The following is a 57,671-nucleotide window of genomic DNA, read 5'->3' on the forward strand; positions in this document are numbered from 1 at the left end:
CGTTTCTTCTTTGGACAGTCTTGTTCTAGGTGAAAACCAGATATTGCAGCAGGTCAAAGAGGCTTTTCTGACGTCGCAGAAAGCGGGAAAGGCGGGCTTCTTCCTGAGCCATCTTTTTCAGTCCGCGTTGAGTTTAGGAAAGAAAGTCCGCGAAGACACCGCCATTGGCGAAGGAACCGTTTCGATTCCGTTTGCGGCTGTCCAGCTGGCGCTTTTGGAATTGGGAAGTCTCGCTCCGCTGCGCGTGGGCGTTCTTGGACTCGGCGAAATGGGGAATATCGCTTCTGTGGAACTTTCGGCTGCGGGAGTGTCCCGTTTTTCTTTTTTCAACAGGACTCTTTCCAAAGCGCAGAATTTTGCCGCGCGATTTGGCGGCGAGGCTTTCGATTTGCAGGCGTTGCCGGAACATTTGGAATCGCTGGACTTGCTGATTGCGGCGGCGTCTTCTCCGGAATATCTGATTTCCGCAGAGATGCTTCGCAACAAAAGGCACTCTGGGAAAATGGTTTTGATAGACATTGGCGTTCCGCGGAATATCGAACCGGAAGTGGCGAATCTTCCCGACGTGTCGCTTTTTTGCATCGACGATTTGACTAAAGTCGTGGAAGAAAACCGCAGCAGGCGACGCCATTCTGCAGAACGGGCGCGCGAAATTATCGGGGATGCGGTGGATTCCTTTGCGGAATGGTATGCTTCTTTGGGAGTTATTCCGCTCATGCTCGCTTTGAGGAATCATCATGAAAAAATAGAGGCGGAAGTGCTGCAAAAATGGGAACATCGGGTGTCGCCCGAAGAAGGGGAACGGCTGCACCGTTTTGCGGACGAATTGATTGCCAAAATTTTGCACAGGCCTTCGGCGGAACTCAAACATCTGGGGGCGGCGGGTCTTGGCTTGGAAAGTCGCCTGATATTGGAAAGACTGTTCGATTTGCAGGAAAGAGGCTCGTATGGAAACGATTAGGATAGGGACTCGCGGCAGTGCGCTTGCCATGGCCCAGGCGAATTTGACCCGGGATTTGATTGTGCGGAAATTTCCGTCTGTCGCTGTGGAAATCGAGGTGATTAAAACGCAGGGGGACAAGGATCGGGTGCGCTCTTTGGTTTCTTTTGGCGGACAAGGCGTTTTTGTCAAGGAAATCGAGGAAGCTCTTTTAGAAAAGAGAATCGATTTGGCTGTGCATTCGTTGAAGGACGTTCCGGATTCCATGGATTCCCTGTTGGAGCTTTCCGGCTTTTTGAAGCGGGAAGATTTTCGGGATGTTCTGGTTTCGGGCGGCGTGCGCTTTTCCGATTTGAAGCCGGGTGCCAAAATAGGAACGGGATCGCCGCGTCGGGTCTTGCAGTTGAAATCGCTGCGTCCGGATTTGCATTGCGTCAATTTGCGCGGCAATTTGCCCTCTCGAATCGACAAGGTTAAATCGGGGGAATGCGATGCGATTTTATTGGGTGCGGCGGGGCTTGTCCGGTTGGAAATGTCCTCTCTGATTACGGAGCGATTTTCGATTGAAAAAATCACGCCGGCGATTGGGCAGGGAATTATCGCATTGCAGTCCTGCGTGGAAAATAAACGGGCAAAGGAAATTGCCGAAGGGATTTCCGATGAGGCGACGGTCATTGCCGCTCGGACGGAACGCCGCTGGATGAATCTGCTGGGTGGTGGCTGCCGAGTCCCGATGGGTGCGGTTCTGGAATCGGAACCGGATTCGTTTTGCTTTACGGCTTACCTTGCCGATCCGCGGGACGGTCGTTTTCTGCGCCGGTCGCAACGCTTTACGGCTTTGGAGTTGAAGTCCGGAGAAAAGTTGGAAAAATTTGCTGACGAATTTATGGGCGAATGCCGACGACAGGGAATTCTTCTTCCGCTGGAGACGAATGGACCGGAAGCCATTTCGACTTTTTGGGAATCGGAGCGGTAACGGTTTTCATGCTGGTTATTTATACGAAGATAGATGCGCCGGGGGAAGATTTTATCGCTGCGGAACGAGAGAAGGGAAATCGGGTCTTGCATATTCCCGCTCTAACTTATGCGCCGACGGGAAACCCTTTGAATTTTTTGGACTGTGATTCGGCGTTTGTCGGAAGCCCTCGTGCGGCGGCGATAGCGAAAGAAGCGTTGAAAAATTTCGCAGGCCCGATTTTTACAGCGGGACCTCAAACGGCGCGCTTTTTATTGCAGCAGGGAATTTCTGTGGCGGCTGCGGGAACGGAAAAAGGCGCAAGGGATTCTTTTCCCCGCTTTTTAGAAATTCGAAAAGTGCAAAACGTCGCTTGGATTTCCGCATTGGAAACCGCTGCCGATTTGAAGCAAATCGCTGCTGAAAATCAAGTGCGGATTCGGCATTTCCCCGTTTATAAAACGCAAGCGGCGAAGGTGGATGAACAGAAAATGCAGAGCTTGGAACATCCCCTTTCATGGCGTTTCTATTCGGGCAAAGCGCTCAAAGCGATGAGCCGTTTTATTCAAGAAGGCGACTTGGTGAATTTGCACGGGGCTAGTGCTGAAAAAGCGTTTGCGCTCGCACAACCTTGCCGATGATTTGTTTTTTTGCAATGAATCCGAGCTGACGGGAATCGGCGTAGTGATTTCCTTTTGTACAAATCAAGTAATAAAAGTCGTCCGGTGACCGAAAACCTTTGATTTCGGTAGAATCCTGCGCATTGTAGATTTTACGTTCAAATCGGACAGGCTTGGCTCCAGGTTCTTCCCGATTGATTTGCAAGCTGATGATAAAGTACTCTTGCCAGTGAAAACCGTGGATTTCGCGAATGCTCACCGGCCTTCCGAAAATGTGTGCGCTGCCAACCCGAGAAAGGGGCAGCGTGTCGTTTTCGCGTAGCAGCTGGGCTTGCGTGTAATATCTATGTGTGCCGAATTGGTTTTGCAGAATCAGGGAGGCGTAATCGAATGCGATGTCGTTCAATTCGGAAAAAGAAATGCTGTCGCCTTGGCGGGGAATGTAAAATTCCCTGGGGGCGATGATTTCGGATTCGTCTTCCCACTGGGACGTATTTTCGCCGGACTGGATTTTTCCATCGGGAAAGATGCGGATGGAATCGCCCGGCAAGCCAAAGACGGAGCGAAGAATGGGATCTTGACCGTTTAAAGAAACCAAAACGATGTCGTCATGGGTTAATTTGTTCGTGCAAAAGGGAAGCTTGCAAACCCAGACGAGATCTCCGGAAGAAAGTCTTGAATCCAAAGCGTTGCCGACGATGCGGACGGGTTCTATGACGTAAAGTCGCAATGCAAGGCTGAACAAAAAAACGGCAAGGAGAACAAGTCCCAGGACGATATTCCATTTGCGGGACGAAGCCCTCTGCAATTTTTTCGCATACGACGCCGCAGACATATCACGAGTCGGAAGAGGATTTTCCCGCATCGGAAAGCGAAAGCACAGCGAGGAATGCTTTTTGCGGCACTTCGACGGAACCGATGTTTTTCATGCGCTTCTTGCCTTCTTTCTGCTTTTCCAAAAGTTTGCGCTTGCGGGTGATGTCGCCGCCATAACACTTGGCAAGAACGTCTTTGCGTACTGCTTTGACCGTGCTGCGGCTGATGATTTTTCCGCCGATGGCACCTTGAATGGCAACGTCGAATTGCTGCCGGGGGATCAAGTCTTTTAAGCGGACGCAAATGGCGTTGGCATAAGATGCGGATTTTTCCCGGTGAATGATGACCGAAAACGCATCGACGGGATCGCCGTTCAGCAAGATGTCGAGCTTGACAAGGTTGTTGGGACGATAGCCGAGAGGCGCGTAATCGAGTCCGCCATAGCCGCGGCTAATCGACTTGAGCCTGTCGTAAAAGTCGAACATGATTTCGGCGAGCGGAAGATTGTATTTGAGAATGACTTTCGTCTCGTCGATGTATTCCATGTTGTCGAATTCTCCGCGCTTTTCTTCGCAGAGCTTCATGATGGCTCCGACGTAATCCTTTGGTGTAAAAATCTGCGCCTTGACGTAGGGTTCTTCGATGCGTTCATAGCGGGACGCGTCTGGGAGTTTCGACGGACTGGAGACCTTGACCATGTCGCCGCCGGTCAGATAGACGTGGTATTCGACGTTGGGAACCGTGGTGATGATGTTCACGCCGAATTCGCGGTCCAGACGTTCCTGTACGATTTCCATGTGCAGAAGGCCGAGAAAACCGGTGCGGAATCCAAACCCGAGCGCGTCGGATGTTTCGGGTTCCCATTGCAGGGCAGAATCGTTCAACTTCAGTTTTTCAAGGGCCTCTCGCAGGTTTTTGTAATCTTCGGGATCGATGGGGTAAATGCCCGAGTAAATCATCGGCTGGATATCTTTGTAGCCGGGAAGCGGTGCTTCGGCGGGAGCGTCCGCATCGGTAATCGTATCGCCGATTTTGACATCGCTGATGGTTTTGACGTTTGCCATCACATAGCCGACCATGCCTACAGAAAGTTCCTTGCGGGGATTGCGCTTCATGGTGAACGTGCCGACTTCGGTGACGGTGTAAGTCGCCCCTGAAGTCATCAGCTGAATTTCCATTCCCGGACGCAACGTTCCGTTGAAAACGCGAATGTCGTTGATGACGCCGCGGTAAGAATCGTACATCGAATCGAAAATGAGAGCCTGGAGCTTGCTAGCCGGGTCGCCTTTGGGGGCGGGAATTTCATCGACAATGCGGTCCAGGACTTCTGCGATATTGATGCCGGTTTTGGCGGAAATACGGGGAATTTTTTCCGGCTCGTATCCCAAAAGATCGCCGACCAGTTGCGCTACATGGTCCGGGTTGGCGCTGGGCAAATCGACTTTGTTCAATACGGGAATGATGGTGAGGTCGTTTTCTATGGCCAGATAAAGGTTGGAAAGCGTCTGCGCCTGAATTCCCTGCGTGGCATCGACAACAAGAATAGCCCCTTCGCAGGCGGCCAAAGAACGGCTGACTTCGTAGCTGAAGTCCACATGCCCCGGCGTATCGATCATATTAAGAATGTATTGCTGCTCTCCGCGGTTATACAGCAAGCGGATGGCGTGGGCTTTAATCGTGATGCCCCGCTCCCGTTCCAAATCCATATCGTCGAGAAGCTGGTTCTGCATATCTTTTTCGGCGACGGTTTTGGTGAGTTCAATCAATCGGTCGGCAAGGGTGGATTTGCCGTGGTCGATGTGGGCGATAATGGAAAAATTGCGAATGTTGTCTTCTGTTCTGGCCATTGCTGCAAATATAGTTATTTGCGTGTTTTTACAGGGATTTTGGGATGCGTTCTAAGGGAATGAGTAGAAATGAAATTGAAATTTTATTATATTTTCGCGCATGAGCTCTAAAAAACAACCGCCCAAAAAGAAATCGGTTCCTGAAAAAAAGAACGTTAAAAAAGTAGGATCCGCCCAAAAGTCGGCGTCTTCTGCAAAAAAGAATGTTTCCCCGAAAAAAAATGAAAAGGCTGTAGCAAAGGCCGCACCCGTAAAAAAATCCGCAGCGTCGGCGTCCAAGACGGCATCGTCGTCTGCAAAAAAAACGGTGCCGGCAAAGAAAACGCAGGCCAAGAAAGAAATCGCCAAACAAGCGGCGGTAAAAACGGTCAAAAATTCGGCGGCAAAATCGACGAAAAAAATCGAAAAAGGTAAACCGGAGTCGCCAAAGGCTGTCAAAACGAAAAATGGCACAAAAAAGGAAGAAATGAAGGTTGTGCTTCAAACGTCGGAAAAGTCGGCGGTCTCCAAGCCGAAAAAGCCGGTGGAAACAAAGAATGGCAAAGTCGAACTTGCAGTGACCAAAGCACCGGGAAAAAACGGAATCGGCCAAGCCAAGCCCGTCGATAGTCCAAAAACGAACGACGGTGCTAAATCGGGCAGCGGCTCGGCTGGCGGCAATAAAATCGCAACACCTTCTAATGCGAAAAAAACGCAGCCTGTTGTTCAAGACGATGCCATTCTTTTGCAAAATGGGAGTGTTTTGGCAAAAAGCGCATTCTTTATTATTGACGCCGAACAGGAAGATAAGGCTTCTCGGAAAAAAGGCCCTACGGAAGAGGGGGAAAAGCCGACGGTCAGCATGCGACATCGAGCCTCTTTGGTCGATGAAACTCCAGAAGAACTTTATGCGCGTGTGATTGCGGAATTGCAGGAAGAAAATATCCGCTTTACCCAGGAGTGTTCCCGTCAGCTTTGTACAAAGTGCTGCCGCAATCCCGTTTCTCCGGAATACCGTGTGGACAAGGATTTGGGCTATTGCGAAGAATGTGCGGAAATTTTGGGACTTGGGCGTTCCAAGGAAGCCCGCCACTTGAGTTATCAGGCAAAGCTTCTCGGAGCGGATTCTTTGGATGAAGCCCGTGACGATGACGATTTTGGCGAAGCACCGTCTCAAGAGGAAATCGATGAAGCGGACAAGGACCTCGACTTGGACGATTCTGATATGGATAAACTCTAATCCTCCTTTGAAAACTTTGCTTTCTAAAAACGCTACAGAAATTGTGGCGTTTTCTTTTTAGAGAGAACCTCCGGGGTCGGATCGTTTTCTGCTAGTTGATTTTCCGCAGGACGCCAATCACCCTACCGGCAATGGAAAAGTTACTGTTGGCATTGACGATAATCGGCTGGTATTTGGGGTTTGCCGGGCGAAGTTCAATATGATCGGGTTGCGGCTGGTAGTATTTAACGGTGGCTTCATCGTTGATTTGGGCGATGATGATTTCTCCGCGTTCCGCTTGGGTTTGAGAACGTGCAAAAACGAGATCCCCGTCAAAAATGCCAGCGTTGATCATCGAATCCCCTTTTACATGTAGTGCGAACACATTGGGCTGGCTTGCCAGAAAATCCCTGTCCACCGTAACGGTTCCTTCGATGTTCTGCACAGCGAGAATCGGTGACCCTGCTGCGACTCTGCCGATGATAGGTACTTCTACGAAGTCTTTTAAATTTTTTGTTTCCGGTTCACGCTGCGGAGAATGTGTCGATTCGAGAATTTCAATGCCTCGGCTCAACCGGGGGGCGCGGCGGATGTAGCCTTTTTTAATCAGGGCGGCCAGAATCGAGCGGACTCCATTTGTGGAAGAAATGCCGAATTTGTCGCCGATTTCCCGGACGGTGGGAGGCATTTTTTCTTTTTCGGTACAGGAACGGATGTAGTCGTAAATTTCTTTTTGCCTATCGGTGAGAGCCTTTTTGTCCATGTGATACCTCGTTTTTCTTTTTAAATATACTGCACATTTGTTTAATTGTCAATATATTCACTGCACAAATTTTTTTTACAGCTTTTTTTGTCGTTTTTATGTTGAAAAAGAGCCTTTTTATCGCCGATTTATCTAAATTAGGCGTCGAAGTCAATTTACTTCTTCGCCGGTTGGCGAATTTTGCCCGTTGTGGCTTTTTCACATGGCTGTTGAGCTCTTTAGAGCGTTATTAAATGGCCCTTTTCTGATGACTTCCGCGAGAATTACGGTCCTTCCAGCCGCTTTTCGTGCCACCCTTAGATTGAGGTAATTTAAATGGAATATATCACTCTCGCTCTTGCCGCTATTGCGGTTATCCTTGGGATTGTTATCCTTTCCAAGGTGAATAAGCTCATCACGATGCTTCACACTCCGATTGTCAAACGGGTTTCCGATACGAATCTGAAACCGAACCGTCACCCGGTCAGCGCTCAGGATATGGCTGCGCGCAATAATGACCGCCGTGAAAATAATCGGAATAACGATCGTCGTGAACGTGGCAATTCAGGAAATGCGAACCGTCAGGAACGTTCTTTTAATCGTGACAGAAACGATCGCCGTAATGATCGCCGTAACGGTCGCAATGAAGTCCGTTCTGGCCGTCGCGATTTTGCGCAACCCGAAACCACTCCGGTTGCGGCTCCTGTCGATAACGTTCCGTCTGCTCCTGTAGATCCGGTTCCGGCTCCGGCAGTTGAAGAAACTCCCCGCGTAGAAGGCGGACGTCGTCCTCTTCCGCCGCGAATTCAGGCGACTCTTCCCGAAGCTCCGGTTGCGGCTCCCGCTGCTCCTGTGGCTGCGGAAGTGGAAACGACGCTGGGTGCCGAATTTGATCCGGCCAAAGTCCGTTATGGTCGTCGCAACGTCGTGAAGAAAATTCCGGTAGAAGATTCTCCGGAATCTACGGAAGAAGCACAGGCTTAATCCGCGCTTTTTCAAAGCGAAGGGCCCGCAGAAATGCGAGCTCTTTTTGTATAAAAAGAAAATCCAATATTTAGCGATAAATGCCACGAGGCCTTTGCCTTTCGATGCGAATTGAAATGCCTTATGGAAAAACGAAGGTTAGGCTAATTCTTTTCAGGCTTGATGCTTTGCAGAAAAATGTAGAAAGAGTTGCTGTAGGCATTCTCAAAAAATTGCTTTGGTGAAGTGCTTCGGCTGGCTTACCAACCATGTTTGACAAGCGCTTGTTGAACTTGTCGAAGCACACCAACCAGCGTCAAGGGAGAAGTGATTAGTGGCTAGTGGTTAGTTGGGAAGTTGGGTGTTATAAATTTTCGACTTGCAAAGAAAAATTTGCTTGAAGTCTTGGCAAAGGAAAGATATACTAAAAGGCATGGTTGATATAAAAGGAAAATGGGCACTTGTAACGGGTGCGAATCGCGGAATCGGTTATAGAATTGCCATTTTTATGGCGCAGCATGGTTGCAATTTGATTTTGCACAGTCGCTCTCTGGAGCATACGGCGGCGGTCTTGCAAGAAGTTTGCGCTCTGGGAGTCGAAGCTTACGATGTTGCCGCTGAACTTTCGGATCTGTCGCAGGTTCAAAAAATGATAGATGAAATCCGTTCCAAAGGAACGCCGGTCGATATCCTTTTTAATGACGCTGCCGTGCAAATCGCTTACCGTCAGGATTATTATCAAACCCCTGCTGAAGATTATGCGCAGAGTTTCGCCATCAACACGATTGCTCCTATGATGCTGTGCTATGCGTTTATTCCCCCGATGATTGCAAGGGGTTGGGGCCGTGTGATCAATACGACGAGCGGTATTCGAAACGAGCCAGAACAGGCCGGCTATTCGGCTAGCAAAGCCGCTTTGGACAAAGTGACTCTTGATTTGGCCGGTAAATTGGATGGAACGGATGTTTGTATCAATCTGACGGATCCGGGCTGGTGCCGCACAGATTTGGGCGGTCCGCAGGCTCCGAATGATCCGGATAGCGTCATACCGGGAATTTGCGTTGGGGCATTTGTCGATGATAAAAGCAGCGGACGCAATCTGGGCGCGCAAAATTTTACAGGCATGACGTTGGAAGCCGCCGTGGAAAAAGCGAAAACCTTTCCCAAGTTGTTTTTGTAACGAACTCTCTGCTTTTTAGGGTGCCGACAAACGGTTTTGTTTTCTAATTTTTAGCCGTGCTGAAAAATCGATTTTTCATACTGGCTTTTGCCGTTTTTTTGGCGATTCCCGTTTGGGCGGATTCTTCGGAGGTTATGCCGGATTCGGGAAAGTCTGCTTTAGCTCCCCTTTCGGATAGTTTGACTTCCAGTCCTTTTTGGCGAGACGCTGAAGGGGATTACCGTTCCGAAGATCCGGGGTCGGATTCCCTGCAAATTTTTTCGCCTCTCAAATTTGGCGGCATGATCGCTTTGTCGGCGACGGCATACGGAGCCGCTTATGCTCTGGTTTTTGCCAAGGGCTGGTGGGACGACGAACGTTCGCATTTCCATTTTGAAAATGATTTTGATTATGCGAAAAATCTGGACAAAGCCGGGCATTTTGCCGCAGGCGTTTTCTTGGCGGAAGGGTTTTATTTGGGCTATTATTGGGCGGGGCTCTCGGAATTTCAGGCCTATTTGGCGGCGGGACTTTCGGCCATGTCCACCCATATCGCTATCGATATTAAGGACGGTTTTGCGCCCAAATGGGGATTCAGCATTTTCGATGTGCTATCGGGAACTTTGGGCGGTTTCTATCCGATGGCAAAACGCTATGTTCCGTTTTTCAAATACATCGATTTTAAATACAGTTACTGGAGAAATTCCGAAGCCTATTGGCGAGAAACCGATACGGGTGTCTTCACGGACGATTACTGCAACGAAACATTTTGGCTCTCTTTAAAAGTGCATCGCCTATTGCCGCAGTCCGCTCGCTGGATTTGGCCGTCGTGGCTTGCCGTTGCGGGTGGATGGAGCGTTTCGCCGAGCACTTTCTATAAAAAGAAGAATCGGCACGTGTCGAAAAAGGGACATCACGAGTTTTATGTCGCTCTGGACTACGATTTGGAGGGGGTGTTCAAACCGCATCAGCGTTGGGCGCGCAACGTCGTTCGGATGCTCAATTACATCAAATTGCCGGCTCCGACTTTTCAGGTTTATCCCGACGTAAAGTTTTTCTTGCTTTATCCGATAAAGTTCTAAAGGAAATTTATATCTTATGGCTATGAAAAGAGTTCTTATTACCGGTATTACGGGGCAGGACGGTTCCTATTTGGCGGAATTGCTTCTGGAAAAAGGTTACGAAGTCTATGGGCTGGTACGCCGCAAAAGCAAATTGGATTTTAATAATGCGGAACATTTGAAAGGCCAAGTCACGTTTCTCTTTGGCGATATGACGGATTCGGCGTCGCTACTGCGGGCGATGGAAATTGCCAAGCCCGACGAGATTTACAATTTGGCGGCGCAATCCTTTGTGACGACTTCTTGGGAGACGCCGCTTTCGACGGCGGATATCAATGCGATTGGCGTGACGAAACTTTTGGAAGCGGTGCGCCTGGTGAAGCCCGAGACCCGGGTGTATCAGGCAAGTACGAGTGAAATGTTCGGCAAGGTGCAGGCTGTTCCGCAAAACGAAAAAACTCCTTTTTACCCGAGAAGTCCGTATGGGGTTTCCAAACTTTACGGGCACTGGATTATCAAAAATTATCGGGAAAGCTATGGGATGTTTGCTTGCTCCGGGATTCTTTTTAATCACGAGTCGGAACGCCGTGGCGCGGAATTTGTCACCCGGAAAATTACGATTTCCGTTGCCCGCATACAAGCGGGTTTACAAGAATGCTTGGAATTGGGAAATTTGAATGCCAGCCGCGATTGGGGGCATTCCGCCGATTATGTGCGCGCGATGTGGCTCATGTTGCAGCAGGACAAAGCCGACGATTTTGTGGTAGCGACCGGAGAAACGCACACGGTTCGCGATTTCGTTTCCAAGGCGTTCAGGTCGGCGGGAATGGAATTGGAATTTCATGGAGAAGGGGTGAAGGAATTTGCGACGCTCAAAGGAACGAATCGGGTTCTTGTCAAAGTGAATCCCGAATTTTTCCGCCCTGCCGAAGTGGATTTACTGATTGGAGACGCGGCTAAAGCCAAAACGGTTTTGGGTTGGGAACCGAAAATTTCTTATGACGAGCTTGTTTGCCGGATGGTGAAAAGCGATATCGCCCTTCTCGCCGAGGGGAAAATTTAATGCCCGTGACGCTTGTCGTCGGCGCGTCGGGATTTGTCGGCGGCTATCTGGTTCGTGAACTTGTTCAAGCGGGTCATCAGGTGGTGCAGGCGAACTTTCCGGAGTTCAATCTGCTGGAAAAATCCGCCGTGGATGCTGCGGTACAAAATGCGGATCCCGATTATGTTGTCAATCTGGCAGCAATCAGCTCCGTTGGGGAAAGCTGGAAAAATCCGGTGATGACAGTGGATGTCAATATCAAAGGGACGCTGCATTTACTCGATGCGGTTCAACGTTTTGCGCCCTCGGCAAAAGTCCTTCTTATCGGCAGTGCCGAGGAATACGCGGCCAAAAATTCTCCGCTGGTTGAGGCGGACACTCTGGAAGCGAGCAATCCTTATGGCATCACCAAAATTGCGCAGGAAAATTTTGCTGAGCTCTATCGGAAAAAATACGGAATGCGAATTGTCTGCACGCGTTCTTTTAATCATACGGGAATCGGGCAAACGCCGACTTTTGCGCTCCCCAGTTTTTGCAAACAGGTCGCTGAAATCGACAAGAGCAGAAAGCCCGGAAAAATTTATGTGGGAAATTTGACTGCCGTCCGGGATTTCTCGGATGTAGAAGATGTGGTTCATGTCTATCGGATGCTGCTCGAAAACGATAATGCCTGGGCGGTTTACAATGTCGGTTCCGGCATCGCTTACTCCATGCAGGAATTGCTACAAACAATTATTGGGTTTGCGAAAGTTCCGATTGAAATCGTGCAGGATGTGGCGAAAATGCGGCCTGTTGATATTCCCTATCTTTGCGCGGATAATTCTCGGATTCGGAAGTTTTGGCGTGGAACGGATATTCGGACGACCATCAAAAAAATGTTTGACTTTTATCGCAACGCCTAAAGTGCTTTTTCTACCGCTGCCTGCATTTTTTCCGCCATCGCGTCCCAGCTCATTCCGAGAGCGCGTTTTCGCGCGTTTTCCTCGAGCGTTCGCAAGCGTTCCCCGTTATGCAGAATTTCCGCAGCCTTTTCGCAGAATCCTTCCGGGTCGTCGTTTTCGTATAGGATGCCGGTGACGCCGTCGATGACGGAATCCTTCAATCCGGCGACGTTGTTCGAAATGGAAATCGTTCCGCAGAGGTTCGCTTCGATGTTGTTGATGCCCCACCCTTCCTTGAAGGACGGGTTGATGAAGAGGGAGGAACGGCTGAGCAGGTCGCGTTTTTCCGACTCGGAGATTCGTCCGAGGAACCTGACCGATTCGCTTACCCCCAATTCGCTTGCGAGCTTTTCGAGTTCCCCGCGGTAGTCGCCGCTTCCTGCGATTTCGAGGGAAATGCCCGGGACGAGTTCCTTGAGCCGCGGCAGCGCGCGGATGGCGAACTGGGCGTTTTTGTATTTCATCAGCCGTCCGATGTAGGAGATGACGGGCGGATTCGCCTTGGGCATTGTCGGGTGAAAGTATTCCGTGTCGATGCCCGGTTCCACGATGGAAATTTTCCCGTAGCGGATTTTCATATCGTCGATTTCGTCCTTGGTGCTTTCGGAAATCGCGAGAAAATTTTCGCCCTTGTAAAAAAGCGCGACCGCGCGTTCCATCAAGTAGACATACAGGGCGAACGGAAACGCCGTTTCGCGGAAAATGGATTTCCGGAAAAAGTGCATCACCATGTGAAGCCGTTTCGTTTTTGTGCAAAGCGGCGTGAAAAACGGAATTTTGTTCAGGTCCTCGACGATGAGGTCGTATTCCTTTTGGTGTTTGTGCGCATAGAGGAACGCGGAATAGTTGAACAGGAACTTGTTTCCGATGCGGACCGTGCGCATACCGTCGATGATTTCTTCGTGGGGAAGGTTTTTGACGCGGTGGGCAAGGACCGTCACGTCGTAGTCGCGCTGGTTGAGGCGTTTAAAAATTTCGTGAAAATAGAGCTCTGCTCCGCCCGCTTCCGGGTTTTTGATGTCCCGCCAGTTGATGAGTAGGATTTTTTTGTTTGACACGGAAAGACCTCTGTTGAAATTGTCGACAAAATAGAAAATTTTAGGAAATGGATTTTTGCAGTTGTTCCCGAATCATTTCGAGCAGTTGGGGAATCACGCTTTCGGGTGTTCCGGAAATGCTTGCGCCTGCTGCTTTTTGATGGCCGCCTCCGCCGAATGCCGCTGCAATTTTATTCACATCGACGATATAGTTGGAACGAAAACTGATTTTGTATTGCCCATTTGCCGGGTAAATGAAAAACGCGACTTCTGTTCCGCCGACTTCCCGTAAAACGTCTATGGTGGAGCTCAGATCGATGGGGGTTGCGTCAAAATGTTGCAGGTCTTCGGGAGTGACGAAGGAGTAGATGACTTTCCCTTCCAAAGCGAGCTTGCTGTTTTCCATGGCGAAACCGGTAATGCGAGTGGCTTTATAGGTTCGGGTGTAATACGTTTCGTTGATGATGCGGGAAAATTCGCAGTTTTTGCCAATCAGGTCGCCTACGATATTCATGGTGCGTTTTCCTGTGGAACTGAATTTGAACGCTCCCGTGTCGTGTACAATTCCCAGATAAATGCAATTTGCCGTATTTTGGCTTACTTTGTCTGCAATCATTTGGGTGTAGAGAACTTCGCTGGCGGAACTCGCTTGGTCTTTCACAATGTTTTTGTCGCACAGATTGAGAGGATTGCTTATATGGTGGTCGATGTTGCACGTCCGTTTTGCGCGCACGAGGGCTTCGGCGGCGCAAGCTCCGCAGCGATCTAAGGAAGAGGTGTCCAACAAAAAAGCCAGATCTATTTCCCGCCCGTCATATTGGGGAAGGATTTTGTCCGCTCCGTTCAAAAGGCGGAAGCTTTCCGGAAAGGGTTCTGCAAAAACCTGCACGTCGATTTCGGGGTAATTTTCGATAATGTAATTGTATAGCCCGAGGCAGGATCCGATGCAATCGCCGTCGGGACGAACGTGTCCAAAAATGGCGATGTTTTTTGCGGTGGAAATCATATTATCGAGAATCATGGCAAAAACCTTTTTCGCTGAAAATGGAATGTGCAGAAACATAGCAAAAGAATTTCAAGGCGTTGTCGCTGAAATACTTGAAATAGAGAAGTGGCGGAATGCTTACAGGAGCGCATACTTAGGAGTACCGAGAAAATTTCATCTTGTTTTTTGTTACATTTTGAAACGAAAATTTTCAAGAAGGTTTTTGTATGTCGCGTTTGCGTGTATTGGTCTTGATGGGCGGTTATTCTACGGAACATGATGTTTCTGTAACCAGCGGCACCGGAGTGATTCGGGCGATGGATTCCACAAAATACAACGTTCATCCGGTTTTGATTCAAAAGGACGGAACTTGGATTTGGTCTTCCAGAGAACTTTCCCCTTACCAGAAAGACAATTTCTCGGAAAATTATTTCTACAGCTTGGAAGGAACTAGCGCTCGTTCTGAAAAAAATCCATCGCTTGCGGAACTCCCCAGCGCGGATATTGCTTTTTTGGCGCTTCACGGAAAATGGGGAGAAGACGGGCATGTCCAGGCTCTGCTGGAAAACTGGGGAATTCCCTATACGGGTTGCGGCCTTTTGGCGAGCGCTCTTGCCATGGACAAAGTGCTTTGCAAAGCGGCATATCTTTCGGCGGGGATTGCAACTCCGCCTTATCGGGTTCTTTTCCGCGACGGTTTTTGTGGCGACGATCTGGTCAATGCCGCCGATGCTTTGGGCTTTCCGCTGGTCATTAAAGATCCTGTCGGGGGGTCGAGCATCGGGATGGGAATCGCCAAGAATATGGATGAAGCCGGCGAAATCGTCAATCGGCTTTTCCAGCAGTCCTCTCGGCTTCTTTGTGAAAAATTTATTGCCGGCGGTGAAGCGAGCTGCGGTTATATGGACGGCCTCGAAAAACCGCTCCCGCCCACGGAAATGCGGATGACAACTCGCGAATATTTTGATTACGATGCCAAATATAATGGGGAATGTCGGGAAGTGACTCCGGCGGAATTCCCCGAGGAATTGACACGACGCATTCAGCAACTGGTCAAAAAAGCGCATTTGGCTATCGGTGGCGCGGGGTATAGCCGCACGGACGTGCGCATTGATTCGGAAGGGAATTTGTGGGCTTTGGAAACGAACACGCTGCCGGGAATGACGCCCAGTTCCATTCTTCCTGCGGAAGCGGCTGCGGTGGGCATCGGATACTCGGCTCTCATCGATCACATCATCGCCACCAGCCTTAAAATCAGTCGGTAAAATGAATCTGGATCTTGTTTTGGATACTTCGCGCAAAGGAATCGCTCTCGGCATTTACGATTCGGGCAAGCCGCTTTGCGAACGGTTTGAACCGGAATCTCGAGGTGAAAATCTCGGGCGTTTTTTGGACGGGATTCTGCAAAATGCGGCGTTCACTTTGGACGACATCAAGCGCGTTCTGGTGACTCTCGGTCCCGGCTCGTTTACCGGCTTGCGGACGGGAATCGCCTTTTGCGAAGGGCTTTGCTTTTCCCAAAAGCGAAGTCTGTTCGGCGTTTCGACATTGCGCGCTCTGCGTTCTTTGGGCGCAAAAGATTGCGTTGTCGTTTTGTTTGCCCGGTCGGGATTTTTTTATGTCGGCACTTCAGAGGCTGAACTGTTTATCTCTGTAGAAGATGCCGTTCAGAAATTTGCCGAAGAGAAACGGGTGCATTTTGTGGTGGACAGCCGTTCGGCGGAAGAGGAAATTTTTCAAAAATATATCCGGGAGGCAAAAGCTGAAGTCGTTGTTTCCGCAGGTGATGAAATCGCTCCGTTCTGCCGTTTTTTTGCGGAATTGGAACCGAGCTCTCTATTGAGTGCCAATTATATTCAGCCTTCGTATTATGAACGTCGGGGAGCGATGGGGGTAAATGCTCATGTCTGATTTTGCCATGACTATTCGGGAAATGGAAGAAAAGGATTTTGCTGCGGTTCTTGAAATCCAGAATGCAACGCATTTTGAAAATTGGGACGAAAAGGCTTTGCGAAATCTTTGGATGAAAACCTATACATTTGCATTTGTGGCGGAAGCTCCGGATGCGCAGGGCGAGTGGAAAGTAGCGGGATATGCGTTGTTCGCTTTGGCGGCGGACGAAGCGGAACTTCTGGCGATTTCGACTGCGCCCGAATTTCTCCGAAAGGGAATCGCTTCGGAAATTTTTGCCGAGGGCGAAGAAGCTCTTGCCGATGCGGGCGCACGAAATTTTTATTTGGAAGTCCGTGAAAAAAATCGGGCGGCTATTGCATTTTATCAAAGTTTGGGATTTGATAAATGCGGAGAACGTCGGGAATATTATTCGGATGGTGAAAATGCCGTTCTAATGTCGCGTCCTCTGTGAAAAGGAATTGCCCATGAGTCGAATTTTTAAGCCTATCTCCGACTTGCGAAAAGAAAAACGCCGTGCGCGTTCTTTGTTCCGAATAAAAATTGCTGTCTCTCTGCTTGTTTGCCTGATTCTTTTTTACGTTCTGATTTCTTACAGCGGCCACTGGCTTGTGAAAGACGATTCTTTTGAACACGTGACATGGGCGGTGATTTTAGACGGGCAGAGCGGGGATTTGGAACGTTCCGATTTTGCTGCGGATTTGGTTCGGAATGGCAAAGTGGATTCCATTCTGGTCTTGGGTCGGCGGGTTTTTCGCGACAAGAGCAATGCGGATTTTTATGCTGAAGACTTGGAAGACGTCGCCGGGATGGATCCGGGAATTCTTTACGTCTTTCGCCATGACGATCCGAGTACAGTCGAAGAAGCGGTTTCCGTGGTGCCTTGGTTTAAAAGAAAGAATGTGCGGGATACGGTTTTGCTGCTGACTTCGGCTCCGGCGACTCGGCGGGCGGCGTTCCTCTTCAATAAATTATCAGGCGGAAGCCCTGTATTTATTACGGCGGATTTGCACAGCTGGCGCTTTAATGCGGATGGCTGGATTTTTGAACGGGAGGCACGCAAGAGTTGGCTTCGCGAATGGTTGGCGTATTTAAATGCCAAATGGGAAATGCTGGGCGTGGATTCGTTGAGCGCCACAAGCAGACCCGTGCGATCTCCGGAACCTTGGAAAACACCAGAAGTCAGTGTCCCTCGTGTGAAAGTCAAGACCGAAAAGCTGATGTCCATCAAGGAAACGATTGCTTTGCAGGATTCGGCGGCAAAAGCCGAAGTTGCTGAATCCCAAAAAGAATTTCCCGCGGACAGGATGGATTCAAGTTCAAAAAAACAGGAATAACGAATGAAAAAACTGGCATTACTCGCTTTCGTTTTTTTGGCGTCGTGCTATAGCCCGGAGCAATATGAAGGAAAAATGGCTTCGGGAAATATCGCGGCAGATTCAGAATTTGGCACCGTGTATGAAGTCAATGGAGGAAAGCAGATTTGCAATCCGTCGGTGACGATGGATGCCGAGCGTTATCCAGGAGCCATGCTCTGGCTGAATTTTTCGGGGACGCTGAATGTAAATGAAACCGAGGGCTTTACGACGACGAAAGTCGGGGAACACGACCGCCTGACGATTTCGGATACGGCAGGGAATGTTCTGTGGTTTATCATGCTGGATTCCGTTGGTGCGGAATGCGAATTTCAGGATCCGGAATGGAGTACCGATTCGGATTATATTGTGGCTTTGGCCGGTTCCAATGCCAAAGGATCTCGGGGCTGCGATGAAGTGGAGTATAAAATCGTCGCCATTCGTCTCTCGGATAAAGCGTTCATCACTCTTTCGGACAGCGTCGTGGATGAAGCGGCGAATCCGCATCTTTGGCTGGGGGAACGTTCGGCCAAGGTGGATTCGACCGATAAAGTCGCCAAATTTTTTGGAACTTCGCAAATTAAATTCGTCTATAAAAATCCGGCAGGATCGCTTGTCTATGTAGATTATGCAAAATCTCCCAAGCCTAAAAAGTTAAAGGCTCCGGCGAATGCTTCGGGCAATATGCTGGACTCGCCCTTGATTTCTCCGGACGGCAATTTTATCGTGTACGACAAACTCAATTCCTCGTATTCATGGAATTCGTATATACAGGAATTGTCGGAATCGTCCTCGCCGATAGAGATGGAGCGGACGGCGGACATGCTTTCCAATCCCGTATTTCCGCATTGGTGGCAATTCGGTTCTAAACTTTTTGTGGTCTGGACGGAATTTGTCGACGGAAATTCATATTTGAACAAAAGCGATTTAACAAACGAAAGCACTTGGAATCGCTCTTTGGGCAGAACGTCCATGCGCGAAATTTCTGTAACGGCGGGCGCGCCGAATGATGTCGCTTTGGCTTGGAATGGCGAGGTACGTGAAATTGCGCCGATACCGCTGATAGGCGGTCGTTCTCCGGATGGGCATTTTATCGCTTCCGGTACAAATAACGGTTATTTGCTTTATATCCCGTGAGGTCGCCAGAATGAAAAAGAAAACCTCGGTTATTTTTGCAGCGTTTCTCGGTCTTTCGATGGCTTTTCTCGTTCCGCAAGCCCCGACAACTCCTTGGGAATCCATTGGCGGATGTGGAGCCGGCGGCAGCGGCGGCGGAGCTTCGGATGGTATCAAGTGGATTGGGCAAGGGGTAAACGGCGGACTTGTGGAAGCGGAAATTTTTGCGAAGGAAAATGTCGGAGAAAATTATTCGGCGTTCACGCTCACGCCCCGCTTTTCTTTTAAACCGTCTTGGTCCACTTCGGTAGGCGTTACGCTTCCGTTTATGTCTCATCGGGGAGAAGTGCAATATCGCACCAACCAGGCTCCTGTGGATCGGACGACTGGCGGTTTCGGCGACATTTCATTTGATGTTTCTCAAATCGTGGGAAGCGGAGGCGCGGCCAATATTTCTTTGGCTCTTACGATTCCGACGGGGCAGTATGACATCAAGCGCGGAACGGATGCTTCGCAGGAATTTTTACCGGCGGGATTTCAGAAAGGTTCGGGCGTTTATTCGCTGGCCTTGGGCTGGAATTACACCCGGGACACAGAAAATGGAATGTGGCTTTACTCCCTGACCTATACGCATCCGTTCAACGTGAGCTTCAGCGGGGAAAACGCTTTTAACGATTCCTACTGGAAAAATTACGATACGGACGGCGACGATCGTTTTGATTATCATTTCAAATGGTATGGTGAAAACGATTTGGGCGGATTTACGCCGTCGAGCATTTCGGCAAGCGTCGCTTACGCTTATCGCGGGCAGGAAAATTTTGTGCATTCCTTTGGACTTACTTTTTCGGCTCCATTCGGAGTCGCTTGGATTCCGTCCGAAAAAGTCGGCGTTTATGACCCTCGCCCGGACCCCGATCATCAGGCTTGGTCTGCGGCATTTGTTTACGGTTTGGAATTTTCTCGCTCGGATTATCCGATTTTTGTTGCGTTCTCGCTCCCGTTGCACGACAAGGCGAATGCGGCGGATCCCGATGACGAATACGACGAAAGTCCCATGCGCAAGTGGAATTTGCCCGATTGGGATTCTTTCCTTCAAGAATGGACTTTAGCGATTGGCATTAAAGCCAGTTTCCTCTAATTACACAGGAGAATATCATGAAAAAAATGGCTCTTTCTTCTCTTTTTGCCGCCGGACTTTTGGTCGCTTGCGGCAGTTCCAGCTCCAGTTCTGATGACGACGCTTCGTCCAGCAGCCAAGAAACTCCGAGCTCTTCTAGCTCTCTCGCGGACTGCACCTTGAAAGAAGAGGGCGTAAAAATCCTTTTGCCGGAGTCCAATTCGGAATGGAAAATCGGCGATTCGATTACGGTTCAATTTGTCGCCAACTATGTGAATGCGGGAGGCTTCCGTGTGATTTACAAAGTGGACGAAAATGATAAGGGAACGGATCTTTTCAGTGGCTCTGTCGGCGAGGAAGCTCCGGATGGTACATCTTGCACGACGGTTTCGGCATTTCTGGATGCGGATGTGGTACAGCCTTCGGACAATGCCGTTTTGCGGGTTCAGTCTTATAATGCCCCGAAAATTCGCAATGACGTCCAGATTGTCGTAAAGGAATAAATTGTCGAACTCCATCGCTTTGGTCGGTGCGGGCGGTTTTATAGGCTCGCACTGGATTCGTGCGCTGCTTGCGCGAACGGACTATCGTATTTTGGCTGTGGATTTGGATTTCCATCGGATTGACGATTTGCGGAAAGCGAAAATCGATCGTGTGGATTTCTTGGAAAACGACATCGCGGACTCTGAGGTCATTCAAAAAGTGGCGCAGTGCGATATTGTCGTCAATTTAGCGGCGATTTGTACGCCTAGTCGCTATATGGGCGAATCGCTTGCGGTAATCGAAAGCAATTTTACGCATCCGGCGGCACTTGCAAAAGCCTGTGCGGAATCTGGCGCTTGGCTGATTTATTTTTCCACTTCCGAAGTTTATGGAAAGACTTCTGCCCAGGCAAAGCCTTTAGATGAAGATGCGTCCGATTTTGTGCAAGGAGCTGTCGGGGCTTCCCGCTGGTCGTATGCTGTCGCCAAACAGCTTTCGGAACGGTACATTGCTGCATTGCCAAATTTGCGCTGGTCTGTTGTTCGTCCGTTTAATTTTGTCGGCCCGTGGATGGATTTTATGCCCGGTGTCGATGGGGAAGGCATTCCGCGTGTACTGGCGAATTTTTCCAGTGCCCTTTTAAAAAATGAACCGATGATTTTGGTGAATGGCGGCGTCGCTCGGCGTTCTTTTACGGCGATAGATGATGCGGTTGAATTTATGTTTTGCCTTTTGAATCATCCGGAAGCGGCTTATGCGCAGGCTTTTAATGTCGGCAATTTGCAAAATGAATTGTCGATAAGGGAACTCGCCGAATGGATGCGGGAAATTTACGCACAAATGAAAGGATGCTCGGTAGAGTCCTTGCCAGCGATGCGGGAAATGTCTGGGGAAGAGTATTACGGCAAGGGATATGAAGATTCTTTGCGCCGCGTTCCGTCCGTTGTCAAAGCGGAACGTCTATTGGGATTTAAAGCACGGAAACCATTGCGTTCGGCACTGGAAGAATCCTTGAAATGGTTTGCGGAGTTTTATGGAATACCGTCGTGATCTTTATATTTTCATTCCCGCTTACAATGTGGAAAAAGAACTGGCGGAACTTTTGAAATCCATTCCTGCACAGGTACTTTCCCGAACTGCGGAAGTCTGCATTATCGATGATGGGAGTAGTGACGCTACTCTTCAAATCGCTCAAAAATTTTCGCGGGAAGAATTTCGCACTTCGGTACATATCAAATCTTTTGCAGAAAATAGAGGCTATGGGGCGGTTGTTCAATGCGGACTTTCGCGCGCCAAGGAACTGGCTGAACTGCTTCACGTCAAATATGCGATTTGCCTACATGGAGACGGGCAATATGCGTCGAGTGCCATTCCCGAAATGCTTCGGGTTTTGGAAAATTCGGATGCGGTCATTTGCCAAGGCTCCCGGATGCTGGGCAATGCGCGTCAGGGAAAAATGCCGTTTTATAAATTCTGGGGCGGAAAATTTTTGACATTCATTGAAAATTTGGTATTTGCGAACAAATTAACGGATAGGCATAGCGGATTGATTGCGTACAAAATCAGTTTTTTAAAAACGGTGAATTTGGAAAAATTGAGTTCGTCGTTTGATATCGATTTTGAATTGCTTGCCCTTGCAGATTCGCGGCATTTTCGCATTGCCGAAGTTCCTATTCCCACGCGCTATGCGGGCGAAAAATCCCACTTGCGGGTAATTCCCTACGGTTTGCGGGTTTTAAAACACGTGTTCCGAAAATGGAAAGGCGAATATGGCTGACATCTTGATTACGGGCGGTGCAGGCGTTGTCGGAAGCAAATTGTGCCGACTGTTTTTGCAACAAGGATTTTCCGTCCGGGTTTTGACTTTGCCGGGGCAAAATAGTGCGTCGATTCTTCCGCAAGAAGTCGAAGTCTTTGAAGGGGATGTCACCAAGCCCGAAACTCTTGGTGCCGCTTTTCAAAATGTGAACACGGTTTGTCACCTTGCGGCAGTAATCCTTGCTAAACAAAGTTCCGTTTTTGAAGAAGTCAATGTGGAGGGCACTCGCCATGTTCTTGCCGCTTGTCAAAAATCCGGTGTTAAAAGGCTGCTATTTGTTTCCAGTATTTCGGTGACATATCCGATTCTGACGGATTATGGAAAAAGCAAATGGGAATGCGAACGTCTGGTAAAAAATAGCGGGATTCCGTTTACGATTGTGCGCCCGACTTTGGTTGTTGAAAAGAACGGCGCCGCAGAGTATATGCTTTTTTGCCGGTATTTGAAAAAAACGCCTCTCGTTTTTTTGCCCGCTGGCGGCAAATGCCTAAAGCGTCCGGTTCGCACAGAGGATTTGGTCTGGGGAATTGTTCGGGCGGCAACTGCGGAAAAGGCGATTGGAAAAACGTATGCGCTGGCAGGAAGCAAAGTCCTTTCAATGGCAGAGATGGCGCGTATTTCTTTACATTGGATGGGAATGCAAAAAAGAATTGTCGGCGTTCCGCTATGGCTCTGTTGGGTTCTGGCAACCTTAAAGCAGATTTTGATTCCGGGCAGCGTTTCTGCGCGGCAGGCTCTTGCTGGATTTCGTTACGATGCGTCACCGGATATTGCAGAATCCGAAAAAGATTTGGATTATAGACCCGGAACACCGTTTTAAAATTGCCATTTTTCTTCAAATAGAATAGATTAGGAAAAGATTTAGCATCAAGAGGTTTTTATGATTTTGAAAAATTTTTCCGTTTTCTCTTTGGCTTCGGTGATGATGTTCGCCGCTTGCAGTAGTGACAGCTCAAGCAGCGCGAATTCGGAAATCGATTCGTCTTCTTCGGTTTCGGAGAAAGAATCGTCATCTTCTCAGGCTTCTGAAAGCGCGGGGCCTATTTGGGAAATGATGCAGGAAATGCCGAATATGGATTTAGGCGAACGCTACGGGGCAAAGCTCTGGCTTTCTGCGGGCAAAAACGGATTCTATTCTCTTTGGATTGTCGATACGGCGAATTCGGAAACCACTTATGGTACGGTTGCTAAAAAGGCCGGCATTTCTTCGGGAGAACTTCAATTTTCTTCTGCCGATGGTTTTGTCTTTGCCAAAGGGTTCCAGCCTGGCGATAGCTTCTTGAAAGAATTGGATAAGGGAATTTCTCTTCGCTTTTCTGTAGAAGATTCGTCGCTGATGGTTTCCATCAATGGCGAAGATGATTTTAAAGTGGGCAAGGCGACGCGCAAAATCGATAAAGACTATCTTTCCCGTTCGGATTCCCTAGTGGGTAAAACGCTGGAATGGAATTCCGGAGACGGCGAATCGGTCTATCGCTTTTATAAAAACGGTGAATATGTACGTCTTTTTGGAGACGACTCGGATGAAAATCAATTTGAGGCGGGATACTACGACATTCATCGTCAGCATTTGTTGACGACTCCGGTCCATTTTGCGGGCAAGGTTTTAACATTGGGCAATTACGCTCTTAAAATCGGTTCGGGCGAATATACTTTTGAAAGCTCCGATAATTCTGAAACTTATACGGTATCGTCGATGAAAGTGTCGTATCCGGATGCTGCGCTCTTAACGCAGAACGCTTGGGAAGCGGAAAGCAACGACTCTCTCAAATGGACGCTGGAAATGAAAGAAAACTCTTATGTGATTGCGGGGAAAACGGGATTGAATGACAATACGACAAAGATTCGCCGCGTCGGCGACTGGGGCGTTTTCGGGGACTATCTTGTTTTGACGGTGGACACTTGTCAAGCGGCGAAGCAAGTGAATTGCTATATGGAACGCGGGCAAATTCTCCAGCTGAAGGAGTCCGGATTTGAATTCGATAACTTTGACACGAAGAGCGAATACGCTACCCCGCGGGAATGGACGGCTGTCGAAATGGAATAGCGATATTCTGCGGAATTTTTATTTAACGCTTCGGATTTTTCCGAAGCGTTTTCCGTAGAAAAATGAATTCTGTCTTCGATTTTAGCTGCTGGAATTTTTGGCTTGCAATGGAGAAAGGATTTCTGGCCAAGGATGTTTCGGGTAGCGGCCACGGAGTTCTTTTCTTAATTGCGGGTAGGTGTTTTGCCAAAAACCGGTAAGGTCCCAAGTCTTTTGAGCCGTGCGAAAATTCGGAGCCAGAATGTCGTAGCGCACTTTGACTTTGCCTTGCGCAATCGTGTGTTCGCCGCGAAACGAAAGAAAGTCTTCGATGCGGGCGGATAGTTCGACCGGTGAATTTTCCGCATAATGGTAATGCGCTCGCTTTCCATTGGGGAGAGTCAGAGAATGGGGAAACATTTTTTCAAGCCATCCTATCATGTTTTCACCAAAGTATTCTTTCATTTTTTTGCGGAAGCGTTCTGCGGAAATATCCCGCATAAGAAAAATACCGTCGAAAAAATCTTCGGTGACGATTTCCACGTCTTCGTCATTCCAACTCGGCAAATCAAATTCCGGAAAATTTTCGGCGGCGAGTTTCATTTTGCAGAGCAGCGTCTTGTTTTCATCGTCCATCCACAAGTGAGAAAGGTTTTCCCTTTTGTGCCTTTCCATCCAAGTGCTTGCCGTCAAATCCTTGAGCTTTTTCAGAATCTCGGGACCGGCTTCTTGCGGCTGGATTTCTTTGCGGGAAATTTCCACTCCATTCCGAATGCGAATTTCGACGCCGATATAACGCTCTTGCCCAGAACGCCATAAAAGTTCATATCGCAATTCGGCGTTTTCTATTTCTAAAAAGCGGGACGGCACGGGAATGTAAAGGCCAGCGCGCATTTCGGATTTTTGCGCAGAATTTGTACGTAAAAGATGGAAGACGAGAATAGCGTCGGCATTTTCTACTTGAGATGGCGGCAAAGGAAAAATGTCGCTGGGCGTTTTGTAGGCGTTGCCGCTTTTTATAGCGAGGGACCCGGGAAACGCTTTCAGGAGCATTTGAGTGGTATCGTCTTGGGAATCGGGCTGTAAGCGGTGAGCGTCTTTGCTCTGGGCGTATTCTTGCAACCGTTTAAATGCCAGTCGGATTTCACGCGGAAGGCTGTTTTCTTTGGCGAGCAAGGATTGCGCCAGCTCCATGGCGTTGCGGGGAAAATGCTCTTTGGCCGAAACCTCTTCGGAATCCAGAACGGCGAACAGCGCGAGGGTGAGCGGAGAAAGCTTCTGCGCTTCGGAATAGGCTTTTGCGAGAGACAAATCGTTTAAGGGAATGTCCAGAACTTTTTCGCCCAGCGGGGAAATGTTGCCGTCGGCATCGATAAATCTGTTGTTCTGCAATTCGGCGAATGCTTTTTCGGCGAGTACTTTTTCGGGCTTTGTCGGAAGCGGCAATTCGGAAAAACGGCAAGAAGAATGCTTGGCTAGAGCGGCGACTTTTAAAAGGATAGGCTTCAAATCGCTCTTGAGAATTTCGGGAACGATGCCTTTGGGAAAAGTGCTTTCTTCCCGTTCGCTCCACAGGCGGATGCACACGCCTTGCTGTGTACGGCCCGCGCGTCCCGTACGTTGAACGGCGTTTTGCAGACTGATTCTGCCGAGTTTTAAAATATTTTTGTTTTGTGTGGGCAAAAATTCGGTCGCCCGTTCCAAGCCGGAATCGATAACGCCGGAAACGTTTGGAATGGTCAGGCTTGTTTCGGCGATGTTGGTCGAAAGGACGATTCTCGGGGTGTCCGAGTGAACAAAAATTTCGCGTTCCTCGTTTTTATTCTGGCCGCCGAAGAGTTCCAGAATCGGAACTTTTCCATATCCGAACGCTTCGTTCAAATGGCGATGTACGGAAGAAATTTCTCCTTTTCCCGGCAAAAAAACGAGGGTCGTTTTCCAGACTCCGTTCCGCTCCAGCGTGCGCAACGCTTTTTCCACATTCTTTCCCAGCGGTGTGCCGAAGGGGGATTCCTGATGGAGAATTTGTACGGAAAATCCGGGTTGCCCTACTTGCAGGCACGGCACTTGGAGAATTTCTTCGAGTTCTTTCCGGTTCAATTCGGCGGAAAGTACGGCGATTCGCGGAGCTAGCTCCGGCTTTGCTTTTTGCAATGCCAAAAAATAGGCGAGTAGTAGGTCCATTTCCGCGCGCCTTTCGTGAAATTCGTCAAAGACGATCCAGTCGAATTTTTCGTTCTGGTGCAAGACGGATTGCAAAAAACTGCCGTAGGTCGTGTAGAGGATTTTTGTCTTGTCGGAGAGTTTGCTTTCAAAACGGATTTTGTATCCGACGGTTGTGCCTTCTGGCGTTTCAGTCAATTGGGCAAGGAACCCGGAAAGACTCGTCGCTGCTAAACGTCTCGGCTCCAGAACGACGATTTTGGATTTTGTCGCTTCTGAATTTTCTTTTCCATCGGCAAGAAGCCAGGGGATTAAAGTGGATTTTCCTGAACCGGTCGGCGCGGTTAGCAAGAGATTTTTCCCTTTGGCTATTTCGGAACGAATAACTTCGGCACTTTCGTAAAGAGGAAGCGTGCGGAATGTGGAGATACCCATGAATTAAGATCAGCGGGGGTAGCGCAAATGTTCGGCGGTCGCCTTGTCTTTGTAAGGCCAGTGGGCGTTTTTCTTGTCCTTGTCCAGCATCAGATTTGTCAAGCGCCGTTGAAGCCCCGCTTCCGTTTTGCAGAAAAAGTAAACGACCTTGTTTTCTTTGGCGATGTAGAAAGAGGCGGCCTTGTATTTCATCTTGTAAACGTTCCGGAATGTCATGATATTTTCCCGCTTGGGAATGACTCGCCCGTTTTTGATTTCGCAGACGACGTCGGCATCGGCAAGCATCGCTTTTCCGGCATGAAGCACGAATTCCAGATTGGGAGCCGTATTCTTTTTAATGGTTTCCAAATCAAAAGCTCCACCGCCTTCTTTGATGACTCTGCGCACGGCTCGAATGGCGGCGAAAATCACGACAAGGACGACCAAAATGAGAAGAACCCACCAGTAATTGGCAAAAAAATCGGCAACTTGGGACATAAGACCTCGTAAAGTAAAATTCTCGCCGTAAAATAGAAAAATAACTCGGATTGTTTTTACTTTTTCTATTTTTGCTTGCAATTTCATAACCAAAGAGGTGCTCTTACGAAATGAAAACTTGGCGTATCGACGATTCTCGCGATTTGTATAATATCCGCGGATGGGGAATCAATTATTTCGACATCAACGAAGAGGGACACGCTACGGTTTGTCCACTTCGCACGAAAGGACCTTCGATAGATCTTTTCAAGTTGGTTCAGGAATTGGATCTTTTGGATATGCCCGCTCCGATTCTTTTGCGTTTCCCGGACATCCTCGATATGCGCATTGAAAAAATCAACGAGTGCTTCAACAAGTCGATTCAGGAATACGGATTCAAAGGCTCGTTTTACGATGTGTTTCCCATCAAGGTGAATCAGCAGCGAGCGGTTTTAGAAGAAGTCGTGCGCCACGGTAAAAAGTTCAACATCGGACTGGAAGCGGGATCCAAACCGGAACTTCATGCGGTTCTGGCGAATATGGACAATCCGAATGCGCTGATTATATGCAACGGCTATAAGGACGAAGATTTTATCGAGTTGGCGTTGCTCGCGCAAAAGATGGGAAAGAACATCTACGTCGTTGTGGAAAAAATAACCGAACTCCCGATGATTATTGAAATTTCCCGGCGCATCGGCGTCAAGCCGAATATCGGGCTCCGCATTAAACTGGCGTCCAGCGGTCAAGGGAAATGGGAGGAGTCCGGCGGATACAACAGCAAGTTTGGGCTGAGCAGTTCGGAACTTCTCCATGCGATGGACTTGATTCGCCAAGAGAATATGTGCGACTGCGTCAAGCTTATCCATTGTCATCTCGGCAGCCAGATTACGAACATCCGAAAAATCAAATCCGGCTTGCGGGAAATTTCGGAATTTTATGTGCAGCTGAAACAGCTTGGAATGGGAGTCGAATTTGTGGATGTCGGCGGGGGACTCGGTGTCGATTATGACGGCAGCCGCAGTGCGGCGACAGGCTCCGTAAATTACTCCATTCAGGAATACGCCAACGACATCGTCTATTCCATTTTTGAATCCTGCGAAAAATTTTCGTTGCCGCATCCGAATGTGATTGCGGAAACGGGGCGTGCCCTTTCGGCGCATCATTCCGTTCTGGTGTTCAATGTGCTGGAGACCGCTGGACCCGAATTTTTTGAAGACGGCAATTACGATATTCCCGAAGGTGCCGCCGATTCCATAAAAGATCTTTACGCCATTTTGAAAAATCTGAACGTTCGTAACTTGCTGGAAAACTGGCATGACGCTTTGCAAATCAATGACGATATTCTTTCGGGTTTCCGGATGGGCGGGGCGGTGGATTTGAAAACGCGAGCGCTGGCGGAACGTCTTTTTTGGAGCATCGCCCGGCGCGTGCACGAATTGTCCCGGGAGTTGCGCCACTCTCCGATGGAACTTGCCGAATTGCCGCGGCTTTTGGCCCGAAAATACTTCTGCAATTTTTCGCTGTTCCAGAGCTTACCGGACAGCTGGGCGATAGATCAGATTTTTCCGATTATGCCCATTCAGCGTTTGAACGAGGCTCCGACAGTCGATGCGACTCTTCAGGATATCACCTGCGATTCCGATGGGAAAATCGATATGTTCGTCAGTGGCGACGGGGTCTCGCGAACTCTTCCCGTGCACAATTTAAAACCCGGAGAGCCTTATTATCTGGCGGTTTATTTGGTGGGCGCTTACCAGGAAATTCTGGGCGATTTGCACAATCTTTTTGGGGATACGAATGCGGTGCATGTCGTCTGCGATGGCGACGGTTATCGCTTTGACCAGATGATTGACGGGGAATCCGTTGAAGATGTTTTGGACTATGTGAATTTTAGCGACAAGGCGTTGGTTCGCACCATGGAAAACTGGGTTTCTACTTCCGTCAAGGAAGGAAAAATCTCTCTTCAGGAAGGCAAGGAATTTTTGAACATCTATCGTTCTGGTCTTTACGGCTACACCTATTTGGAAGAGTAGGTGTTTGTTCGAATTGCCGAACCGCTGCAAATTTTGGAAAGTTTTTTTCGTCGCTCATTTTGATGGGCGAAAAGCGTTTTGCTTTTTTGCCCGTTCTTCGATTTTTATAAAATCGACGGTTCGAAATTTATCTATTTTCCCGCTCGGCATGCCGTTTTTCAAAAAAATAATCGCTCTCTGTTTTTTCTGGATGTCGTTGGCGTCTGCGGACGTGGCAATTTTTTCGCAGGACACCATTTCTATGGACACCAGTCGGCAGCAAAAATTCCAGCGTTATTCGGCGGTTCCTGTTATTGGCTACACCGAAGAAACCCGGATGCAGCTGGGCGCGATGATTCTTTTCTTTTTAAAGCCCGACGAGATCGATGGAAAGGTTCCGGAAATCGGCGTAACCGCTTATGGGTCTTCCCGCGGGCAATTTCAGTTTACGCTAGAACCCTATTTTTATTTCTGCCGCGACAAAATAAGCCTCTGGTTCGATTTGGAATACCAGGACTGGTTCGCGAGCTATTTCGGGCGGGGAAACTCTCCCGACATTGACGAGTTTACCAATTACAATCGCAAGAAACTCTATTTCGGAGCCAAGGTAGAATCTCGGCTAGGTCTTCCCGATTATTTGAAATACGGCTTGGAATTGCATATCGAAAGTTCGGAAATCGATTTTAAAAAGAGCAGCTCCACGCCGCTTCCGGATCCGCATTCGGGAAATCGCAATGGCGTGGGCTACCTGTTAGGCTTGGATACGCGGGACAATACGAATTGGACGCAGCACGGCTATTTAATCGAGTGGAAACAGATTTTTTTCAGCGATCAGCTGGGCGATTATTCCTTTGACAAGATGACTTTGGATATGCGGGCCTATACGATTTTGCCGTTTAGGACGACGGCGGCTTTTGGTTTCCTGTGGCAACGGGCGAATGGGGACGTCCCCTTTGATATGCTTGCCGGTCCCGATGGAATCAAGCGTTTTCGCGGAGTGGAAAGCCTGTATTTTGGCGATAACCAGGCGGTGATTTTGCAATCGGAAATCCGAAAGTATTTCGGCTGGCTTTTGGGCGGACACGTGTTTGTGGAAAGCGGAAAGGCGGGTGCCTATTTCAGCGAACTCATGCGGAATGAATGGCATCGTTCTGTAGGAGCCGGGGCGCTTCTCGCCTTGAATAAGAATGAACGCCTCTTTGCCCGCGCAGATGTTTCGTGGATTGATTTTGACCATATCGGGCTTTCTTTCTACGTTCGACAAGCCTTTTAATCGGGAGGAAATGTGGAAATTTGTCGCTATCGTTCCACCAGCCAAATCGAAGTTCGCTATGCGGAAACGGACCAGATGGGCGTCGTGCACCATTCGGTTTATGCCGTCTGGTTTGAAAAGGCGCGGACGGATTTTTTCAAGCAGATCGGTTCGACTTATGCGGATGTCGAAAAGGAGGGCTTTGTGTGTCCCGTTCTGGAATTGAACGTCCGGTATCGGAACCCAACGCATTACGGGGACGTGGTGAATATCGAAACGACTTTGGAACGCATTGGGCATTTGCATTTTCGTTTTCGCTACCGGCTTTCTGTCTCGGGCGTTTTGTGCACAACGGGATCGACTTTGCACTGTTTTTTGAAAGACGGCAAGCCGACTTGCGAATTGCCCGCTCAGGTTTCTCTCTTTTTTCCTCCCGAAGTCAAGTAGAACTTCATAATTTTATCGCTATTTGTTGCCGATTATCGCTCAATCTTTTAAAAAATGACCATTTTGTCTTTAAATTTTTCTATCCTTGCAAAAATTCTAAAACGAGGTAAAAAATGAACCAAGAAGAAGTCAAAAGCAAGCTCAAGGCGTTTTTCATGTCGGATCTCGGCGTCGATGGCGACGTGCTGAAGTACGATACGCCGCTCTTTGGCGAAGAAATCGGTCTGGATTCCGTGGATTCCTTGGAAATCATTTCTTTTGTGGATAGCAATTTTGGCGTTTCCATGACGGGTGCCGGTAAGGAACCGTTCCAAAGCATCGATACGATTGCCGATTTTATCGAAAAACATCAGGCTTAAGAATTTGTTTTAAACTGGGGACGCCATGACATCGAATGATTGCCGCTGTGTTGTTACGGGTTTGGGCGTAATTTGCGCCGTCGGGAACAACGTGGAAGAAACTTGGAAAAATGCTCTGAACTCGGTTTCGGGCATCCATAAAACGACCTCTGTCGATACGGAAAAGTGCTATGCGGATTTGGCGGCGGAAGTCCATTGCGACTCGCTGGACGAAATCGCGAATCCCGAAGAAAAGGACCGTGCTTCCAAACTTTGCATCAAGGCGGCGAACGAGGCTCTTGCCGACGCGAATCTTTCGGATTTTGCCGACGACCAGCGTGTCAGCGTGATTATCGGTAGCTGTGTCGGTGGCGTTCTCAGCGTGGAACATTATAATCGCCAAGGCAGAAACGCCGGCGACATTCCCAAGATGCCCATTGCGTCGATTGCTTCTCAGGTGGCGGAAACGTGCCGCGCCGGAGGCATTGTGACGAATGTGGCGAATGCCTGTGCGGCGGGAACGATTTCGATCGCCCTCGCTTGCGATTTGATTCGGGCGGGCAAAGCGGACGTGGTGATTGCGGGCGGTGCGGACTCTTTTGCGTCTGTTCCGTATTCCGGTTTTCTTTCGTTGCACGCTTTGGATGAAAACGGCTGCTCTCCTTTTAACCACTGCAACGGCATTACTTTGGGCGAAGGCGCGGGCATTGTCATTGTCGAATCGTTTGAACACGCGCAGAAGCGCGGAGCTAAAACGTATTGCGAAGTTTTGGGATCCGGAGTTACGAGCGATGCTCACCACATTACGGCTCCTCGGGAAGACGCCCTCTGCTTGACCGAAGCGATGGAACGCGCCGTCCGAAATTCGGGAATCCGGAAAAATGAAATCGGCTATGTAAATGCGCATGGCACGGGCACGGGCAAGAACGACGAAGCGGAAATCACCGCTTTCCAGAAATTCTTTGCCGAAGAAAATCCGACGGTAAGCGTCAGTTCGACTAAAGTGATGACAGGTCACTGTCTGGGAGCCGCCGGTGCCATTGAAGCGGTCTTCAGCATTAAGGCCTTGACGACGGATACGGTTCTCCCGACTTTGCATTATTCCGAAGAGGACTCCGTCGCTTTGCGTGAAAAAGTGGGCTCTCTGGATTTTGTGCAGAACGTCCCGCGCCAAAAAGAACTCCGGTGCGTCATGAGCAATAACGTGGCTTTTGGCGGAACCAATGCGAGCATCGTATTTTCCAAGGATGCCGGCAATGTCTCTGCTTTGACGGCGAAGAATTCTAAAATCGCCGTAACGGGACTCGGAATCGTAAGTCCTCTTGGCAACAGCAAGGCTGCCTATCTTGCCGCTGTCGAAAAAGATGCAAAGCCCGAAAGCGCGTCCATCCATTCGACTATCGTTCTGGACGACTATAAAGAACTGGGCATCAAAATGGCATTCTACCGCAAGCTTGATAATCTCGGACAGTTGCAGACCGTATCGGGAATGCGAGCCTTGCAGGACGCCGGGTTCAAAGTCACCGAGGAAAATGCAAAAAATATCGGTATTATCGTCGGAACGAGCGAAGGCGGCCTTGGCGCCACTTACGATTTTGAAGAACTGATTGCGAAGCTGGGCAATGCGCAGGGGAGCGCTTTCAAGTTCCCGCATACGGTTTACAATGCGGCTGGCGGCTATCTTTCGATTTGTTCCGGAATCAAGGGCTACGGCGTGACGATTACGACAGGCCCGCTTTCCGGACTGGACAGCATCGGATACTCCATGAATGTCATTCACGACGGTCAGGAACAGGCGATGATGGCGACAGGTTCGGATGAAAATTTGCCGATTATTACGGAATTTGCCCAAAAGATGCAAGTCGCTTCGGATTCCGTTACCGCTCCTTATTCTGGTTCGTCGGGTTGTGTCATGGGCGACGGCAGCGTTTCGATTCTCTTGGAAACGGAAGATTCCGCACAGGCTCGTGGCGCAAAAATTTATTGCTATGCGCTCGGTTATGGGCATGGCCGTAAGAACGTGAAGTTCGGGCATATTTCCGGCTCCGGCGAGGCTCTGGATTTGGCGATTCGTTCCGCAGTAGCGGATGCGGGAGTTTCCCTTGACGAAATCGATGCGGTTTGCGGATTTGCGAACGGCTGCAAAAAATTGGACGATATCGAAAAAGCGTCCCTTTCCCGCGTGTTCGGCGACCGTCTGGAAACGCTTCCGCTGGTGGAAGTGAAGGAACGCGTCGGCGAAGGCCGTGCGGGTGCAGCGGCTCTTGCTGCTGCGGAAGCGGCACTTCTTTTGAGTGGGGAACTGCAACGCGAAAACGCTTACTTTATCGGTAAAGACGGCGCGGTTCAAAAGAAATGCATCGAATCGATCGGACTGAAAAAAGTTTTGGTGATTTCATTTGCCACCGGCGGCTCTTACAGTGCTGTCGTTCTGGGAAAATAATCGAGTGAGGGTCAGATGAAAGTTGCGCTGGTCACAGGAGCTTCTAAAGGCATAGGCAAGGCTTGCGCCCTGCGTCTTGCTCAAGACGGCTATACGGTCGTCGTGAATTATTCCAGTTCGGACGCTGCGGCTCAAGAAACGCTTTCGCAAATCCAGGCGGCGGGCGGAAACGGAATGCTTTACAAAGCGGATGTTTCCAAACTCGATCAGGTGAAATTAATGATTCGCGAAGTCTTCAAGGCTTACGGCAGAATCGACGTGCTGGTAAACAATGCGGGCATCGTCCGGGACGAATATCTGCTGATGATCAATCCGGATACTCTTGACAAGTGCATGGATTTGAACGTTAAAGGCTACATCTATTGCGCACAGCAAGTCGCCTTGAAAATGTTCAAGCAAAAGTCCGGCGTCATCATCAATATGTCGTCCGTCAGCTCCAAATTTGCGCTCGCTGGCCAGAGCGTTTACAGCGCGACCAAGGGAGCGGTCAATTCGCTGACGCAGACGCTCGCCAAGGAACTCGGCGGTTACGGCATCCGCGTGAACGCTGTTGCTCCGGGATTCATCCAAACCGAAATGATCGATGCGATTCCCGAAGACAAGCGCAAGGAATATGTGGAGAAAATTCCGCTGAAACGTTTCGGTTCTCCAGAAGACGTGGCAAATATGGTTTCTGCTCTCGCTTCGGACCAATTTGCGTATGTCACGGGACAGGTTTTTGTTCTCGACGGAGGACTTTCCCTGTGAGCATGAATATCTATGAAATCAGCCAGCGCATTGCACAGCGTCCGCCGTTCCAGATGGTGGAAAAAGTCATCGAACTCGTTCCGAACGAATCGGCGACGGGCATTAAAAATGTGAGCGTGAACGAGCCTTATTTTATGGGGCATTTTCCGGGCACTCCCATTATGCCGGGCGTTCTGATTGTAGAAAGTTGCGCCCAGTTGTGCTCGCTTGTCATCGAGAAAAAGCCCGAAGACCTGGACGACAAACTTTACGTTCTTCTGAAAATCGACGGATTTAAATTTGTAAAGCCTGTCATTCCCGGCGATCAATTGGAAATGACCGTCACCAAAACGAAGGGCGGCGGCGTTCTTGTCGGGTTCAGCTGCGTTGTTAAAGTGAACGGCAATGTTCATGCCAAGGGTGAACTGACCTTTACGACGATTCCCAAGGAAAGTTTGGGAAAGTAGTGCTTTATTACGGCGAAGGTTGGAATTCTCTCAATTAAAATTTTTTCAACGTGCGAACATCTTTTTCGCACGTTGAATTTTTCTCGCTGAAAGCGAAGAGCTTCGTTTATGCACATGAATCTTAGGATCTAATCGCTCGTCGCTAATCACGCGATTACAAGATTGTATATACCACCCCTTATTTTGAATACAGGCTCACCAATTTGTTTCCCAAGTTCAGCATTTCATCCCGGAGCCACTTCGGTTTAACGACGGTTACGCTGTTTGGAGTGTGGAACAGCAGCCACTGTTTTAATTGAAAACCGATGTTCACTTTCATCGTGACGTGAAGAACTCCTTTGCGTTCGACGATTTTCATGGAAGGATGGTACGGACGTTCTTCTAAAATTTGCCGAGCAAAAGAAGGAAAGGTAAGGCGCACTTGTTCTACATCGCCGCTTCCAGCAAAAAGGGAACAGTCGTCAATTTTCTTTTCCAAAATTTTCCGAGATTCTGGCTTTTCGCAAAAACGGATGTTGGTGGGGAAGAGTTCCCGAATGCGGCTCAATTTAACGGCATACACCGCTCGGGAATCCTGGTGGCGAACGCAGGCCACATAAATTTCATTCTGATAAAGAACGATTCCCAAAGGAATGCGATTTGACGTTTTGATTTCGCCATTCAGATTTGTATAAAGAGTCTGTATTTCTCGGCGGCTACGGATAGTTTGTAAAACGGTGTGCAGTTTTTCTCCCGCAGTTTCATCGACTTTGGAAAAAGAACCCATAAAGTAAACTTTGGAAGAAATTTCCCTATAGACAGCTTTCAGTTTGTCTCGTTGGGCGTAGGGAAGGTTACTCTGGATTTTTTCCAGCAGTTCATCAATCAAATCGGCAGTTCCGGGGTAAATGTTCATAATTCCCTGCAGAAATACGAACTGCAACATAGAGTCTTCGAAGTTGGGTAAAGTTAATTTATCTAAAACATTCAGACCTGTTCGGTATGTTTTACGCGGTCCGCGACCTTCGCAGATGACGATATTGTCCGGCATTTCCACCAGAGTGTTTATGTCGCGCTGGACATTGCGTCGTTCCTTTTCGTCAAGATTTATCGCCCGCATCAATTCGGTTACCGAAAAAGATTTTTTCGGCTTTTTCAGCAATTCCACGAGTAGTTGGACGATTCGGCTGTTCTTTTTGATTTCGGCCATCGGATGTATTCCTTTGAAGCATTTAATTCGTCTTAATTTGTCGTATTGTAAATCTATCTTATTTTCGTTAAAAAGAGGCAAGCATGAACCCGATTTCCATGAAGGATTATTTTTCAAGAATTCTCGAACGTCTTGGCGACGGCGCTAAAGCGGAAAGTCGTTCTGTCAAGCCGTCTTTTGCGGATTTGAAAATGATGGAATACTGGGTGCGCTTGCTCCGGGTTTATCCGAATGGACGTTGCGGACATTTTTTCAATTCTTTTTTTGATAAAAAGCAAAGCTTCCTTTTTATAAAGCTCCTAGCCGATAGATTTTTAGATTTGCCCGAACTGAAAAAAATAGAGGCATCATCAACATGTGTGGTAGCATTTAGGCAGCCTTGCTAGATGATTCTCTCGATTCCGATTCCCATTCGTAGGCTATCTTTACATCGACATAGGAACAGCTCAACATTATCAGCGACAGCATGTTGTTCATGTTCCTGAAGCCATAGGCAGTCCGTATCAGTAGCTTTATCTTGTTGTTCGTCGCCTCGATCCTTGCGTTTGACACGCCCAGCCTGATTGTGTTGAGGATTCCGTCGTAGTTACGCTTGATCTTTGCGTACAGATCCTTTACTGAGCCGATGCGTGAGTGGCTTGCACGCCACAGCCACCTGTCCAGATTTTCCCTGGCATCGTCATAGCCCATCTTCAGGATGATGCGCAGTTCCTCCTTGAGCTGGTATGCCCTGTAGAGACGCGGATAGCGGCTTGCTATGAGTTCTATTTTTCTCTGCTGGCTTTCGTTAAGGTTCTCTGGAGCCTTGCCCAGAGCGTACCTGGAGTTCTTTATCCCCTCCGCGGTGCGGTCCTTCGGGACGCTATCCTTCGTGGGCCTGCCTCGGCCCCGTTTCTGATTGCGGTTTTCCTTGCGGGCCTCCTTCCAGGCTTCCACACGGACCTTGTCCAGGGCTTCTGTCGCCCACTGTACGACATGGAAGCTGTCCACGCACCGTTCGGCATTGGGCAGGAACTCCTCGATGCTTGACCTTATCCACTTGGCTCCGTCACAAGTCACAAGCTCCACGCCCTTGCGCTGCTCTTCGCTGAGTTCCCTCATGAAGATGTCCAGCACCTCCTTCCCGTAGCCCTCGTGTACCCAGATCACGCAGCGCCTGTCGTGATCCACTACCACCGTTATGTACTTGTGCCCTTTCTTGTAGCTGGTCTCGTCGATGCCTATGCGCCTGAAGATGCAGCCTGCCTTGATAGGCCTTGTGTCCAGGCGTTCCCATACGCGGTCGGCGATTTCTCCCACGGTATTCCAGGCGATGCGTAGCTGCTTTGCGACAGCCTTTTTCGACATGCTGCATACGGCCCATGCGACTTGCTGCTCGAAGGCGTCGGTAAAGCCTGACCTGTGGCTTGCCCACGGCACCTTCACGGTTTTTACGCCGCACTTCCTGCACTTCACCCTGTAGGTGTCCATCTTGATGAAGCCCATTTTCGTGCCGAGATCGAGCGTCCGCCACACCCTCTGTTCCCGGCCGTTGTCGTAGAGTTTCCCTTTTCGCCCGCAACAGCCGCACCTGCTGGCGTTGCCCTTGGTGAGTCTTACCGTGATGGTGACCGTGGTGTCGGTTTGCTCCTGCTTGACGACTGAACAGCCGTTGACATTGAAGATGGATTTGTATAATTTTGACATGGGCTTTTTCTTCTGTTTTTTTTGGCGATTAAATTTTAGAAAATAGCCCATTTTTTGTTTAATTTAGGCGAAAGTCAACAAAAAAGGGTGGCGAAGCCACCCACACATGTTGATGAAGAGCCAAAAAATACAAGTTTTTGGAGTCGCTTCAAAAGTTTATTCTCTTTCTGAAGGGATTCGATTGTGCGTAGATAGCGGGGACACTTCTTGGGTGAAACCCATTATGACGGCTTTTTGTATCCAGCAGGTTTCGTCGGAAATCGCATCGGCGATGGTCGTCTTGGTGGAAGATTTTACTCGCGAGAGCATTCGCCGAGGATGCCCTGCCGATGATATTTCGATGCGGAACGCCTGGGAACTGAAACACACATTTGGACTTTCCGATGAAGCTTTGGAGCTTGTTCTTTATTTGTGGCTGAAAGACGAGAAAAAGATGGCTTTTTCGCTTTTCAAAGAGCGAGATGAAGCAGCGGATTGTTCCTTTGATGAATACAGCCGCGGCACATTCCTGCGAATAAGGGAAGCGACAGGTTTTGGCGTAGAAACCCTTCGCGGACTTTGCGATGGGGACAGCCCTCTGCGAAAATTTCGGATTATCGATACGGATGAAAAAAGCCCTCTCGGTATTTTGGGCGCAAAAAATAAGGGGACGGAACTTCATTTAGTCAAGGATATTTCGGACTTTTTATACGGTTACGCGGGAAATAAAAAAATTCTGGATTATAAGGAAGCGGAATTGCCAACCGTTTCGTTTGAACAAATCGCTTTGCAAAATTCCTCGGCCCGCTTTGTGCTTCAATTTTTGCAAGATCGTCAAAAAGCAAAAGTAAAAACCCCCTTTCACGTTCTGTTTTACGGTCGGGAAGGAACTGGTAAAACGGAACTCGCCAAAGCGATTGCGGTAAAGCTGGGCGAGAGGCTTCTGAATGTTGGTATGGGCGATGAAAATAACGACAACGAAACCCGGCTCCAGAATCGCGTACGTTCCCTGCTCATGGCGGATTATGAATGCCAAAAATCCGGCGGCATCATTTTGATGGACGAAGCGGACCTGGTGTTGAATCGCTTGGAAAAGGGATTTTTGAACACTCTCTTTGAAAGCATCAAAACCCCGGTGATATGGATTGCCAATTCTTTGGATTGCGTGAGCAACAGCACACGCCGGCGATTTAATTATGCGATTGAATTTGGCGATTTCGGAAGGGAACAGCGCAAGTCCGTTTGGAAATCCGTTTTGAAAACGCAAGACGCCGAGGATTTGCTTTCGGAAAATCAGCTTCGAAATCTTGCCGAAGAAATTCCCATCATGGCGGGCACTATGACTTTGGCGGTGCAGCAGGCGAAACTCTTCGGGAAAAACGCATTTGAAATTGTGCAAGAAGTGACCAGGTCTCATGCCAAACTTTTAAACATTCCCTGTTCCGCGAAAATTTCCGAGTCGGACGAAGGGGATTACGATGCGGCATTTCTCCGATTCGAGGAGGATGGTTTGGATTTGCCGACGCTGGAAGCCATACTGCAAAATTTCAACGGAAAATGGATTCCCGATGGAAACGAAAATTTGAATCTTCTTTTATACGGACCGCCGGGAACGGGCAAGACAGCTTTTGTCAAGAATCTGGCAAAGCGGATGGGCCGCAAATTGGTGATGAAACACTCCAGTGATTTACTGCACAAGTATGTGGGAGATACGGAAAAGGCCATTCGGGAATCCTTCTCCGAAGCGGAAAAAGTAAACGCGATTCTGTTCCTGGATGAAGCGGATAGTTTACTAGAAAGCCGCGAAAACGCCGACCGTCATTGGGAAGTAACGAAAGTGAATGAATTTATTTGTCAAATGGACGGATTCCGCGGATTGTTTATCGCCGCCACCAATTATATGTCAGCTTTGGATTTTGCTGTGCGCAGACGTTTTCACCTGAAAATGGGATTTGCCTACATGAAATCTTCTCAAATGGAAAAGGCATGGAAAAAAATTTTCGCACAAGTGCTTCCGCAAGGATCATTAAAAAATTGCCCCGTCGAAATTCTTCAACTGTCAAACGTTTCCATCAGCGATTTTTCTTCGGTAAAGTACAAGCTGCGCTATATGCCCGCCGAACGGATTTGCCGGGGTTTAGTCGTCGAAATGCTCCGGGAAGAAATTACGGGCAAGGACAATCATCACGGACGCAAAATGGGATTATAATAAAAAAACGAAAATTTCGCTTGTGAATAATATATTACGTTTATCGCATAAGGTACAACATGAGTAACAATTTAGAGTCAAAAATCATTCCCGTAATTTCCGTAAAGGAGCTGCTGAAAAAACAGCAACTTCGGATTCCGGAGTACCAACGTCCCTACAAGTGGACAGAAAGAAATGTCCACCAACTGATCGATGATATCCGGGACAACTTGGACAAATCCGCCTATCGGATCGGCACCCTAGTCGTCCACAACAATAGTGAAAATAATTCTCTGGACATTGTGGACGGTCAGCAGCGCACCATCACGCTGTTTCTAATGGCCTATTTCATCTGCGGAGGCATGAAAAAAAATGAATCCTTGCGCGATCGGGTTTTGACCGGTGAGGAAAAAACGGCGGACTATTTACCGGCATCGAAGCTTGAGTTTACAAATCCTATTTCCAAGGATCGCATTTCCCAAAATGCCGCGGCAATCCGGAGTCGAAATTCAGACATATTGAACGAGAAATTTCTTAAATTCTTTTTTGAAAAATGTGAGCTGGTTTGGGTTCAAATCAACAATATCTCCGAAGTGTTCCAGTTTTTCGATTCCCAAAACGCCCGCGGAAAGGACCTGGAACCTCACGACTTGCTGAAAGCTTACCACTTGCGCGAAATGAACAATTCCTCGACGGAAGAACGCCTGCAAGCGGTAACAAAATGGGAAGAGATGGATTCCGCAACACTCTCGAAACTTTTTTCTCAATATCTCTATCGAATCCGGAACTGGGGAAAGGGGCACTCCGCACGTTACTTTACCAAAAATGATGTAGGCGTTTTTAAGGGGATAAGCCCTAGCTCGGCAGGTGAATTTCCCGGCATGAAAATGCTCCAGATTGCAGATTGTTATATCGATTGCCATTCGCGGATTCTGCGGCAACATCTCGATTTTCCTTTCCAAATCGACCAAGTGATAATCAACGGCAAGCGATTTTTTGAATACGTGGCATTCTATTCTGGAATGGTTTCGCAGTTGGAAGAAGGGAAAGGAAAATTTCTTAACTACGAAATTAGTCTGGCAAACCAACATCAGGAAACCTGTCGCTGGCGAGCTGGCGATACCCTTGTGCGCAATCTGTTTTTCTGCGCATTGCTCTATTTCGTCGATAAGTTCGGGGAGAAATATCTGGATCAGGCGGCGACAAGAATTTTTGTCTGGGCTTACACGTTGCGGCTGAAATTATCCAGAATCGGCATTGTTTCGACGGACAAATACGCCCTGGCTTGGGGGTATACTGTCCCGATGTTCAAAATCATTCGGGATGCCGCCACACCGCAAGAAGTCCTGAACACGAAACTGGAACGGTTTGTGGAAAACAACGCAAACAAGGTGGACGACATCTATCATCAAATCAAAAAATTCTGGGGTGAAAAATGACCGAAGCAATTCAAAAAAACATTAAGGAACTCTTTTCCGAATCGGGCGTCCGTTACGAGATTCCCGTGTACCAACGGGATTACGCCTGGACAGAATCGCAAATTTGCCAATTGATTCAAGACATTGCGGATTACGCCAAGGAAACACCTACCGGTAATTATTATATCGGAACCCTTGTCGTCCATCCACGCACCCAAGGAAATCAAGTTGTCTATGAAACCATCGATGGGCAACAGCGCTTGACCACTTTGGTTTTATTGTTGATGCATCTTCAGAAAATGTTGAAACTGCTCCCGAAAAACGAGCAGGAGAACGTAAACCTAGACTGGTTCAAAGGCGATATGCTTTCCTTTGCGTGCCGCCCGAAATCTACGGAAGCATTAAAAAGACTTGGGAACGAGAAAGCGAACATAGAAAATGCGGAACTGAACACGAGCATCTTGCAGGGATATCAAGTCATTGAACGCTCGCTTCCCAAAATTCTCGCAGAAAAGGAACTCAACGAGAAAATTTTTGTGAAGTATCTGGGAAAACACGTTTGTATTTTACGGGTTCCCGTTCCCAACGATACCGACTTGAATCATTATTTTGAAATCATGAACAGCCGCGGTGAACAACTGGAAATGCACGAGATTTTAAAAGCCCGCTGTCTGGAATGTCTGAAAGACGAAAAAGAACGGGTTGCTTTTCACAAGATCTGGGAAGCCGCCTCCGACATGAATCATTACATGCAATACGGATTTACCGCCGTTGAACGCGACACCATTTTTGGAAACGGCCAGGATGAACTCAAGTGGAATGTTCTGGAATCCAAGGAACGCATTTATGAAGCATTGAAAGGTGAAAGCGAAAATTCCGATACAAAGCCTTTGGAAGAACTCGCAAAACCAGAAAATCTAAGCAAGGATATGGGAAAACAGTCCCAGGAAAATGAAGATGATGGAAATGCTCCATTTCATTCCATCATCAACTTTTCGAACTTTTTGCTGCATGTACTGCGGATTTACGCTAAAAGAAACAATGTCAAAGAGGATATTCCCTTGGACGACAAGCGTCTGCTGGAAACCTTTGGCAAATTCATAAATCCGAGCAACGAAAAAGCAAATCCAGAAGTCACGAACTCTTTGACAGACAAAGAAGCAAAGCGCAAATTCGTGAAACAGTTCGGCTACGATCTTCTGAAACTGAAATTCCTTTTCGACAAATACATCATCAAGAGGGAATTCGACAACGGAAAAGAGCAGTGGAGTCTAAAGCGCATCCGCTGTTACAATAAATCTAATTCCTATATCGGCACATTCGGCAAGGAAGAGAGTTTCGAAACCGGAGCGGACTTGAACCGCGAAGTTTTGATGCTGCTTTCGATGTTCCACGTATCGGCACCGACACTTGCGTATAAGCACTGGCTGAACGGAGCTTTGATGTGGCTCTCTGAACAGCCGGGAAATATATCGGGCGAAGTTTACAAAACGTATCTGGAAAAAATGGCACGCTCGTTTTTCCGCGATCGATTCTTGTCGACGACGCCCATCGATTACAACGAAATAATTTATACGCATAATTGTGAAACGCAATATGCGGGCGAGTTTAATGAAAGCGCATTGAACAGGGGAACGGGGGTGGAGAACTTCGTATTCAACTACCTCGATTATCTGCTGTGGAAAGATTACAAAGGTTTAAAAGAAGCTTTCTGTGTTTTGGACGGTGAAGGAAAAGAAGTAAAAATTGAGGAAAAAGATATTGCAACCAAAATTTCGGGCTTTGAATTCACTTTCCGGAGTTCCGTCGAACACTTTTATCCGCAACATCCCATTAATGGGAAAGAACTCGCCAAGGAAGCTTGCGACAACTTCGGCAATCTTTGCTTGATCAGCAGCGAAAAGAACTCGCGACTGAGCAATTATATGCCAAGCGCCAAGAAAGAGCATTACAAAAACGCGTCGAGAATAGACAGCATCAAGCAGTGCGTCATGATGCAATACACCAACTGGACCGCTGATGAAATCGAGCATCATTACCGGAAAATGGTGGAAATATTCAACAACAATCTCAAGGAGAAATCTCATGACAACTGAAAAAGTAGTTCCCCAAAACAGAATTGAGCTTGAAGACATCATCCAAAAAACGCTTCAAGAAAAGGCAATAATGCCGACTTGAATTTTATCGACGTGTCGCATATTACGGACATGAATAATTTATTCTACAAATCCCGATTTAATGGGGATGTTTCGCAGTGGGATGTTTTCTATGTAACGAATATGAGAGGAATGTTTAGCGAATCTCGATTTGATGGCGACATTTCAAACAGGAATGTCGGCAACGTGACGGATATGCACGATGGCAAGGATAAATGGGAAGAACAACTTTAAGTGTTTTTTATAAATTGTGGACATGAACGAACAGCAGCAGATTCTTTTTATGCAGATTCGGATTCTGAGGATGGCTTCGGAACGTTTCAATCTGTCGCTGAAAGAAACTGCGGGGCTTTTCAAGAAGTTCGATGTTCTCAAGTATATCCGCGCGTGTTTCGGCATTTTTCACGTAGAAGGCGACGAGGCGGTCTTTGAAGATGTGAAGGCTTACCTCAAAGCGAAGGGGGCCGCCGTATGAAACTGCTGGAAGCGGGAATGCTCCTTTACCATGGAAGCTACTGCGCTGTGGAAAAGCCTGATCTAAGTAAATGCGCTCGTTTTAAAGATTTTGGGCGAGGTTTTTATTTGACAAGTTCTAAAGAACAAGCGCAAAGTTTTGCAAAAATTTCGGCATCAAAAGCCAAAGGCCGCGCCTTGATTCCTGCCATGGAGCCATTTGCGTATGTATCTTCTTTTAAGGTAACGGATATATCGGGACTTGAAACTTTTGCTTTTGAAACTGCCAATGTGGATTGGTTGCATGGCATTGTCGCCCATAGGCGAAACGATACCTTTGAAAGCATTCGTAATCAGACGACTTCCTACGATGTTGTTTCGGGGAAAATCGCAAATGATGACACCAACGCTACGATTCTTGCGTACATGGGAAATGTCTGTGGCCCAATGGGTAGCGAACAGGCGGGCAACATTTGCATCAGTCTTTTGCTGCCGGAGAGATTACAAGATCAATTCTGCTTTAGAAGCGAAAAGGCTCTTTCGAGACTTCAATTCATTAAAAGTGAAACAGTTGTTTTGAGGTAATCTATGGTTAGTGACAAGACATTATTTGCCATGGATTTGACCGCATTGATGGCTGTTGAAAAAATCGCAAAGGATTCTCAAAGACCGGAAGAGGATGTTCTTGTGGAATTTATGGAGTCGAATACAGCAAAAATGCTTTATGATGACTCGAATAAGCTTTGGTGGGATGGCCCCGATGCCGCCGCCGAAGAGTTTGAACGGGAAAAATCCTAAAAATTTGCCCCCCCCCCAAAAAAAACATCCAGGAGTTCAAATTTCGGTGATGAACAGATTTGTACAGAAAAAGAATATGGGGGAAAAATGAAATTTTGATGTTTGGCAATATGATTCGAATTTTATTTATATTGATCGGAATGACTCGGCAGTTGTGGCGATACCTGCCTGGACCGAAGTGAGTTGTACAATAGGTAATGAGCAATACAAAAATTTGGATTCCACTAAATTGACTTTGCAGATTTTTTCAGAAAATAAAAGCATAGAATTGAATAAAGGAATTTATGTTTTCAGCGGAGTCTATGAGGTAATGACTATACAGGATGCGAGAAAAAGGGAGCGTTATCACAACGGTTATAAAACAGTCTGTGAAGATGAAAATGATTTTTGTTTTTTTACATTGAGACAGACGCCTGTGTTTTTCTGAAACCAGTTTCTTTCTGAAAAAATTCGCTCTCGGCGAGATTCATAATAGTTTAAAAGTTGCCGCCGCTGTTGCGCTTCATTAAAGTTTCCTAGCTGGATTCCCATATTGATACGGAAGCCGATTTTAAAAGTTTGCATCGCAATGCATGATGTGGGAACAATCGTGATTATCGACGACAGGGAAAAATGCAACAACTCTATTTAGGAACTTGCTTTTGGGGGGTGTTTCGCAAGATAATCGGCAAGAGGCTTTTCGTAAATATTTCTATATTTTCGGGGCGATGTCTAGCGCGAATAAGAAATTCTCGTTTTTTGAACGATTCATGCGTCTTGTAGTCTTGGTGGTCATTTACACCGTGCGCGGCTTCTTTTTTGTCTGGTATCGCCCGAAAGTCCGCTTTACGGATAAGAGTGTTGAATCGACGAATCTCCGGTCTCCGTCGGTGATTATTGCGAACCATACGAGTATGCGGGATCCCATTATGATGCTCGCCGTTTTTTTTCACAAGCGGAGCATTGTCGTCGCCAAGGACCAGGTGGAAGATCCGCATTTCAGCTGGGCTCTGAAGCACACGGACTGCGTGATTCCCTGCGATCGTTTTAATATGGATACGGAATGGGCTTTGCTCGCCCGGCGCGAACTGGAAAAGGGCAATTCGGTCATCATTTTTCCCGAGGGCAAGTGCCGCTACGATGGGCTTTTGAACGAGTTCAAAACGGGATTTGCTTTCTTGGCTCGTTCGACGGGTGCGCCAGTTGTTTCCGTTGGCATTGACGGCATTTACAAGTGGGGGCATCGGACTCAGATTGTCATTGGCGATGCGGAAAAAATTGAAAGGGTCGCTGGCATCCCCTCTTCTAAACATTTGGCGGAACGCGGCGAATACTTTAGGCAGAAAGTCTGGAAATTGAAACAGCTGGCCTTAGGAAAAGAAGCCGCAATCCTTCCCGCGACGGCAGAAACCCCTCAAGAAATTTTGCCGGGAGAGGGGGAAAAATGAAAATAGGCCTTGTTCTGGAAGGCGGTTCTCGCCAGACGATTTTTTCAGCGGGCATTTTGGACGCTATGCTGGACGAGGAAATTGTATTTCCGTATATCTGCGGGGTTTCGGCGGGCGGGCACGCCGCCATGAATTACGTCACGAGGCAAAAGGGGCGCTTGCGCCATATCATCATGCCGACGAAATTGCAGCGAGGCGAGAAGCGGGCGAACCGGATTCTGGACGGCATTCAAAAAGAGTCCCATGCGTTGCATTACGATGCCGCTTATGGAGATATGCCCTTTCATTTTCAGGATTTTTTCGCATCCGATGTGGAATGCGAATTTACCTTGACCAAATGTGAAACGGGGCGTCCTGTCTATTTGAATGAAAAGGAAAGCGAACGTCGCCTTTTGGACATTGTGAATGCGAGCTGCTCCGTGCCTATGCTTTTCCCGATTGCGCAGATAGGCAATTTTCATTATGTGGACGGGACTGTTTCCGATCCGATTCCCTACCGCCGGGCTTTTGAAAAGGGCTGCGACAAGGTGGTGGTGATTTCGACGCACTATCCGGGCGAGTCCGTGACGGATTTCCGCAAGTACAGTGTGATTCTGAATCCGATGTTCAAGCACCGCTACCCGAATCTGTTCCGTACGATGATGGTGCGCTTCCGCCGTTACACGCGTATGTTCGAAACGCTGGAGGCTTTGGAAAAAGAGGGGAAGGTGTTTTTGATGCGCCCCAAAGCCGACCTCTGCGACCTTTTTGAAACGAATTTGGAACGCCTGAACGCCTCGTATGAAATGGGACTGCGATACGCGGAAAGCCGCATGGCGGCGCTGAAGGAATTCCTCCGCTGAAAAATTTCTTCCAATATTTTTGCAAAAAAATCGAGTGCGGTGTGCGCCCGATTTTGAATTTTAAAAGAGGGTGTTCGGCTTATTCGTGATAGAGCTTTGCCGTCTGGTATTTGGGTGTCGTCGTTAAATTGACGTGCAAACGGCGGAAAAGGTCCACATCGACTTGGGCGAGGATGACGCTTGCATGGACTTCGCAGTGTTCGAGTTCCGAAAGTTTTTCGAGGGCGATTTTGGCGTTGTAATCCGTCAGGGCGCAGACCGAAAGCGCAATTAGAACTTCGTCCATGTGCAATCGGGGATTCTGGTGCCGAAGTTGCTGGGTTTTTAGATTTTGAATGGGTTCGATGACCATCGGGGAGAGCAGGCTGACTTTGTCGGGAATGCCGGCCAGATGTTTGAGGGCGTTCAGGAGGGCGCTCGAACAGGCTCCAAGAAGCGAAGTCGTTTTGCCGGTGACAATCGTGCCATCCCGAAGTTCGATGGCGACAGACGGCGCATTCGATTCCTCCGCTTTCTTCTCGGCGACAATGGCGACTTTTCGGTCTTCCGGTCTAACGTGCGCCTGTTCCATCACCAGTTTCAATTTATAGACCTGCTCCTGTTCCGCTTGGCCTTTGCGCACTTGGCAAAGCGCATTGTAATAGCGCCGGATGATTTCCTGATTGGAGGCTTCGCAAACCGCCATGTCGTCGATGATGCAGTTGCCCGCCATATTGACGCCCATATCGGTCGGGGATTTATATGGGGACTTTCCGAGGATATGCTGAAATATCGTGTTCAGCACAGGGAAAATTTCCACATCGCGGTTGTAGTTTACCGTAGTCTTGCCGTAAGCTTCCAAGTGGAAGGGATCTATCATATTTACGTCGTTCAGGTCGGCAGTCGCCGCTTCGTACGCCAGATTGACGGGATGTTTTAAAGGAATGTTCCAGATGGGGAAAGTTTCAAATTTCGCATATCCCGCTTTGATGCCGCGCTTGTTTTCGTGATAGAGCTGGGAAAGGCAGACCGCCATTTTTCCGCTTCCAGGACCCGGAGCCGTCACAACGACGAGTTCGCGGCTCGTTTCCACGAAATCGTTTTTTCCGTAGCCGTTGTCGCTCACAATTAGCGGGATGTTGGACGGATAGCCTTCGATGGAATAATGCCGATAGACTTTCAATCCGAGATTCTCGAGTTTCTTCTGGTAGGCGACGGCGCTTGCCTGATTGTCGAATCGGGTGAGGACGACACTGCTGACATATAGACCGTAGCCGCGGAAAGCGTCAATCAGGCGCAGAACGTCCATGTCGTAAGTGATTCCCAAATCGCCACGCACTTTGTTTTTTTCGATATCGTTTGCATTGATGGCGATAATGATTTCGGCTTTGTCCTTCATCTTGGTGAGCATTCGGATTTTGCTGTCGGGCGCGAAACCCGGGAGCACGCGGGCTGCATGAAAATCGTCAAAGAGTTTTCCGCCAAATTCCAAGTAGAGTTTTCCGCCGAATTGGGCGATGCGCTCTGCGATTTTTTCCGATTGCATTTTCAGATAAGCATCGTTGTCAAAACCGATTTTGTACATATACGACAGTCCCTTTTGAATACTTGGCCAAAGATAATAATTTTGACGATTTGTCTCTTGGTCTTCTTTAAAAATTCATTTTCAAAAAATCGGTTGCATTAGAGTGGCTGGTGATTAGGGGTTAGTTGAGAGTTGGGAGTTGGGACTGGGAACTGGGAACTGGGAACTGAAAACTAATAACTAATAACTAATAACTAATAACTAATAACTAATAACTAATAACTAATTTTAATCGCGAGCATTTGTTGGAAGATGGTATAAAATCCCTTCAAAAGGATAAATCACAAAAGCTTATGGGGCGATCGTTCCGAAAAGATTTATTTGCGAAGGCTTTAGGCCTGCTCTAAAAATTCATTCCAGAAAAAGTTGCAGCACCAGATTGGGGTAGAGCTTTTTCAAACGTTCTTCCAGAACTTTTCGGGTCTCGCGAAAGCGGAAAATGTTCATTTCCGCATCGTTTACCGGCGAAATGGTGACATCGACTTCGTAAGAGGAGCCGATATGAAATAGCAGAACTTTTTTCAGGCGAAAGGAATTGTCGAGGCTGGTTTTGATGACGGCTTCCGTCTTCCGTTTCAGGGATGCGTTTTGCGTGGTCCTTCCGATAAGGGAAAAAAACGAATGGGAAACAAGGCGGATAGGAGCGGGAAGCAATAGCAGGGAAATTAGGATGACGATGATAGAGTCGCCGATATAGTTGAGAAAGGCAAGCTTGGAATCGGACGGAACCGCCGCCATGAGAACGAGGGCGATTCCCGTACCGATGGTGACTAGAGTGTCCATATAGGCGGCGACCGTTTCGGAGCGGAGAATGGGACTTTCTTCGCCGGTTCTTTGAGATTGTTTACGGTAGTAGAGCCAGACCCCGGCACATGCGAAAACCATGCCTATCGTATAGATGAGTAAAGGTTTCAGCTTAAGCGTTTCCGGTTCCGCGCGCCCTCCGCAAAAGAAATGGAAAATGCTTTCGCCGCCCTGAAAAATCGCATAGACCGTAATAGCGATAAGCAAAATGCCTTGCAGCAGGGCGTAAACGTTTTCGATGCTGTAAATGCCGAAGGGGTATTCGTCGCTGGTCACGTCGCGTTCGCGGGTAATGGAAAGCGCGATGATGAAACTCACCGCCGAGATGATGCATAGGCTGCCGTCGAGAGCGAGCGCATAGGAACTTGCGAAATAATAGCCGACCCAGCCGCAGATTCCCATGAGTACGTTTATCCCGATGCCGACTTTCAAAGTTCGCATTTCGATTTGCTTATAGCTTGCCGGTTCCTGTTTCTGAATGACCAGCCGGGAAAAATGCCGTTTTTGTTTGCAGGAAATTGCCATGGGAATAATATATACACGTTCCACAAAAAGCCGATAATGCCGATGTCCGCTTTATTCAAGTTTTTTTATCTTTTTTAAGGCTTTTTCTAGAGCATCCGCTTCACTTTTTCCGGCAGCGGTTAAATTTTTACAGAATGAAAAAATTTCGTTGTTCAGGCAAAGGGAAAAATCATAGGTAATAATATCCACGCCAGCGCTTTTTATGGTTCTTTGGATGCTTTTGCCGTAGGAAAAATGAATTTTCTTTAAAGAACTGTCGTTTTCGAGAGAAATGCCGTGTTTCCTTAAAAAATTTGAAGTTGCCTTGCAAATGCCATCATGATAGGGACAAATCAAAAAGAAGGATTCCTCGTTTTTAGTAGCGACTCCGGATTGGTTCTCTTTCTTTTTGTATTCATACGTTAATCGGATCCCTTGATTTAAACCGGCTTTTTTCAACAATCCTTCGGGCAAATCTAGTAGGCATAAAAGGGAAAGAGTATTTCCTTTTTTAGAAAATTTATTCAATTCAAAATGGGCGACACCGTCTTGTTGTGTTTGCCGGTTCATTAAAATTTTAGACCCTTGTAAAATTTTTATGGGTAATCCGCTTAGGGGACCCAAATCGTCAAATACATTGACATCAAAAGAAAAGAAGCCTTCGCTATATTTTAGAGAACTGCTATCTATCCCTACTTTGACAAAATTCAGTTTTGAAATCAGCTGTTCTTCAAGTTCATGAAGCCGATGATTTAGTTTGATGGAGCTTTTTATCGGTTTTAATTTGGAAAGTACATCCAGCATTTCATTGTATATGAAAACTTTTGGGATGGCGGTCATCAATTCGTCGGAAGATTTTTTGTAGTTCCTGATTTTTAAAGCCTCCATTCCCTTGCTTTCGTGAATTGAAATTTCTTCTTGTAATTCCTGCATCCGCAAAAGCATAGCGCTTTCTACTTCATCCATATTGAGAATCGCCCGCGCTTTAAATTCCGAACCGCTTTTAGGAAGAACTTCCAGCTTAATCCATTTTAAAGTCAATTCGCTTTGGATATTTTGAGTTGCAGAATATTTTTCTTGTGATTGGCTTTTGTTACCCTGAGTAACATCTTCCACAATCATTTGTTCTGAAGTGGAAACATTTGCTATAATCTGTTTTGCAATTCCCGAAATGGCGGTGTTGTTTGCCTCTTCTTGCGAAATAGTGGAAGATCCTACATATTTTACGATGTTGGAGGCAAACGCCAAATTAATAAGGCCGAAAAAAGGAAGAATAAAAACAAAAATAAATTTCATTTATTTCAAGTCCATAAAAATCAATTTTTTAGTGATGTTGGTTTTCTTGACGCCTACTACTGATTTTAACTTTCCACGAATGGCGCTGTAGATTGCTTGGGAATCGGAATATTTGGCTGGATTGGCGTAAACGGTTATATCCACCGTTTTTTCGGTCATCACGTTGAAAATGACTTTTTGAAACAATCCCGGAATATTCATCGTAATTTGCTCGTGAATATCCTCGATGAAATCCTCGTCGAAATCGCCGACAAGATTCATCATGACTTTGTATTGTGTACTCTTTTTTTGCGCTTGGCAATAATCTTGCAACTTCGTGTCGAGCTGGCGTGCAGCATCGGTTGCGGCAATTTGAATATACTTTTGATTTTCTTTAGCGTTCGGAATTATTTGTTCTGAACTAGTGCTACCAATCAATTGACCTGTTGTGGATTCGTAAGCATTCAGTTGAACATTTATTTTTTTTGATGACAAGTTGCCTGTGAATTTCACATAAATATCGGCACCTACATACAGACTTGCCAAATAAGCTAAATCTTCTTCCTTTCCAGAAATCGCATTTTGTGTCAATATGAAATTCTCAAGTTCTTTTTGCTGGTCAAGAAGTTTTAGCTCATAATTCTTTTTTGAAAAAAAAGTGTTAAGACTTTCCATCAATGTCCGAGAATAGGGATTTTTATTGACGATTTCCAACTCGGATAAATTTTTGGCATTTTTAGCAGGCAAAACAAGAATGGAAAAAGGAATTTGAACGTTATCGGAAGATGTACGAGGGGAAGAAAATGTTGGTGTAGACGCTCCGCTTTCTTGTGAACCGGTTTTGCCATTATACGCATCAAAAGTTTTTTCTGCGGCTTGATAGCGGGAATCGAACTTTGAATTTTGCGCAAAGGCTGACGAAACCAGTAATAAAAAAACGGATAAAATCTTTACCAACATTTTCCATCCCTATCGTTTGCTATTTGTTTTTGTCGTATGCTTCGAAACGGTCCTCTGCTTCTGCGTAACCGCGTTCCACCCGGGCGCGGACCTTGTTTGCGACTTCGTCAGAAGCGTTGAGGGCTTTCATCATTTTTTCAAAGACATTGGCGTTAACGACCATCAGGACGGTAACTTTATAGGAGCCGTCTTTGGTCATTTCCGTCAAAGATTTGACGACAGTCGCGCCGCTTATCATTTCACTGGTAACCTGCTCGATTACCTGTTCATTATGCGACGTCTCTTGTTCACCGACTTCTTCATAGAAATCTTTACGAAGTTCCTGGGATTTCAGCTTCATCGTACGAGCCACTGCTGCACGGGCTTGCATATCGGCCTTGTTCAATGCGATTTGCTCCCGACTGGCGATTCCTTCGCCCACTTCGACGATAGCATATTTGTCCTGGGCTAACATTTCGCTCTTTTCCTGCGTGAGGATATTCAGGTTGGTTTGCACGGCAGTTGTTCCGGGAACCGACCCGCTTCCTGCGCAGCCGATAAGCAACGAGGCGAGGAGGGATAAGGGTAAAAGAATCTTTTTCATAAAAGCCTCGATTATGTTGGTTATTCCCTTTTCAAACTGGAAGCTTCTTTTTCGATTTCTTCCTGACTAGGAACGGGAATGCCGTGGGCGTTCGCATAAGCTTTCAATGTGGAAAAATTCGTTTTCAGCAAAGCCAGCTGATCCGGCGCGATATTGGCAATCCAAGAAGCGTTAGTGATAATGTTCGCGATACTTCCTGCCTGCATGGCGTCAGCAGCGGACAGGTTTTGCTGAATATCCTTTGCATCTGTCACAACAGCAGGAACTTCCGTTGCTACGATTCCATCGTAGAAAATGGCAATGCCCAAATGCAAGATGGCCGCGCCGATTTGCGCCTTGCCTTCCGCGCTCAATTCGCCGGCCTGTTCTAGTTCCTTGCTCAAATCGACTTCGTTGAGCATCCCGATGGAGGATTCCAGTTTATCCTTATCGTCGTCTTCGCGAAGGTTTCCTGCTTCCGATTTGATGCGTTCGGCTTCGGTCTTGTTGCCGACTGCCAATAAAGCACTTTCGTAAGCCACAACGCTTTCTCCCAATGCAAGGAAGAATTGCGCGGTGATATTGGTGCTGGTCGCTTCTAGACTTTTGATTTTAGGATTTCCGCCTCCCATAATACCGGCACAACCGGAAAGGATAAGAAAAGCGGAAAACAATGCGATGAGTTTTTTCATAATGACTCCTGATTGGATTGATGTGTGTGAAATTTTGATGCCTATTTTGTGAAAGAGAAAACGATTTTGCCGTTTTCATCGTTGGGACCGTCAAATTCCTCTTCGCTAAAGCCCTTGGCATCTCCGATTGCCCCAATAATGGCTTCGCCAAGATCGCTCTTGTTCCCCTTATAAAGAAGGGTATAGGTCTGCACGCCTTTGGACGGAGAAGTCTGAGAGGAAATGGAAGCGATGGATTTTAGAGCTTTCTCGAAAGGAAGTTTCTGCGAACGGGCTTTGGTCATGTTGCGAATTTCAACGGTGTATTGCCGTCCTTTTTCCGCCCGTTCTTGCCAAGTTTGCAAAGTCTGGCTAGCCAATGTTCTGGCGGCGACAACGGAAGCCTTTTTAATCAGTTGGGCTTTAGCTTTGTCCACATTGGAATTGGAAACGGTAACGGTATTGGAATAGGAGGCGACCACATCCCCGGAGTTCACGTCGATGATTTCCGTCCCGATTTTTCCGGTCACTTCGATTTGGCCGGTTGCTGCAGAACGGCTTTGCCCCAGGAGCATCACTTCGCCACGCGCGACAAAGTTCGCCCCTTCCTTTTCTGCCAAATCACGAACAGCGGAACGGTCATTGATATTGATGCCGGTTTGCAGAGCACTGGGGGCGACGGCGATTTCTCGTGCCCTGTCTGCGGCTTTCAAATCGAAGCCTTTTTCCTTGAACTCTTGCTGGAAGCCGTCGATGATGCTCATATCGGCAAATTTGGCGTATAGATTTTCGTCAATCTTGCCGGTCGTTACCGAGAGGGATGCCTGGGCATTGACTTCACTGGAACCGCTGACTTTGCTTGCGCGGTCGCTTTGCCTGGTCGATCTGCCCTGAGCCGAGTAGGACGCGTTCATTCGGTCATTGGAATCATAGCCGCCGCTTCGATTTTCATTGTAATCGGCGCTTGCTTGTGCGGAATAGTCGGCGTTCGCTCTTTGATGATGCTTTCCCCGATAAGAAACGGAATTTTCGTCGCCATCCACATGGGCGGAACCATCTACAGCTCCGGAGTAGCTGCCGCTTGCGGAAGCGGAATACCGTCCGTTGGCGGATACGGAAGAATTGCGGCTGGAATTGCCCGCTCTGGAACTTTGACTGCGAACAGATGCGTCTACGGAAGCTTCGTCGTTGGCGTAAGTCGAAGCTTCCGCATTTCCGGAATAGGAATTCTTGGAAGAAAGGCTAGCATTGGAAGTAACGGTGGTAAATACGCCTTTCTTTTCCCAGCTGGTCAATACAAATGCGATGGAAGGATTGTCCATTTTGGACTTGAGTTCCCCCACATACTTGCGCAATTCTCCGGAAAGCCTGTCTGTAGATACCACGGCTTCGATGGTTATTTCGTAAAGTCCCTTGGAGGAAAGACCGCGTTTCAGGACTTTGTAATTTACGATGAAGTCATTGGCCTTGGATAAAATATCGTACTTCGCTTGGTTGAGGCTATTCGCATCGGAGAAGTTGACGGAGGAGGATTGGCTTTTTATCCAGGTACCTAAATTCTTTTCGACGGCGTTGCGCAAGGCGTTTTGCAAGGCGTCTTCGTAAGCTTCTTTTGTAGGCTTTTTTTCGGTCGCAAATCCGGTAACGGTTACTTTTTGGTCATTTGCGGCAAAGCAAAAACCTAAAAAGCAAAGAAATAAAAGAAGCGAGACTTTTTTCATATTATTCTCCTTTTTCAGCCAGTTTTTTTACACTGACATGAAGCAAATCCCTAAACACGTCGATTTCACGATGCTCCTGGGATTGGACGGTGAGTTTTTTGCTTGTTGTGAATTCCTCTTCTTTGGCTTTTTGGTTATTAGTCTTGTTCGTTAGCCAAATTTTATAAGCCCAAATTTCTTCAATGGTGTTTTTCTTCACAACGCCGTTGGCGACTCCGCTAAAGCCCAAAGTTACCTTGTAACGCGCAGGAGCCATGACAAATTTTTCCATATCGCCGTCGGCACTGGCCAGAATCATTTCGGTATATCCCATGGAATTTTGCGTCCATTTAAGACCGCTGATGGGAGGGAGAACCGCTTTACCGCTTTCGCTCAGAAAATCGGAATACCATTGGGCGATTTGCGCTTGTGTCGGTTCGTTTTGAAAAAGTTTGGCGGCTTTTTTGGATGTTATTTCCACATTGACCACTTGCCAGGTTTCCTCGCTGTATCCCTTCAGGTTTGACGCTTTCCCTTTGGCTACACCGACCGACGAAATCAATTCCTTGGCTCCATTTTCTTCAAATTCCAGAGTTCCTTTTGCGTCAGCGATGTATGCTTCAAAGTCTCCTTGTTCCGTGTTCAGGGTGACGCTTTGACCGATTTCCAACCCTTTCTTCTTGAAATCCTTTACGCGGCACTCGCCCTCCGAACATTCTGTCGCTATTTCAATTTCGTCGATGCCGAGTTTCCGTACTCTTTTTGCGAAGCGATTCCGAATCAGCTCGTCCGCAATTTTTTTCGTCATCACCGCGCGATCGGGATCTTTTTCGCTGGTCGAAAGGGGCTTTTCGTTGGACATGTAGGAATTTAGCGGCAAGGCTGCCAAAATAGTATTGACTGTGCCGTTGTCCGTCTTTCTGCTTTGATAAAAGAGTACGCTGAATCCCAGATTTTGCGTCGTTTTGGTTACCCCAAGCCGCTTAAAATGCTCTATTTGGAGGTCGTCTCGGGTGACAAGAATCGCCATGGAAAGAGGGTCTGCTGCCAGGTGTTTTGTCTCTTCGGCGTCGGTTTCCAATATCAGGTCGAATGGAAGGGCGTTGGACGCTTGCCATTTGGAAAAAATTTCAAAAAACATGGGTGCAAATAGCTTAATATTGCCAAGGCTTTTGTCTTCACTGACGGAATAAACTCCGGTATAGACAACCAAAGGCTTCGCAAAGGAGATTGCCGCGAAAAGCAGCAAGGGAAGCAAAAATTTCATAAGCATCGATCCTTTTTAAAATGGCTAGTGCTTAATGTAACAAAAAAAAAAGATTTTCAAGAGGTTTCTTTAAATATTTAAAAAAAGGCTTTTGGAATCCTTTTTTGGAATTTGAATGGACTTTCTGGGGCTCGTAATGAGCTGGACGACTCTTTTTGAATGGAATAGAAAGAAAAAGGCGAATGCCTAGGGCATCCGCCGTGGAAATGAAAAGGGGAAGATCGCTACTTCTTGCTCTCTTTATGAATGTTCAGCAAATTCTGGAAATACTGGATGAAGCTGAGGGAGCCGACCGCAAGGAAGCCGACAGCGTAGAGGGCGAGAAACGGCCCGATGATAAATTTTTGCGCGCCGATATAAGCGAGAAGCCCTAGAACGCAATAGATGCCGACGCCGATTTCCAAAAGGGCGAGGAACGGAAATTTCTGCCGGAAATGGGAATGCTTTTTGCCGCCGGTTTTGGGAGTGCGGACAAAAGTGCCTTGCTTGCCGAAGACCGCCGAAAACCAGGCGCGCGTGTTGCTAATCGCAATGCCGACACCCATCGCCATAAGAACGGGAAGGGAGAGCATTCGGGTTTTCCAGCCGGTATAGCCGGAGCAGCGCTGGGCGACAAAATAAAGAGTGGAAGGAGCAATGGCGGCTAGGAAAATAAAGACGAATCCGACGGTGAAAAGCCAGACCGGCAAATGGGCGACAGGTTCAAACCAGGCGAGAAGCGGGTAGGAACACAACGCCGTAAAAAGCATGCAGGGATGAATGGAATAGTGGGTCGTGTGCAGGAACGCTCCGATTTTTTTGCGGAACGGTACTTTCGCTTTGAATACGAGCGGCAAGTCTTTCATCGCCGTCTGGATGGAACCCTTTGCCCAGCGGAACTGCTGCGCCTTGAAGGCGTTGATATCGTCGGGGAGTTCGGCGGGAACGATGACGTCAAAGACGAATTTCATCTTCCAACCGGCGAGCTGGCTCCGGTAAGACAAGTCCATGTCTTCGGTCAGTGTGTCGCCTTCCCAGCCGCCGGCGTCGATAATCGCCTGCTTGCGCCATACGCCCGCCGTGCCGTTGAAGTTCATAAAGAGGTCGCCCCAGCTCCTCGCGGACTGTTCAATCACAAAATGCCCGTCAATGCCAATAGATTGGGCAAGGGTCAGACCCGATTCCGTGCGGTTCAAGTGTCCCCAGCGTCCCTGTACAAGTCCGACGGAGGAGTCCATCACCATATAGGGGACGGTTTTCAAAAGAAAATCCTTGTTCGGCACAAAGTCCGCATCGAAAATGGCGACGTATTCGCCTTTCGCCACTTCCAGGCCTTCTTTCAGGGCGCCCGCCTTGAAGTCTTTCCGGTTGGTGCGG

Annotated in this window: 55 protein-coding genes (2 of these 55 running past the window's edge); 37 read left to right on the forward strand and 18 right to left on the reverse strand. The window is 47.9% G+C overall.

Annotation, left to right across the window (positions count from 1 at the left end; all coding sequences use genetic code 11):
* The 3 genes in view from hemA to BGX14_RS12880 are tightly spaced (each overlapping or abutting the next) and all read left to right on the forward strand, a layout consistent with a single transcriptional unit that may run on beyond the window.
* A protein-coding gene (gene hemA / locus BGX14_RS12870) for a glutamyl-tRNA reductase (RefSeq protein WP_095880090.1) crosses the window boundary here: on the forward strand, positions 1-961 show its 3' portion. 326 nt of this gene lie to the left of the window's left edge; 961 of the gene's 1,287 nt are visible here — the last part of the coding sequence; the start codon falls outside the window, past its left edge; the stop codon is at positions 959-961.
* A complete protein-coding gene (gene hemC / locus BGX14_RS12875; protein ID WP_073302337.1) occupies positions 948-1,916 on the forward strand; it encodes a hydroxymethylbilane synthase in 969 nt (322 codons plus the stop codon). The genes hemA and hemC overlap by 14 nt, the downstream gene beginning before the upstream one ends.
* The gene (locus BGX14_RS12880; protein WP_095880091.1) at positions 1,835-2,536 is read left to right on the forward strand and encodes a uroporphyrinogen-III synthase; all 702 of its coding nucleotides are present in this window, start codon (positions 1,835-1,837) and stop codon (positions 2,534-2,536) included. The genes hemC and BGX14_RS12880 overlap by 82 nt, the downstream gene beginning before the upstream one ends.
* Here BGX14_RS12880 and BGX14_RS12885 read toward each other — a convergent pair.
* On the reverse strand, positions 2,493-3,380 hold the full coding sequence (locus tag BGX14_RS12885; protein ID WP_143159301.1) for a S26 family signal peptidase: 888 nt from the start codon (positions 3,378-3,380) through the stop codon (positions 2,493-2,495). The two genes, BGX14_RS12880 and BGX14_RS12885, sit on opposite strands and share 44 nt — an antisense overlap.
* Positions 3,352-5,178 (reverse strand): translation elongation factor 4, encoded by a 1,827-nt coding sequence (lepA, locus tag BGX14_RS12890; protein ID WP_095880092.1) that lies wholly within the window; start codon positions 5,176-5,178, stop codon positions 3,352-3,354. The genes BGX14_RS12885 and lepA overlap by 29 nt, the downstream gene beginning before the upstream one ends.
* Positions 5,179-5,278: 100 nt before the next feature.
* Between lepA and BGX14_RS12895 the strand changes: the two genes are divergently transcribed.
* Positions 5,279-6,397 carry a hypothetical protein gene (locus BGX14_RS12895; protein WP_073302345.1) on the forward strand — a complete coding sequence of 373 codons (1,119 nt, stop codon included), beginning with the start codon at positions 5,279-5,281 and terminating at the stop codon, positions 6,395-6,397.
* Between the two features lie 91 nt (positions 6,398-6,488).
* Here the strand turns inward: BGX14_RS12895 and lexA are convergent, their stop codons facing one another.
* The gene (lexA, locus tag BGX14_RS12900; RefSeq protein WP_073302347.1) at positions 6,489-7,139 is read right to left on the reverse strand and encodes a transcriptional repressor LexA; all 651 of its coding nucleotides are present in this window, start codon (positions 7,137-7,139) and stop codon (positions 6,489-6,491) included.
* A gap of 315 nt (positions 7,140-7,454) precedes the next feature.
* Between lexA and BGX14_RS12905 the strand changes: the two genes are divergently transcribed.
* The 5 genes from BGX14_RS12905 (at position 7,455) to BGX14_RS12925 (ending at position 12,245) form a co-directional block, all read left to right on the forward strand.
* Complete coding sequence (locus BGX14_RS12905; protein ID WP_095880093.1) at positions 7,455-8,102, forward strand: hypothetical protein; 648 nt, start codon at positions 7,455-7,457, stop codon at positions 8,100-8,102.
* A gap of 412 nt (positions 8,103-8,514) precedes the next feature.
* Positions 8,515-9,261: an SDR family oxidoreductase gene (locus tag BGX14_RS12910; RefSeq protein ID WP_095880373.1), complete on the forward strand. Its 747-nt coding sequence runs from the start codon at positions 8,515-8,517 to the stop codon at positions 9,259-9,261.
* A gap of 56 nt (positions 9,262-9,317) precedes the next feature.
* A complete protein-coding gene (locus BGX14_RS12915) occupies positions 9,318-10,322 on the forward strand; it encodes a hypothetical protein (protein WP_073302351.1) in 1,005 nt (334 codons plus the stop codon).
* 22 nt (positions 10,323-10,344) lie between these two features.
* Positions 10,345-11,364 carry a GDP-mannose 4,6-dehydratase gene (gene gmd, locus BGX14_RS12920; protein ID WP_095880094.1) on the forward strand — a complete coding sequence of 340 codons (1,020 nt, stop codon included), beginning with the start codon at positions 10,345-10,347 and terminating at the stop codon, positions 11,362-11,364.
* The gene (locus BGX14_RS12925; RefSeq protein WP_095880095.1) at positions 11,364-12,245 is read left to right on the forward strand and encodes a GDP-mannose 4,6-dehydratase; all 882 of its coding nucleotides are present in this window, start codon (positions 11,364-11,366) and stop codon (positions 12,243-12,245) included. Before gmd ends, BGX14_RS12925 begins: the two co-directional genes overlap by 1 nt.
* Here BGX14_RS12925 and BGX14_RS12930 read toward each other — a convergent pair.
* Positions 12,242-13,342, reverse strand: a complete 1,101-nt coding sequence (locus BGX14_RS12930) for a glycosyltransferase family 4 protein (protein WP_073302358.1) — start codon at positions 13,340-13,342, stop codon at positions 12,242-12,244. The genes BGX14_RS12925 and BGX14_RS12930 overlap by 4 nt on opposite strands.
* A gap of 40 nt (positions 13,343-13,382) precedes the next feature.
* Positions 13,383-14,342 carry a bifunctional oligoribonuclease/PAP phosphatase NrnA gene (locus BGX14_RS12935; protein WP_095880374.1) on the reverse strand — a complete coding sequence of 320 codons (960 nt, stop codon included), beginning with the start codon at positions 14,340-14,342 and terminating at the stop codon, positions 13,383-13,385.
* Between the two features lie 191 nt (positions 14,343-14,533).
* Here BGX14_RS12935 and BGX14_RS12940 point away from each other — a divergent pair, with 191 nt between their 5' ends.
* Genes BGX14_RS12940 through BGX14_RS12990 form a run of 11 tightly spaced genes read left to right on the forward strand, consistent with a single transcriptional unit; the run spans position 14,534 to position 24,154 of the window.
* Positions 14,534-15,571, forward strand: a complete 1,038-nt coding sequence (locus BGX14_RS12940) for a D-alanine--D-alanine ligase (RefSeq protein WP_073302386.1) — start codon at positions 14,534-14,536, stop codon at positions 15,569-15,571.
* 1 nt (position 15,572) lies between these two features.
* Positions 15,573-16,217 (forward strand): tRNA (adenosine(37)-N6)-threonylcarbamoyltransferase complex dimerization subunit type 1 TsaB, encoded by a 645-nt coding sequence (gene tsaB, locus BGX14_RS12945; RefSeq protein WP_095880096.1) that lies wholly within the window; start codon positions 15,573-15,575, stop codon positions 16,215-16,217.
* Positions 16,210-16,671, forward strand: a complete 462-nt coding sequence (gene rimI / locus BGX14_RS12950) for a ribosomal protein S18-alanine N-acetyltransferase (RefSeq protein WP_158223326.1) — start codon at positions 16,210-16,212, stop codon at positions 16,669-16,671. Before tsaB ends, rimI begins: the two co-directional genes overlap by 8 nt.
* 13 nt (positions 16,672-16,684) lie before the next feature.
* Positions 16,685-17,554, forward strand: coding sequence for a YdcF family protein (locus BGX14_RS12955; protein ID WP_083545603.1), 870 nt, complete (start codon positions 16,685-16,687; stop codon positions 17,552-17,554).
* Positions 17,555-17,557: 3 nt separating this feature from the next.
* On the forward strand, positions 17,558-18,709 hold the full coding sequence (locus BGX14_RS12960) for a hypothetical protein (protein ID WP_095880097.1): 1,152 nt from the start codon (positions 17,558-17,560) through the stop codon (positions 18,707-18,709).
* Positions 18,710-18,719: 10 nt separating this feature from the next.
* Positions 18,720-19,826: a hypothetical protein gene (locus tag BGX14_RS12965; RefSeq protein ID WP_095880098.1), complete on the forward strand. Its 1,107-nt coding sequence runs from the start codon at positions 18,720-18,722 to the stop codon at positions 19,824-19,826.
* A gap of 17 nt (positions 19,827-19,843) precedes the next feature.
* Entirely contained in the window at positions 19,844-20,308 is a 465-nt protein-coding gene (locus tag BGX14_RS12970) for a hypothetical protein (protein WP_073302395.1), read from the forward strand.
* A gap of 1 nt (position 20,309) precedes the next feature.
* A complete protein-coding gene (locus BGX14_RS12975) occupies positions 20,310-21,338 on the forward strand; it encodes an NAD-dependent epimerase/dehydratase family protein (RefSeq protein WP_095880099.1) in 1,029 nt (342 codons plus the stop codon).
* Entirely contained in the window at positions 21,322-22,065 is a 744-nt protein-coding gene (locus BGX14_RS12980; RefSeq protein WP_095880100.1) for a glycosyltransferase family 2 protein, read from the forward strand. The genes BGX14_RS12975 and BGX14_RS12980 overlap by 17 nt, the downstream gene beginning before the upstream one ends.
* The gene (locus BGX14_RS12985; RefSeq protein WP_073302399.1) at positions 22,058-22,927 is read left to right on the forward strand and encodes an NAD(P)-dependent oxidoreductase; all 870 of its coding nucleotides are present in this window, start codon (positions 22,058-22,060) and stop codon (positions 22,925-22,927) included. The genes BGX14_RS12980 and BGX14_RS12985 overlap by 8 nt, the downstream gene beginning before the upstream one ends.
* 60 nt (positions 22,928-22,987) lie before the next feature.
* Positions 22,988-24,154, forward strand: a complete 1,167-nt coding sequence (locus BGX14_RS12990) for a hypothetical protein (protein WP_095880101.1) — start codon at positions 22,988-22,990, stop codon at positions 24,152-24,154.
* 81 nt (positions 24,155-24,235) lie between these two features.
* Here BGX14_RS12990 and BGX14_RS12995 read toward each other — a convergent pair whose 3' ends face one another.
* Entirely contained in the window at positions 24,236-26,731 is a 2,496-nt protein-coding gene (locus BGX14_RS12995; protein ID WP_095880102.1) for an ATP-dependent helicase C-terminal domain-containing protein, read from the reverse strand.
* 9 nt (positions 26,732-26,740) lie between these two features.
* Positions 26,741-27,208: a hypothetical protein gene (locus BGX14_RS13000; RefSeq protein WP_143159303.1), complete on the reverse strand. Its 468-nt coding sequence runs from the start codon at positions 27,206-27,208 to the stop codon at positions 26,741-26,743.
* A 110-nt stretch (positions 27,209-27,318) separates the two neighbouring features.
* Between BGX14_RS13000 and speA the strand changes: the two genes are divergently transcribed.
* The 7 genes from speA to fabZ all read left to right on the forward strand — a co-directional run bounded on the left by speA (position 27,319) and on the right by fabZ (position 34,872).
* Positions 27,319-29,220 carry a biosynthetic arginine decarboxylase gene (gene speA, locus BGX14_RS13005; protein ID WP_095880103.1) on the forward strand — a complete coding sequence of 634 codons (1,902 nt, stop codon included), beginning with the start codon at positions 27,319-27,321 and terminating at the stop codon, positions 29,218-29,220.
* A 190-nt stretch (positions 29,221-29,410) separates the two neighbouring features.
* Complete coding sequence (locus BGX14_RS13010) at positions 29,411-30,472, forward strand: BamA/TamA family outer membrane protein (protein WP_158223327.1); 1,062 nt, start codon at positions 29,411-29,413, stop codon at positions 30,470-30,472.
* Positions 30,473-30,484: 12 nt separating this feature from the next.
* Positions 30,485-30,898 carry a thioesterase family protein gene (locus tag BGX14_RS13015; protein ID WP_083545608.1) on the forward strand — a complete coding sequence of 138 codons (414 nt, stop codon included), beginning with the start codon at positions 30,485-30,487 and terminating at the stop codon, positions 30,896-30,898.
* A 113-nt stretch (positions 30,899-31,011) separates the two neighbouring features.
* On the forward strand, positions 31,012-31,257 hold the full coding sequence (locus BGX14_RS13020) for an acyl carrier protein (RefSeq protein ID WP_073302409.1): 246 nt from the start codon (positions 31,012-31,014) through the stop codon (positions 31,255-31,257).
* A 25-nt stretch (positions 31,258-31,282) separates the two neighbouring features.
* Complete coding sequence (locus BGX14_RS13025) at positions 31,283-33,679, forward strand: beta-ketoacyl-[acyl-carrier-protein] synthase family protein (RefSeq protein WP_095880105.1); 2,397 nt, start codon at positions 31,283-31,285, stop codon at positions 33,677-33,679.
* Between the two features lie 15 nt (positions 33,680-33,694).
* A complete protein-coding gene (locus BGX14_RS13030; RefSeq protein ID WP_073302413.1) occupies positions 33,695-34,426 on the forward strand; it encodes an SDR family NAD(P)-dependent oxidoreductase in 732 nt (243 codons plus the stop codon).
* 2 nt (positions 34,427-34,428) lie between these two features.
* On the forward strand, positions 34,429-34,872 hold the full coding sequence (gene fabZ, locus BGX14_RS13035) for a 3-hydroxyacyl-ACP dehydratase FabZ (RefSeq protein ID WP_095880106.1): 444 nt from the start codon (positions 34,429-34,431) through the stop codon (positions 34,870-34,872).
* A gap of 178 nt (positions 34,873-35,050) precedes the next feature.
* On the opposite strand, the gene BGX14_RS13040 is transcribed toward fabZ, so the two are convergent.
* Entirely contained in the window at positions 35,051-36,061 is a 1,011-nt protein-coding gene (locus tag BGX14_RS13040) for a YafY family protein (protein WP_073302417.1), read from the reverse strand.
* Positions 36,062-36,144: 83 nt separating this feature from the next.
* Between BGX14_RS13040 and BGX14_RS15635 the strand changes: the two genes are divergently transcribed.
* Entirely contained in the window at positions 36,145-36,447 is a 303-nt protein-coding gene (locus BGX14_RS15635; RefSeq protein WP_095880107.1) for a hypothetical protein, read from the forward strand.
* Here the strand turns inward: BGX14_RS15635 and BGX14_RS13050 are convergent.
* Positions 36,431-37,747, reverse strand: a complete 1,317-nt coding sequence (locus tag BGX14_RS13050; RefSeq protein WP_158223281.1) for an ISL3 family transposase — start codon at positions 37,745-37,747, stop codon at positions 36,431-36,433. The two genes, BGX14_RS15635 and BGX14_RS13050, sit on opposite strands and share 17 nt — an antisense overlap.
* A 211-nt stretch (positions 37,748-37,958) precedes the next feature.
* On the opposite strand from BGX14_RS13050, the gene BGX14_RS13055 reads away from it, so the two are divergent.
* The 9 genes from BGX14_RS13055 (at position 37,959) to BGX14_RS13100 (ending at position 47,008) form a co-directional block, all read left to right on the forward strand.
* Positions 37,959-39,935: an ATP-binding protein gene (locus BGX14_RS13055; RefSeq protein ID WP_158223328.1), complete on the forward strand. Its 1,977-nt coding sequence runs from the start codon at positions 37,959-37,961 to the stop codon at positions 39,933-39,935.
* 59 nt (positions 39,936-39,994) lie between these two features.
* Positions 39,995-41,353, forward strand: coding sequence for a DUF262 domain-containing protein (locus BGX14_RS13060; protein ID WP_095880109.1), 1,359 nt, complete (start codon positions 39,995-39,997; stop codon positions 41,351-41,353).
* Positions 41,350-43,428: a DUF262 domain-containing protein gene (locus tag BGX14_RS13065; RefSeq protein ID WP_095880110.1), complete on the forward strand. Its 2,079-nt coding sequence runs from the start codon at positions 41,350-41,352 to the stop codon at positions 43,426-43,428. The genes BGX14_RS13060 and BGX14_RS13065 overlap by 4 nt, the downstream gene beginning before the upstream one ends.
* 111 nt (positions 43,429-43,539) lie before the next feature.
* Positions 43,540-43,722: a DUF285 domain-containing protein gene (locus BGX14_RS13070; protein ID WP_233126552.1), complete on the forward strand. Its 183-nt coding sequence runs from the start codon at positions 43,540-43,542 to the stop codon at positions 43,720-43,722.
* A gap of 22 nt (positions 43,723-43,744) precedes the next feature.
* A complete protein-coding gene (locus BGX14_RS13075) occupies positions 43,745-43,963 on the forward strand; it encodes a DUF3791 domain-containing protein (RefSeq protein ID WP_073302427.1) in 219 nt (72 codons plus the stop codon).
* Positions 43,960-44,526: a DUF3990 domain-containing protein gene (locus tag BGX14_RS13080; protein ID WP_095880111.1), complete on the forward strand. Its 567-nt coding sequence runs from the start codon at positions 43,960-43,962 to the stop codon at positions 44,524-44,526. Before BGX14_RS13075 ends, BGX14_RS13080 begins: the two co-directional genes overlap by 4 nt.
* A 3-nt stretch (positions 44,527-44,529) precedes the next feature.
* Entirely contained in the window at positions 44,530-44,739 is a 210-nt protein-coding gene (locus tag BGX14_RS13085) for a hypothetical protein (protein ID WP_073302431.1), read from the forward strand.
* A gap of 707 nt (positions 44,740-45,446) precedes the next feature.
* Positions 45,447-46,166 carry a 1-acyl-sn-glycerol-3-phosphate acyltransferase gene (locus BGX14_RS13095; RefSeq protein ID WP_073302594.1) on the forward strand — a complete coding sequence of 240 codons (720 nt, stop codon included), beginning with the start codon at positions 45,447-45,449 and terminating at the stop codon, positions 46,164-46,166.
* Positions 46,163-47,008 (forward strand): patatin family protein, encoded by an 846-nt coding sequence (locus BGX14_RS13100; protein ID WP_095880114.1) that lies wholly within the window; start codon positions 46,163-46,165, stop codon positions 47,006-47,008. Before BGX14_RS13095 ends, BGX14_RS13100 begins: the two co-directional genes overlap by 4 nt.
* A 79-nt stretch (positions 47,009-47,087) precedes the next feature.
* Here the strand turns inward: BGX14_RS13100 and BGX14_RS13105 are convergent, their stop codons facing one another.
* The 9 genes from BGX14_RS13105 to BGX14_RS13145 all read right to left on the reverse strand — a co-directional run.
* Positions 47,088-48,572 (reverse strand): DUF1846 domain-containing protein, encoded by a 1,485-nt coding sequence (locus tag BGX14_RS13105; RefSeq protein ID WP_095880115.1) that lies wholly within the window; start codon positions 48,570-48,572, stop codon positions 47,088-47,090.
* Between the two features lie 351 nt (positions 48,573-48,923).
* The gene (locus BGX14_RS13110; RefSeq protein ID WP_095880116.1) at positions 48,924-49,901 is read right to left on the reverse strand and encodes a cation transporter; all 978 of its coding nucleotides are present in this window, start codon (positions 49,899-49,901) and stop codon (positions 48,924-48,926) included.
* Between the two features lie 51 nt (positions 49,902-49,952).
* Complete coding sequence (locus tag BGX14_RS13115; RefSeq protein ID WP_095880117.1) at positions 49,953-51,176, reverse strand: hypothetical protein; 1,224 nt, start codon at positions 51,174-51,176, stop codon at positions 49,953-49,955.
* A complete protein-coding gene (locus BGX14_RS13120; protein ID WP_095880118.1) occupies positions 51,177-52,115 on the reverse strand; it encodes a hypothetical protein in 939 nt (312 codons plus the stop codon).
* Between the two features lie 19 nt (positions 52,116-52,134).
* The gene (locus tag BGX14_RS13125) at positions 52,135-52,698 is read right to left on the reverse strand and encodes a hypothetical protein (RefSeq protein ID WP_095880119.1); all 564 of its coding nucleotides are present in this window, start codon (positions 52,696-52,698) and stop codon (positions 52,135-52,137) included.
* Between the two features lie 20 nt (positions 52,699-52,718).
* Positions 52,719-53,369 carry a hypothetical protein gene (locus BGX14_RS13130; RefSeq protein WP_095880120.1) on the reverse strand — a complete coding sequence of 217 codons (651 nt, stop codon included), beginning with the start codon at positions 53,367-53,369 and terminating at the stop codon, positions 52,719-52,721.
* Positions 53,370-53,410: 41 nt separating this feature from the next.
* On the reverse strand, positions 53,411-55,069 hold the full coding sequence (locus BGX14_RS13135) for a hypothetical protein (protein ID WP_095880121.1): 1,659 nt from the start codon (positions 55,067-55,069) through the stop codon (positions 53,411-53,413).
* Position 55,070: 1 nt separating this feature from the next.
* Positions 55,071-56,189, reverse strand: a complete 1,119-nt coding sequence (locus tag BGX14_RS13140) for a hypothetical protein (RefSeq protein ID WP_158223329.1) — start codon at positions 56,187-56,189, stop codon at positions 55,071-55,073.
* Between the two features lie 350 nt (positions 56,190-56,539).
* A protein-coding gene (locus BGX14_RS13145) for a glycosyltransferase (RefSeq protein ID WP_095880123.1) crosses the window boundary here: on the reverse strand, positions 56,540-57,671 show its 3' portion. Its footprint extends 383 nt past the window's final position; the window shows 1,132 of its 1,515 coding nt (coding positions 384-1,515); its start codon lies beyond the right edge, outside the window — the gene reads right to left on this strand; the stop codon is at positions 56,540-56,542.

It is taken from the genome of Fibrobacter sp. UWS1 (assembly GCF_002300445.1).
GTDB classification, from domain to species: Bacteria; Fibrobacterota; Fibrobacteria; order Fibrobacterales; family Fibrobacteraceae; genus Hallerella; species Hallerella intestinalis.

Coding starts and splice junctions, on each gene's coding strand:
- hemC (WP_073302337.1), top strand. CDS start 948: ATGGAAACGATTAGGATAGGGACTCGCGGCAGTGCGCTTGCCATGGCC.
- BGX14_RS12880 (WP_095880091.1), top strand. CDS start 1,835: ATGCCGACGACAGGGAATTCTTCTTCCGCTGGAGACGAATGGACCGGA.
- BGX14_RS12885 (WP_143159301.1), bottom strand. CDS start 3,380: ATGCGGGAAAATCCTCTTCCGACTCGTGATATGTCTGCGGCGTCGTAT.
- lepA (WP_095880092.1), bottom strand. CDS start 5,178: ATGGCCAGAACAGAAGACAACATTCGCAATTTTTCCATTATCGCCCAC.
- BGX14_RS12895 (WP_073302345.1), top strand. CDS start 5,279: ATGAGCTCTAAAAAACAACCGCCCAAAAAGAAATCGGTTCCTGAAAAA.
- lexA (WP_073302347.1), bottom strand. CDS start 7,139: ATGGACAAAAAGGCTCTCACCGATAGGCAAAAAGAAATTTACGACTAC.
- BGX14_RS12905 (WP_095880093.1), top strand. CDS start 7,455: ATGGAATATATCACTCTCGCTCTTGCCGCTATTGCGGTTATCCTTGGG.
- BGX14_RS12910 (WP_095880373.1), top strand. CDS start 8,515: ATGGTTGATATAAAAGGAAAATGGGCACTTGTAACGGGTGCGAATCGC.
- gmd (WP_095880094.1), top strand. CDS start 10,345: ATGAAAAGAGTTCTTATTACCGGTATTACGGGGCAGGACGGTTCCTAT.
- BGX14_RS12925 (WP_095880095.1), top strand. CDS start 11,364: ATGCCCGTGACGCTTGTCGTCGGCGCGTCGGGATTTGTCGGCGGCTAT.
- BGX14_RS12935 (WP_095880374.1), bottom strand. CDS start 14,342: ATGATTCTCGATAATATGATTTCCACCGCAAAAAACATCGCCATTTTT.
- BGX14_RS12940 (WP_073302386.1), top strand. CDS start 14,534: ATGTCGCGTTTGCGTGTATTGGTCTTGATGGGCGGTTATTCTACGGAA.
- tsaB (WP_095880096.1), top strand. CDS start 15,573: ATGAATCTGGATCTTGTTTTGGATACTTCGCGCAAAGGAATCGCTCTC.
- rimI (WP_158223326.1), top strand. CDS start 16,210: ATGTCTGATTTTGCCATGACTATTCGGGAAATGGAAGAAAAGGATTTT.
- BGX14_RS12955 (WP_083545603.1), top strand. CDS start 16,685: ATGAGTCGAATTTTTAAGCCTATCTCCGACTTGCGAAAAGAAAAACGC.
- BGX14_RS12960 (WP_095880097.1), top strand. CDS start 17,558: ATGAAAAAACTGGCATTACTCGCTTTCGTTTTTTTGGCGTCGTGCTAT.
- BGX14_RS12965 (WP_095880098.1), top strand. CDS start 18,720: ATGAAAAAGAAAACCTCGGTTATTTTTGCAGCGTTTCTCGGTCTTTCG.
- BGX14_RS12970 (WP_073302395.1), top strand. CDS start 19,844: ATGAAAAAAATGGCTCTTTCTTCTCTTTTTGCCGCCGGACTTTTGGTC.
- BGX14_RS12980 (WP_095880100.1), top strand. CDS start 21,322: ATGGAATACCGTCGTGATCTTTATATTTTCATTCCCGCTTACAATGTG.
- BGX14_RS12985 (WP_073302399.1), top strand. CDS start 22,058: ATGGCTGACATCTTGATTACGGGCGGTGCAGGCGTTGTCGGAAGCAAA.
- BGX14_RS12990 (WP_095880101.1), top strand. CDS start 22,988: ATGATTTTGAAAAATTTTTCCGTTTTCTCTTTGGCTTCGGTGATGATG.
- BGX14_RS12995 (WP_095880102.1), bottom strand. CDS start 26,731: ATGGGTATCTCCACATTCCGCACGCTTCCTCTTTACGAAAGTGCCGAA.
- BGX14_RS13000 (WP_143159303.1), bottom strand. CDS start 27,208: ATGTCCCAAGTTGCCGATTTTTTTGCCAATTACTGGTGGGTTCTTCTC.
- speA (WP_095880103.1), top strand. CDS start 27,319: ATGAAAACTTGGCGTATCGACGATTCTCGCGATTTGTATAATATCCGC.
- BGX14_RS13010 (WP_158223327.1), top strand. CDS start 29,411: ATGTCGTTGGCGTCTGCGGACGTGGCAATTTTTTCGCAGGACACCATT.
- BGX14_RS13020 (WP_073302409.1), top strand. CDS start 31,012: ATGAACCAAGAAGAAGTCAAAAGCAAGCTCAAGGCGTTTTTCATGTCG.
- BGX14_RS13025 (WP_095880105.1), top strand. CDS start 31,283: ATGACATCGAATGATTGCCGCTGTGTTGTTACGGGTTTGGGCGTAATT.
- BGX14_RS13030 (WP_073302413.1), top strand. CDS start 33,695: ATGAAAGTTGCGCTGGTCACAGGAGCTTCTAAAGGCATAGGCAAGGCT.
- fabZ (WP_095880106.1), top strand. CDS start 34,429: ATGAATATCTATGAAATCAGCCAGCGCATTGCACAGCGTCCGCCGTTC.
- BGX14_RS13040 (WP_073302417.1), bottom strand. CDS start 36,061: ATGGCCGAAATCAAAAAGAACAGCCGAATCGTCCAACTACTCGTGGAA.
- BGX14_RS15635 (WP_095880107.1), top strand. CDS start 36,145: ATGAACCCGATTTCCATGAAGGATTATTTTTCAAGAATTCTCGAACGT.
- BGX14_RS13050 (WP_158223281.1), bottom strand. CDS start 37,747: ATGTCAAAATTATACAAATCCATCTTCAATGTCAACGGCTGTTCAGTC.
- BGX14_RS13060 (WP_095880109.1), top strand. CDS start 39,995: ATGAGTAACAATTTAGAGTCAAAAATCATTCCCGTAATTTCCGTAAAG.
- BGX14_RS13065 (WP_095880110.1), top strand. CDS start 41,350: ATGACCGAAGCAATTCAAAAAAACATTAAGGAACTCTTTTCCGAATCG.
- BGX14_RS13070 (WP_233126552.1), top strand. CDS start 43,540: ATGAATAATTTATTCTACAAATCCCGATTTAATGGGGATGTTTCGCAG.
- BGX14_RS13075 (WP_073302427.1), top strand. CDS start 43,745: ATGAACGAACAGCAGCAGATTCTTTTTATGCAGATTCGGATTCTGAGG.
- BGX14_RS13080 (WP_095880111.1), top strand. CDS start 43,960: ATGAAACTGCTGGAAGCGGGAATGCTCCTTTACCATGGAAGCTACTGC.
- BGX14_RS13085 (WP_073302431.1), top strand. CDS start 44,530: ATGGTTAGTGACAAGACATTATTTGCCATGGATTTGACCGCATTGATG.
- BGX14_RS13095 (WP_073302594.1), top strand. CDS start 45,447: ATGTCTAGCGCGAATAAGAAATTCTCGTTTTTTGAACGATTCATGCGT.
- BGX14_RS13100 (WP_095880114.1), top strand. CDS start 46,163: ATGAAAATAGGCCTTGTTCTGGAAGGCGGTTCTCGCCAGACGATTTTT.
- BGX14_RS13105 (WP_095880115.1), bottom strand. CDS start 48,572: ATGTACAAAATCGGTTTTGACAACGATGCTTATCTGAAAATGCAATCG.
- BGX14_RS13110 (WP_095880116.1), bottom strand. CDS start 49,901: ATGGCAATTTCCTGCAAACAAAAACGGCATTTTTCCCGGCTGGTCATT.
- BGX14_RS13115 (WP_095880117.1), bottom strand. CDS start 51,176: ATGAAATTTATTTTTGTTTTTATTCTTCCTTTTTTCGGCCTTATTAAT.
- BGX14_RS13120 (WP_095880118.1), bottom strand. CDS start 52,115: ATGTTGGTAAAGATTTTATCCGTTTTTTTATTACTGGTTTCGTCAGCC.
- BGX14_RS13125 (WP_095880119.1), bottom strand. CDS start 52,698: ATGAAAAAGATTCTTTTACCCTTATCCCTCCTCGCCTCGTTGCTTATC.
- BGX14_RS13130 (WP_095880120.1), bottom strand. CDS start 53,369: ATGAAAAAACTCATCGCATTGTTTTCCGCTTTTCTTATCCTTTCCGGT.
- BGX14_RS13135 (WP_095880121.1), bottom strand. CDS start 55,069: ATGAAAAAAGTCTCGCTTCTTTTATTTCTTTGCTTTTTAGGTTTTTGC.
- BGX14_RS13140 (WP_158223329.1), bottom strand. CDS start 56,189: ATGTTTTTTGAAATTTTTTCCAAATGGCAAGCGTCCAACGCCCTTCCA.